This window comes from Leptospira fluminis (genome assembly GCF_004771275.1).
Lineage (GTDB): Bacteria > Spirochaetota > Leptospiria > Leptospirales > Leptospiraceae > Leptospira_B > Leptospira_B fluminis.
Genome location: NZ_RQEV01000002.1, coordinates 1 through 57,671, shown reverse-complemented (window position 1 = coordinate 57,671; position 57,671 = coordinate 1). Strand labels below are relative to the sequence as shown.

The following is a 57,671-nucleotide window of genomic DNA, read 5'->3' as shown; positions in this document are numbered from 1 at the left end:
ACTTCCTTCCGATCCCGTGGATATCGCGATTATGGAAAGAAGTTCTAGGATCAGAATGGTCGAGGCCGGTTTTGCTTGGGATGACGTAGGTTCCTGGCTTTCCTTGGAGAGGGTTCTTCCCGGGGATTCGCAAGGAAACCGACATATCGGTAGGGAAATTCTTTTTTATAAATCTTCCGGAAACGTTACTCAGACTAAAAAGGAATTCACAGCAATCCTAGGAGTCAACGATCTGATCGTGGTGGAAGAAGACGACGTGTTGTTCATCTCTTCCAAGCAAGGAGTCGGAGACATCAAATCGATGGTCGCCGAGATCCGTAAAAATAAAGGTTTACAAAAGTACACCGAGTAATTTTCTGACAGGGAAGGAACCCCATAGGAGAACCGAATGCCTTCCGGTAAAAAAAGAAAGCGAAGAAAAATCGCGACTCATAAAAGGAAGAAAAAGAGAAGACTTAACCGTCACAAGAAGAAAGGCAAATAGTCCGGATTCTCGTCCGGACTGATGACGACCGGGTTTCCTTCGTTAAACGAACCCCGGTCTCGCTGCCCACCTCATTTTCCCAGCGGATTTCCTCCCGAACCTAAAACGGATCCGAACCGACCTAAAGCAATTTTCCGAATGTACCGATAGGAACGTTGTATGACCGCGTTCCAGGATTATTCCGTTTTACGTCGCTGGTGGAAACCGGAATTCCCCCCCGCCAAAGGATATACGAAATCCTACCAAGCGAAAACGCCTGACGGAGATATCCTCCAGGCGGACTTTCATTATCATGATCGAAAGATCCGGCTCACCCTCGAAGTGGCCGGAGAAAACGGTAAAATTTACGTCTCTACCATCAGGGACGGATCCATACTAAAAGAGACGGATTTGAGCACAGGGCGTTCCTACCCTTTGTATTCCAGGTTTGCTCCGTTTCGGGATCTGATTTCTTCGCTGCCGGACCGTGACGCTCTCCAGGTGGTCGGGGGCGCCTACGGCGTTTCCACGGAACCTCTCGGATTGCCGGACAGAAAGGAAGCAAAACCTTGGGAAGTTTCCACCAGATATGATCATGTCTTCGGAATCCGTAAGGGGCCGGTTTTTTGGGAAAGAATCTTCGGCGAAAGGACTCCGTCCGAACCTTTTTGGCGACGGGTTCGGCGGCGTATTTGGGGGGATTTGCAGGATTTGATCGTCGGATTAAGCGCAGCATTCGGGATTTGGTATGCGTATCTGGATTTTTACCTGCTTGGTTTTTCCCTTGCGGTTTTCGGTTTGCTTTTTGGCGGATTGGACTGGATACTGAGGAAACGCGATCCGTTGTTCTTCAAGGTGAGTTTATTCTTGGGAGCCGGGTCGTATTTCTATTATTACGGATACACCCGTTTCTAAAGGAGGGGGAATGTCCGCCGAAATCGAACACCAATACATTCTATTCAACCTGGGGGAAGAGGAATACGCGATTCCGATCACCTTGGTCGACGAGATCATTAAGATTCACAATCTCGTTAGGGTTCCTCGTTCCAAGAACTACTTTGCCGGGATCATGGATATTCGCGGCAAAGTGGTCAAGATGGTCGACTTGACGATCAAATTGAACATCCCTAGAATTCATGAAGCGGAGTATGATCGTGCGATCGTAGTCAAAATCGGAGGAGAGTCCGTCGGGATCATCGTGGACAAGGTGGCAAACGTAGCTCTCTTTCCTCCGGACACGATTAATCCTCCTCCTCCTTCCGTAAAAGGGATCTCTTCCCGTTACATTACCGGAGTCGGTAAAAAAGACGATCGATTCATCATTCTAATCGATATAGAAAAGATTCTAGGTTCGGAAGAACTTTCGGAGCTGGGCACGGCGGCAAAATGAATCGATCACGCCTGAAAACGGGCGCTCTCCTCGTATTCTTTTTCGGAATAGGGGCGGGCGACCGGTTCCTGGCGGACGAGCAGGACCAGAGATTGGATCCTGCAGGAATCTACAAACTTCCGTACCAGGCCATTCCACCCGCGGAAGTCGCAAAATTAAAACAAACGTTATCTACACAAGTAGAAGGAGCCGACACGATTTCCCTCATCCGAAATCTTTTGGATCCGTACTACGCGCAGTTTGTGGATCCAAAGCGTACGGAAGAAGAACGTAGACTCGGAAAGATCTTTACCGAAAAAACGGACAGAAACTCCCTCCGCTTGTTGATTTTGAAGATGGTCGGGCATATCACCGACGGTTCCGTCTTACGGGATTCTCCGATCCTATTCGAATTGCATTCCCTTCTCGGAAAAGAATACTCCAAGAAAAAACAGAACTTCAAGGCATTGGAAGAAGGGATCACCGCTTTGAGATACCGGGATTTTTCCCATACGGAAGAAGCGTTTTCCAGGGAGACTAGAATCCAGGAGCTCTACGATTCCGACGAAATCGAAAGGGCAAAAGGGCACGGTCGACTTAAGAAGGAATTGGAAACGGCGGGTAAGGAGTGGAGCCGCGCCAAGGATCGTGTCCATGCGCTGGAAGCCGCGAGTGTGCGCGGAACGGAATTGATTTTCGAAGAAAACGGACAGAAGCGGAAGGCTTCTTCCGCCGATCTCGCTTCCGCCAAGCAGAGTGTGAGACAAACGGAGGAAAATCTGAAACGAGCGGATCTCGCATACAAAGAATCTTTCGAAAAAAGCTATTATCCTTTTTTTAAAAAGAAATCTAGGGAAGACGCTCAAGCGGTTTTCGATCTCGCCAAGCGGGTCAGGGAAGCGGAGAACGAAAACAAGGAAAGGTTGAAGGTGGTGAACAAAACCTCGGTCAGTGGCCAGGGGATATTCGTACTCTTCGACTACAAAAGGAATACGGACTTTTTCGGTTATGCCGGGCTTCTAGAACTTGCGTTTCGTTTGGATCCCGAATATTCGGACATAGTGCTGGAGTTGGCAAAAGAATTACGTTCCGCAGGTAAGAAGGCCAAGTCTCTGGATTTCTATCTCAAGTTTCTCACACTGGCTTTAAAAGAGAATCGATCGGATGCGGAAATCTCGTCCGTCTACAGAGAAGTCGCTTCCTTATACACGGAATTGAAGCAGTACGTTCCCGCCTCGGATTATTACGAAAAATACTATAAAACGGAGCCGGACCCGAAGCGGAAATCCCTGTATTCCTTCGAGCTCGGTTCCTTTTTCGAGAATCGCATCGGAAATTTGGAGAAGGCGAACGAATACTATTCCCTTTGGTTGCAGGAAAGGGAGAAGCAGCAAGCCACGGAATCCGAACTGTCCTTTCCGGATTCACAGGAAAGGTTCCGGATGGAAGTCCTCGCACATCTAGGAATTTCGAAATTATTCCGCTTCGAAAAGAAACCCGAACTGGAAAAGTCGGAACTCCTCAAAGCGGTGGCTTCCTACGATAAACTCAGGGAAAATCTACAAAAGGAAGAGAACAAATACTCGGAAGGAAAGAAGGAGTTATTGTCCCTCAAGAAGGGACTACTGGAAAAAACCAACGATCAGGACATGGCCCAGTACAGGTTAAAAAACCTGGAGTTGGAGGAGGCCAAAGAGAGAATGGACGTGGTTCGGACCAAGCTGGACACTTCTCCCGGGCCGAAAGCGATGCAAAGAGCGTCCGTACTCTTCGAATACGAAAAGGATTTTCGATCCGCCAAAAAATACAACGAAGAGATTCTGAAAGTGGGGAACCAGACGGAAATCAATCTGGCTCTAAAAAACATAGAGAGGATCAACAGGATTCTGGAAGACGGAATTCTGAGGGACCCTTACCCTCGGGATCCGTTGACCGGCGATTCGCCCTGATCGTTCTATTCGCTTCTAGTCTTGGAATACTTTTTGATATCGTCGGAGTCGGTCCCGGCTTCCTCGTCCTCTTCTTGTCCGCCTTTGGGAGACACGACCCGGAATTCCACGCTGTCGATCACCTCTTCGTCGTACGATACCTTGAGGAGGTATTTTCCTTCCGGCAAATCTCGGAAACTTCCGCGTATGGTGGAAGTCGACAGATCGGGACGTTTTCTACTCACTTCGATTTCGTTGAATCCCAATTGGAATCTGCTCAGGCTGACATAGGTGGGAGCTTCGGGGTCGGGAAGTCTGGAGAATTTGTAGATAAAAACCAGAGTCTTGTCTCCGGGAAAGACAAGCTTTTCGCGGGTTAAAGTGAATTCGCTGACGTGAGTCATTTTCTTTTCCAGAAAATCCAATTGGTCCTCGTCCAGCAGAGCCCATCCGAATTCGCCTTTCATTCCGAGACAGGTTCCGGAAAGGAGAGATAAAAGAAGGACGGTCAGGAGAGGGAAAAGATTTCTTTTCATCTCTTTTCCGAATCGTTCGAGTTCAGGATTTTGGCCCGATCGGAAATGTCCTTTTCTCCTCCGGAAGAAGTTTGAGAAAAGTCCTTAAAAACAACGGTAAAACGGGGATGCTTTTCGTGGAAAAAAAAGTTACGCAAGGTACGAAAAAGCAGGTACCCTAAAAGTAAAAAGAGTAGGAATTTCATCCTGAAATCATTCTTTGCGCGAATCGGAATCCGGCAATCCGATTTCGAAAATCTTTGTCAGATAAAGCCGGACTCGCTATAGATATAGCGTTTGAGGTTTTTGTTTTCTTCTTCGGTTTTGGCGATTTTTGCCTTCACCGCGTCTCCGATGGAAACGATTCCCACCAAGCGATTGCCGTCGAAAATCGGCATGTGGCGGATCCTTTTTTTTAACATGATTGCCAGTACGTCGTCCACTTGATCGCCGGGAGTCATGGTAGTCAATTGGGTAGACATCACCTCGCCGACGGTCTTATCGAATACTTTTTCCCGATCGGTAGAGGAGAAATGAAGTAGATCGCGTTCAGTGAAAATACCGGCGAGTTTCCCATCGTTTAGGACGATGACCGACCCGATATCGTACTTGGTCATGAAGCGAACCGCTTCCCAAACGGTAGTTTGGGGTTCCACGGAAAGAATCTTTCGGTCCTTCTTTTCCAAGATTTCCTTAACTAGCATGGTAACCTCTGGTCTAAAGTGTATTTCCGTAGAGATTCGGATTCAAGGATTTTTTATCGATTCTAAACGAGCGGGAAAAGAAAGTGAAAGGCGAATCTAAGGGAATTTGAAGGAATTTTTCGAAAAATAGGTCAGAATCAGAGTCTACTTTTCGCAAAATCCTAAAATATGTCGAAGCGAAAAACGGAAGAAGGAAAAAAAGGATTTCCCAATTCCCTCTAACGTGGAAGGATATCGAAGAGAGGAAGAAGTCTCCGTCCCTTGGGGCTAAGCAATCATTGATAAACGACTTATGAGCTCAACTTCTTCCGAGCAACCGAATATACTCATCGTAGAGGACGAATGGCTGCTTTCCTTCAACCTCCAAAAAACCCTCCAAAATTTAGGTTATCGCATCGCAGGAGTGGCCGCGAACGGACAGGACGCGCAGGCACTTTTTAAGGAGACGGATCCGGACCTGGTATTGATGGATATTTCGATCGAAGGGGATATGGACGGAATCCAAACCGCGCAAACCATCCAGAGAATCAAGGATGTTCCGATCGTATTCATGACGGCGTACACGGACGATTCCACTTTTATGCGCGCTATGGATTCGGCGTCCACATACGCATACATTACGAAACCGTTTCAGAATCACCAACTTAAATCGTCCATCGAGATCGCTTTACGGCAGCAGAAGCGCTTCGGACAGGTAAAGGAAAGCGGAAACGAATATCGCAACGTAATACAAAGCATTTCGGAGGGAGCCGTTTCCTTGGACGAGGACGGCAAAGTGATCTTCCTGAATCATGCCGCCGAGGAATTGACCGGCTGGAAATTGGAGGACGCGATGGGACAGTACGGGGATCAAGTGCTTTCTTTTATCCAAACCCAATTCGGCGAATCCGAAGAGGATTACTCGGATTGGGGAAATAATCTCCGTTATATTCCGGCGGTACTGGTCCGTCTCGACGGTAAAAAAGTTCGGGTAGGATTCCGAGTCTCTCCCATTAGAGACGAAAAAGGCGGCATTATCGGGAGCATTATCACGTTTTCGGAACTTTCCCTTTTGACGGTCTCGGAGCAGCGAATTTCCGAAATGGAAAAAGTGATCCAGTCGGAGATGAGGTTGGATTCGATCCAAAAGTTGGCGGCGGGTATCGCACACGAGGTCAATAATCCGCTTATGGGGATCATCAATTACGGAAACATTATTCGTAACCATAAGAACGTCGAGGCCGACATCCGTAACTATGCGAGAGTGATCATAGAACAGGGAGAGAGAATTTCCGGAATCGTTCGGAACCTGATTCTTTTTTCCAAGTCGGATAACGAAGAGGCTACGTGGGTGCGGTTCGAAGAGATCGTCTCGACCGTGGAAGGAATGATTTCCGCCCTTCTCCAGTCCAAGAATCTGGAACTTAATAAGGATATTTCCAAAGAGTTGCCCGAACTCTACCTGAAACAGAGTCAGATTAAAGAAGTTCTTTATTATTTACTTTATTATTATGTGGCTGCGATGGCCGCGCAGGGAGGGATCCGGCTTTCCGCTAAATTCCGTCCTCGGGATAAGGAGGAGAAAACGGAGGATTCCATTCTTGAAATTCGGGTATCCGGTTCCTCCTCATTGGAGATCGATCCTGATAACGCCTTTCAGCCTTTCGAAATCATACAGTCGGACGATACCCGGGTGGGTATGGGCCTGTCCGTGTGCTATGGAATCATTCAATCCAATCGCGGAAGATTATTGATCCGGAAATCCTCTTCCGGAACGGACTTCATCGTTCGTTTGCCCGTTCCCTGCCGTTAGATTCCGTCCGAATTCTTAGGAAGGAAAAGCGATGGAAATTTTCGGCTTTTCCAAAAAACTGGGCACCAAGATCCAAATCCATTAAGGTAGCAACAGGAATGTTAGACAAAATCAAGAGCGCGCTCGGCGGAGAGGCGGATTTCCTATTGAATCACGTATCTAAGACGATTTCCAAGGAGTCTCTCACCATTCCGAGTGCCTCCTATGTTGACGATATTTTTTCCAAAACCGACAGGAATAATTCGGTTCTGCGTAATTTGCAGTCCGTTTACAATACAGGTCGCTTGGCAGGTACGGGTTATCTGTCCATTCTTCCGGTAGACCAAGGAATCGAACATAGCGCAGGCGCTTCTTTCGCCAAGAATCCCGCTTACTTCGATCCGGAAAACATAGTGAAACTCGCGATCGAAGGCGGCTGCAATGCGGTGGCTTCCACTTTAGGCGTACTGGGATTGGTTTCCAGAAAATACGCGCACAAAATTCCGTTCGTAGTAAAGATCAACCACAACGAACTCCTTTCTTTTCCGAATAAGTTCGATCAGATCTTATTCGCGAATGTGGAGCAGGCCTTCGACATGGGCGCTGCGGCCGTAGGCGCTACGATTTATTTCGGTTCCGACGAAAGTTCCCGTCAAATCCAGGAGATTTCGGAAGCCTTTCATCGTGCGCACGAACTCGGTTTGGTGACGATTTTGTGGGCGTATCTACGGAACGATTCCTTTAAGACGGACAAAACCGATTATCATATCGCGACGGACTTGACCGGACAGGCCAATCACCTGGCGGCCACGATCCAAGCGGATATCGTCAAACAAAAACTTCCGGAAACCAATGCAGGCGGATTCAAGGATCTGAAATTCGGGAAGAAAGACGACAAGATGTACACGGATCTGAGTTCCGAGCATCCGATCGATATGGCAAGATACCAGGTAGCAAACTGTTACATGGGTAAGATCGGACTGATCAACTCCGGCGGACCTTCCGGTTCGAACGACCTGGGAGACGCGGTAAAAGCCGCAGTGATCAATAAAAGAGCGGGGGGCATGGGTTTGATTTCAGGACGCAAGGCCTTTCAAAAACCGATGAAGGACGGAGTCGCGCTTTTGAACGCCATTCAAGACGTATATCTGTCCAAAGAAGTCACGATCGCTTAACTCCTCCGAAGGATTGCGAACGGTTATTTTTTAGTGTCCGTTCGCTGTCCGGCCTTCTTTAAAGAGGGTTCCGATTTAGAATAGGGTCACGTATCTGACTTCCGATCTATACTCGCGCATGGCAGCGCCCCCGGCGGCGATCGGGCCGTACGTATTTTTGAAATTGAATCCTGCGGAAGAGGACTCTCCGGAAGGGGTTTCTATGACGTTGTGTTTTGCCCAGTTGCGGCCGGTAAAATAACTGTGAGCCAATTGTAGCGCATAGATCCAAACAGTGATTCCTAAAGCGGCATTTCCGTCGGCGGAATATCTGTGTTCCTGGTTCTTGAGGGAATTCAGACTTTCCAGCTTAGAAATCTGATCCTGTTGTATGAACAGTTGGGCGGTTGCGGCAGGTAACGCGGCATTTACCTGGGAGTATATTAAAGGATCCTTAAATATCAGGTCGTTAGTCTTTTCCTTATATTTATCGGAACGGTCGTGGGCGGCCCGATCCAGACCTACGTAAGCCAATAGAGAGAGGACAAAAAAAGTTTGGTAGGTCCGGGCGTAGCCGTTCTGCCTCATGTGGCTTAATCCCCATCCAGGTAGTATTGCCGCTCTCCAGACGGGATCCCAGGGACTGCGTTTCGCGGTGATGTATTCCTCCCAACTGGCGTCCTGTTCTTCGAGGTATTTTTCGACCAAGGCCAGCCGTTTTTGGACGATCTTATAACTGTTTTCCTTGATCATCTGTTCGAGTAGGATCGTGTCGAGCTGCTCCTCTTTTTCCGTCTTCTTGCCTTCCTTGTTCAATTTTTTCTTTTCCGCTTCTACGATCCTGTTTATTTCCGTCTCGTCCTTCACATCCTTGAATATTATTTTCAAGATAAGGCTTTTGGGAATCGACTGCTTCTTATCGTCCTTCAGGACGATGACTTTGTCCGTCGACTGATCGATTACCGTTCCGTAGATTCTATCCCCGTTCTTATATAGAATCGTTTCCGCCCATAGATTTCCGATGTGGAGCGGGGACAGTAGAAGTAGTAATAAAAATAAATTATTTACCGAACTATGAATATTGAATTTCAGCATGAAAGACCGACCTGATAACGGAGAACCATTCTTTTGGATCTCTTATTCTTAAGACGTCAAGTGAAAAAAGAAAGGATGAAACGGAAAGGTTCTCTTTTTTGATTTGCGGGAGAAACCGGAAAGGGAACCATGATAGTTATGCGTTTTTGGCGAAAGGTTTCTACCGTTTTGATCGGAGTTGTTTCCGCCTTATTGCCGTTGCAAGATGCTTTCTCGTTTATGGATCCGTATTTTCCGGGAAGCCGTTCGAGTCGGATCCTAGTAGTGGACGATTCCTCCTCCGCAAACAAAGAATCCAAGCAAAAAGACTCGGAAAGTAAAAAGCCGCAAAAAGGATGTTGCCGTATCCGATACCAGGGGGGAGGGTTCGATTATTTTCCTTCAACCGAAGAGGAGTGTGTGAAAAAGCCCGGATACCATAGTTATCTAAAGGATTCCCCGATTTGCTTTCAATCGCTCTGGGACTAACCTTTGCACAGAGTCCAAAGGGAACGCTTTTATTGTAGGGAAATTTTCAGTCGGTTTAAAACGGCTCTCAGTCCTTCGCTCGTTTTAATTTCTACGGGGATACCTTTGGATTTGAGTTCCGCCAGTAATTTCAGGATTCTGTTCAAAATGAGGGACGGGATTGCGACTACGCTTTCCAGATTCAACTCGACCGACTTGGGATTCACATCCTGGATTTTTCCGAGGATCAATCCGATCTCTTCCGTTTCGACAGAACAAACATTTCGCGTAAAGACGATCCGAAACCGGTTTTGATCCGGATATATATTCGTCTCTGGAAATTGAATCACGGAAGAAGCCATGGTTTCTTACCAAAATTTCCGTAGTTCCTTGATTCGGGAAACTAAAAAACGAAAGCCTTTTTCGGAGAGTAGAACAAAAAAGGAATCTTTGTAAAACGAAAAGGTCCGATTGTGTCACCTTGTATGAATTCTATTCGTAACATGGCGGTTTTACGTTTGCTATCCCGGCTTTCGGGCGAAGGTGCGAGATTCCGTTTTCTTTTTCTATCTATGCTCCCTTTTGGGGGTTTAATCTCTTTTTTGCCCTATTATCCTCCTTCTTTTCGCATTCCGACGGTTTGTCTCGGAATCGCTTGGATTCTCATATCGTTTTTTCGGTCTAGATTCGCGCTCTTTCTACTCTTCGCTTCCTTACCTCTTTTCGGAAACCATCCCGGAGGTAGGTTCATGGAGATTTTCGATTTTTTATCGGTCGTTTGGATCCTGGGGGCTTTTTTCAGAAACAAGCGGGCAGATACTCGTGTTCTGATCTTTTTGAAAAGTCGGACGGGCTTGGCCTGTCTCGGATTGATTTTCACCGGAGTCTTGGGAACGTTCTGGCAGCTCGGGATTTGGAAAGATTGGGAACATTATCGTCTTTCTCCTTATTTTTTCTTTCGGTCCGGAGAGCTTGAACCTTTTTTTCCGTTTAAGATCGTTTTTTCCACATTCGTTTCCGTAATACTGTTTCTTTGCATAGGTGCGACGGAAAATAAACCCGCTTCACGGATCGGAAAGACCGCGATCGCAGGCGTAACTACGGGATTTGCGATTTCGGTCGTACTGGGAATCGGCGAATTTCTTTCCCCGAAAATATCCTCTATTTTAGATTTTTATCATATTTGGTTGGGTGGATATGTGGATCGGGATTCGCCTCATCGGCTTATCCCTTTTTTGTCCGATTTCAAGTCACATAGCATCCAGTCCCTGTTTTGGAATAGAAGTTGGTTCGGGATGTATCTGGTGGCCTGTTCGCCGTTCGTTTTTCTGGCCATCCGTTCTTTCGTTAAAAAACGGAGCTTGAATCTTCGGAAATTTCTTCTACTCCCGGTTCCGGTTTTCTTTACGATTTTCGTTCTCGTGGGCGCAAGGGGCCCTTTTTTCTCCCTGTTCGTCGGAGGTTTGTTTTTTATGCTCCTCCGGCTTTTCGCGTATCGAAAGGGATTCCGATTCGGTAAGGAATTCGCGGTTTTTACGGTCCTTACGGCGATCTCTCTATCCGTCATGTTTCCGTTGGTATTTGCAAAGACGGAGATTTTGCCCGGTTTCGGAGAAGAGCGAAAGGAACTTTTTTCCGCCGGACTGCTCCTGTTCGAAGAATCGCCGGTTTTCGGTTGGGGGATGGAGTCTTACGGATGGGCCAACGAACAGGTATTGAAGGAGGAGGGCGTAGGTACGAGGTTGCATTCGACCCACAATCAAATCCTACAAATCGCGGTGGGGACGGGGGTATCGGGTCTTTTTCTGTATCTGTTTCTATGGGGAGGCGCTATCTATCGAGGGATCTATTTTGCGACGAAGAAAAAAGGAGGATCGCATCGGATTTTGGTCTCGGCCGCGCTCGGAATTTTCGTATACTCCTGGTTTCAGGAATGGTTTTTTTTGAGATCGACACAGATCCTATTTTGGATTCTTCTATTATCCTTAAACGGTAAGAGAAGAGCGGAATCCGTCGGTCCGAGAGTTTATATTCCCGTAATATTCCTCCTGATCGTTTCGGCTCTTCCTTTTTTCGGAAAGCCTCTCTCCCGTTTCGGTACGTTTTTTCCTCCGGATCGGATCGGGGAATCCTATATTTTGGAAGGGGAGGGGAGCCTGAAAATCGAAAATCCCGGACGGATTTTACTAGGAAGCGATCTCGGTTTTCGACAAGAGGTGGCGGATAAAAAAAGGATCTTTCGTTATACGATCCCGGAAAAAAAAGCTGTCGTATTGGAATTAAAATCCGACGAAACTCACGAGATCGTGCTCCCCGTAGGGATCCTCGAATGGGATTGTCGTATCGATTCTATGCCCGAGACTTCGACTCCGTATTCCTGGAAAGAGAGCCTTTGGGGTCCGGCTCTCGACCCGGAACCTCGTAAGTTATGCTTACGATTCTCCCGAAAAAACGGTCTTTGATTTCCTCAAGGAAATTTGGTTTTATTCCACTGGACAATGCCCACCTGTTCCAGCTGACAAGATTCGTAGATGACGTAGGAACCTAGATCGATCGGTTGGGGAGCGGTATTGCATGTGGCATATAGTTGGACGGACTGGGCGAACTGGATATCCAAGCTCACTCCTATGTTTCGGATAGTAGAAGTACATTTGTCCAGAGAGGCTTGAGTGTACACGACCGTATCCGAAATTTGGAGGTTTTGGAGTTTTGCAAGTAGGCTCTTAAACGCCAAAGCATCGTATCCGCTGAGGCGGGTACTTCTGGCTCCTCCATAGTTCGTGCAGCTAGGAGGATTTATCAGGAGAGGATACACTTGCGCCACGAATAGGTCGTTTTCGTCGCTGACGGCTTCCTTGATCTTTAACTTCGCGTCGCTTCCTTTTACGCCTCCCGGGCCTGCATAACCTAGATTGTTGCATTGGAAAAGGAGGAACAAAAAGATTGGAAGGGCGCGATACAAAACGGTTCCGGAAAACTTCTTCATCTCCGATTTTCCTCGATGGTGTTCGGCGTCCTTTTCAGGGGAAGAGCCGAAATTTTTGTCAAAAAATTATGGGCGAGTCGGATCCGAAATCAACCTCTTTTCTCTCTTTGCCGAATCTTTTTTATCGGTAAGGAATTCCGAAGGTCTACATACTTCGACGATATTGCCCGCCTACTTCGTAGAGCGCCGAAGTCATTTGTCCGAGAGAACAGACTTTCCCCGCTTCCATAAGCTCGTTAAAACCGTTGGAATCCGACACGCAAGCCGCCTTTAATTTTTTCAGAGCGTCCGCCGCCTCCGAACGGTTCCGGTATTGGAACGCTTCCAAGTGATCGATTTGCGCCTTCTTCTCCGATTCTGTGGAACGTATCACTTCCTCGGGTAGCACTGTGGGAGATCCGTCCTTTCCGAGAAAGGTATTCACTCCGATCACCGGGATTTCGCCGGTATGCTTTAGATGTTCGTAATTAAGGGATTCTTCCTGGATCTTATTCCGTTGGTACATGCTTTCCATCGCGCCCAACACTCCGCCTCTTTCGGAAATTCGCCGAAATTCCGTTAGGATCGCTTTTTCGACGAGGTCAGACAACTCTTCGATAATAAAGGATCCTTGCAGAGGGTTTTCGTTTTTGGCGGATCCGAGTTCCCGATTGATGATCAGCTGTATTGCCATCGCTCTTCTGACGGATTCTTCCGTCGGAGTCGTGATCGCTTCGTCGTACGCGTTCGTATGGAGACTGTTGCAATTATCGTAAATCGCGTACAAAGCCTGGAGCGTGGTCCGGATATCGTTGAACGCGATTTCTTGGGCGTGTAGAGATCTTCCCGAAGTCTGTATGTGGTATTTCAACATCTGGGAACGTTCTCCCGCTCCGTATTTCCTTTTCATCGTCTTGGCCCAGATCCTCCTGGCGACTCGACCGATCACCGCGTATTCCGGATCGATTCCGTTGGAGAAGAAAAAGGAAAGGTTCGGCGCGAAATCGTCTATCTTCATCCCGCGGGAAAGATAGTATTCCACATAAGTAAATCCGTTCGCAAGCGTGAACGCCACTTGGGTGATGGGATTCGCTCCGGCTTCGGCGATATGATAGCCGGAGATGGAAACGGAATAGAAATTGCGCACTTTATTGCGGATGAAGTGATCCTGCACGTCTCCCATCAATCTGAGTGCGAATTCCGTGGAAAAAATACAGGTGTTTTGGGCCTGGTCTTCCTTTAAGATATCCGCCTGGACTGTGCCTCTCACCGTAGAAAGCGTATCCGCTTTGATTTTTTCGTACGTATCTCTGTCGAGTATCTGATCTCCGCTCACTCCTAAGAATAGGAGTCCCAAGCCTTCGTTTCCCTTAGGAATGGGCCCTTCGTATTTCGGGATCGGAACTCCCTTTGCCAGATAAATTTCCTTTATTCTGGATTCTGCATGTTCCACCAATCCTTGGGCACGGACGTATTTTTCGCAGGATTGATCGACTGCGGCGTTTAAAAAGAAGGATAGTATCATCGGAGCGGGTCCGTTGATCGTCATTGAGACGGAAGTACTCGGCTGGCATAAGTCGAATCCCGAATACAGTTTTTTTGCATCGTCTAACGTGGCGATGCTGACTCCCGAATTTCCGATCTTCCCGTATATGTCGGGTCTGACGCCGGGGTCCTCGCCGTAAAGAGTCACCGAATCGAAAGCGGTGCTCAATCTTTGCGCCGGCATTCCCAGGCTTACGTAATGAAATCTGGCGTTCGTGCGTTCCGGACCGCCTTCGCCCGCGAACATACGGGTCGGATCCTCTCCGGTCCGCTTGAAAGGAAAGACTCCGGCCGTAAAAGGAAATTCTCCCGGGAAGTTTTCCCGGAAGGACCAGCGCACTATATCTCCCCAGCCTTTGAATTTCGGGACGGAGATTTTTGGGACCTCTATATCACTTAATGATTTTGTGAAGTTCGGAACCCGTATTTCTTTGTCGCGAACGGTATAAGTGAAGTACTTTCCGGAATATTTCCGGATTTTCTCTTCCCAACCGTTCAGAATCGCTTTCGTTTCCGGATGGAGCTTCGATTCCCGCACGGAATATTCCGATTCGAGCGTAGAGGTATCCGCGCCACGCTCCTTCAGCACGTCGATCGCGCCTTTGATCCTGTACAATACTTCTGCGGCGCCAGCTTCCTTTTCCGTAAAGGATTCGTACTCTTCGCAGGTTTCCGCGATTTCCGCCAAATACCGTTGGCGATCGGGCGGAATGATATGGATTTTCCGACTGCTTTCCTTTGTGGCTTCGAAACCGGATTTCCATTCCGATCCGAATTTGGAATTCAGAACCCGAACCAAAGCGGCGTATAGATTATTGGTTCCCGGATCGTTGAATTGGGAGGCGATCGTCCCATAGACGGGCATTTTTTCCGGGTCGGTAGCCCAATCCTGGCGGGAACGTTGGAACTGCTTTTGAACGTCCCGGATCGCATCCTTGGCTCCGCGTTTATCGCATTTATTCACCGCGATCAGGTCCGCATAGTCGATCATATCGATCTTTTCCAATTGGGTGGCTGCTCCGAATTCGGGTGTCATCACGTAAAGACTGACATCCGCCACTTCGGTGATTTCGGAATCGCTTTGCCCGATTCCGGCCGTCTCCACTACGATCAGATCGAAATCGGAACTTTTCAGGATTTCTATGCTTCGTTTAACATTCTTGTTTAATGCAATATTTGCTTCCCGCGTCGCAAAAGACCTCATATATACTCGGGGGTGAAAGATGGAATTCATCCTGATTCGATCGCCTAACAGCGCCCCGCCTGTTTTTCTTTTCGAAGGATCGACGGAAAGGACCGCCACGGATTTGTCCGGGAAATCGTACAGAAAACGTCTTACGAGTTCGTCCGTTAGGGAGGATTTTCCCGCGCCTCCGGTCCCGGTGATTCCTAATACGGGAATATTCTTGGTGGCGGGAGGAAAATTCAATTTTTCGGAAGTTTGCGCGGGTGCTGTGTCCGCATTTTCCACTAAAGAGATGGATTGAGCGATCGCGATCGGGTTCCGGAGCTTTAAGGCGGAATGTAGATCTCCATTAAAAGTGAGAGGAGGGGAGAAATCGGATTTGATCAGCACGTCGTTGATCATTCCTTGCAATCCTAAATTGCGTCCATCATCCGGGGAATAAATCTTGGAAACTCCGTATTCCTCCAACTCCTTTATTTCGTTCGGGAGAATGGTTCCTCCTCCTCCCCCGAATATCCTGATATGACCCGCGCCCTTCTCGCGTAGCAAGTCGATCATATATTTGAAATATTCCACGTGACCGCCCTGGTAGCTTGTCACCGCTATCCCTTGTACGTCTTCCTGGATCGCGCAATCCACGATTTCCCGGACGGATCGATTGTGGCCCAAATGAACCACTTCCACTCCGGAAGACTGCAGAATCCTTCTCATAATATTTATGGAGGCGTCGTGACCGTCGAAGAGGGAGGCCGCCGTCACGAATTTGAGTTTGTGTTTGGGTCTATAGATTTCGGTTTCCATTCGAGGAATCCTCCTGGGAAAGATCTACTCCGGAAAGTTCTGCCACTCTGTGCTCCAATTCTTCCGTGAGGAGTTTCGCGGCACGTTTCACCGGCTCGTTGGGAAATTCGGCGGGTAAAATCGGTCGACCTATCTTATAAACGATCTTGGTCTTAAATACTTTTCCGGTCAGAAACGAATCCAATTTCGTCATTCTCCAGGCTCCGTGTATCCCCGAAGGTATGATCGGAACCCCTGCGCGAATGGCGATTTTTGCAGCCAAGGCTTTGAAGGATCCCAACTTTCCGTCTTCGGATCGGGTGCCTTCAGGGTATACTGAAATCAACTCTCCTTTTTGGACGAGATCGACCATGTAATTTTCCAGGTCTTCATAGTATTTTGCGGCCGATTTCGAATCGGTAATATTATGTGATCTTAATATAGGAACTCCTCCCCAGTTCAGAAGGGTCTTTCCCTGGTATCCGCCGATTGCGTCGAAGGTCGTTTTTAATCCTGTCTTTACTAGGCTTAACGGAAAATGGTCGAAAGAAGGATCCTTCAGCAATTCTAAAAAAGGTTCCTGAGGATGGAAGAGTTCGTATTTACCTAAATATACGATTTTTCTGGAAACCGCGGTTCCTTGCACGATAACGTCCAGGTTATCGGTATGATTCGAGACGATCACTCCTCCGCCGGACTCCGGTATGTTTTCCACTCCCTGAACCTCCACATCATAAATGAGATTCATCAAGCCTTTCAGAAATATTCTGGCGTATTCCCTGGGAATCAGAAACAGACTTTCCAATTCTCCCGGTTGAGGCGCGCTTTCGTTCATGCGGATCCTTATTCTCTAAACTCGAATTACGAAAACGGGAAAAGCGGTTTCGTATCCCGAACGTCAAGTTAACAAACGTTCATTTCATATTTCGCTTTCGATTCATGCTACTCTTACACCTTCCTACCTTCAACCGAGATTTTTTCTTTCGAATACAATTCTTATGGGAAACCTATCGATCGTTCGGAATTACGGGATCTTTTTTCGGAGCACGAAAAGCTTTTGATTCGGCTTTCCACTTTTATAAATTGGCCCTATGAATTGGACGACGATTTCCGTGAACGAAACGATGTTCGGTAACTCCGTATTGGAGGCCATGCACGGAACTTTTTTGGATTCCTTGCTAGGACCGCTTTCGGTTTTGTTTCATTATTTGGGTTCAACCGCATTCTTTATGGCGCTCGTTTCCTTTATCTATCTCGGCGTGGATCGTAAGGTCGGAATTCGAATGGCGTTAGGATTGATGCTTGCGGGGATCCTGAACGGAAGTTGCAAAGCGATCTTTCAATCGTCTAGACCGTTAGGTTTGCCTTTCGCTCAGGAGTTGGGAATTTCGGAAAGTTCTTACGGATTTCCGTCGGGACATGTGCAGACGGCGGTAGTGCTCTATGGAATTTTATTTCTGCATTTGAAATCGAATTTTGTAAAATGGATAGGTGTGTTTTGTATTTTCTTCATGCCTATCGCCAGAATGTACGCCGGTTTGCATTATTTGGGGGATGTCGTAGGCGGTCTGTTCATCGGAGTCCTGGTTCTTTTTGGTACGGAACTCTTTCTGAAAGTCCATCCGGAAGTGTTGGAGTCGGATTTTTCGGGCGTGGAACTTCGTTCGTCCGGTAGGCTTAAATCCTATCGTCTGTTGTGGATTGTACTTACGATTCCGAGCGTACTGCTGCCGGGAGAAGGGGGTGCGAGAGAAGCCCTTCACTCTTGGGAACAAGTGGTATCTTCGTCGGGGGCGTTGGCCGGATTCGGAATCGGGATCCTTTCGAATCGTGCCCGAGGATTGGATTGGGGGCCCGCAAAGGACCGAATTTCTTGGACGGTACGGATGGGGATGGTTGCGATCGGCATCCTGATCCTTTACGTTCTTTTGGGGCGGATATTCGCATCGCTTTTCCCGGAAAATCCGGTTGCCAGATACTTAAGGTATGGGATCGTTTGCTACTATATCGGCCACCTTTCCCCATTACTCTTGAAAAGGATGAGAGGCGGAATCTATCTGCTATAAAGAATGTCCCGCCTATCGGATACCATGAAAATTTTGCCGGAGATCGTCAATCGTCTCCGGAGTTCCGGGTTCCTACGTTCCTTCTTTTCCGTAGGCGGTTCCAAGGTTCTTGCCTCCCTTTTGAATTTCGTTTTCATGGTATATTCCGTACGGATTCTGAGCAAGAACGAGAACGGGATCTTTCAATACTATTCCGGATTCCTGCCCGTACTTCTGACCGTCGCGGAATTCGGCCTTCCTGCCGCTTTGGTGAAATACCTCGCTCCCTTGACGGAAGACAAAAAAAAGATAGGAATCCTTCTGGCTTCTTCCTTATGGATCAAATGGGGAGCCTTCGCCGCTCTTTCGGTCGTTACCGCACTTGCGACCCTCCTATTGCGCGAAAATGCTCTAGCGGCTTTCCTGCTAGTGTTCGGGAGTTTCGTCCTTTCGTTTAACAGCTATTTCGAAAGTATTTTCGTTTCTTTCGGTCAATACCAATCTTTGTCCGTTTGGTATCCTTTGCCGAACCTTTTCAGACTCGTGATCCTGTATTTTGCGGACCAATTCACGGATAGAGCATTAAATAATCTGGATATACTCGCGATATTCACCTCCGCACCGGCCTTTACGATTCTTCTTTTCTTTTTTCTATTTCCTAGGGAAAAGTTGGAATGGCAGGGCGGGAAGGAGGAAATCAGGGTCCAGATCGGGGAACTTACCTCCTTTAACCGGTACGCGTTTTTGGCCTCCTTGTTCGCGATCATTTCGGATCGTATGGAGCTGTTCTTTTTGAATCGTTACCATTCCAACGAAGCTGTGGCCTCCTATGGTACCGCTTTGCAGCCCTTTAGCGGATTCGTGATCCTGTTTTCCGTATTGAATTCGATGATCTATCCCAAACTTTCCAGATTGACCGAAAGTGAGGATTTCGCGAAATTTTTGGGCCGTACGATTCTGATGTCGTCGGGAGTGGCTCTGCTTTTGGTTCCCTGGATCCTGCTTTCGGACTGGGTGTTCGCGGCTTTGTTTTCCGGCAAATATCCGGAGTCGGTTCCCGTCTTTCAATTATTGTATCCGAATTATCTCCTCCAACTGGTTTTTTCTCCTCTCGGAATGGCCTTATTTGCTCTAGGCCAACCTAGAATTCTCGCATTATTGGCCCTGGTTCGAATGTTGTCGGGGTTGGTTTTGGACAATCTTTTGATTCCCGAATACGGACCCATGGGGGCCGCAGGAGCCTTTTTTTTGGGCCAGATTCCTTCCTGGCTGATCCTGAGCGGTTATTTTCTCGCCTATTATCGGCCTACGATTAAGTGAGCCGGTTCCAGTATATTCGGTTTTTTTTATGTATTGTCCTTTTGTTTCCGGGTATCGGGATCTTCGGCGATTCCTATCCGAAATATCGTTTGGACGATTCTTCTTTATTAAACGACGGTAATATTCCCGTTCTTTCCTCGGGGCGCTTTGCCCGTACTCAGGAGGATCCGGCTAAGATCCGTACGAAGTCAGGTTTTTATGCCGATCCGTACGTTTTCGGACGCTCCTTTTCCCAAAAGGGAGGAGTACAATCGGACCAAGCTAGTAAAACTTCCGCCAAGGGAGTCTTTAGTCCCGAGTTTGGATGGATCGGAAACTCCTCCCGTTGGGAAACTATGATTCTGGCTTCTCCCTATCTAACGTACATGGAAAAGGAGGATTCCAAGACCCAAACCTATAAATTGACGGACGGGGAGGCATTGGCCTCTTTGGGATTGAATCTTTCTTTTCTTTCTTTCCGGATCGAAGGGGGAAGAGGTTTCCAGCGTTTGGACAGCGCAGGCTTTCTGTTTGCAAGTCTTGCAAATTATGCGGAATTCGGTTGGTCCATAAAATCACTGAATTTGAAAGGAAGTCTACTCGGATTGGAATTCCAATCAAGACTTTCCTATCTTCCGAAAGAGAACTCCGAATCTCCTCTTGGAGTCCGAGGAGGAGATCTGGTTTGGGAGCCGGACAAGTTGTGGAAACGTCTGCGATTCTTTCATTACCAATATTCCGAACCCAGGCAGGAAGCCGTTCCCGCTTCCTTCTTTCAGACCGCCCAGCCGTTCCAGGCTTACGGTTTTTATAGATATTCAGGAACGGAATTCGAGTTTTTGAAATGGCAGGAATGGAAGTGGGAAGGTTCTTTTATCCGCCTGGAAGGAAGGAGGGAAAACGGAAAGGATGCATACGATTCATATCATACGAGGCAGACTACGAATTCTTTCCTGGCCACCGTATCGACCACCTATGAAACCGGTCCTGTCTCGATTTTCGTAAGAGGCCTGTTTTCCAGAGCGGACCGGACTTTCAGGACGGACGATCGATCGGACGGATTTGCCGGAATCAAAGGGGACCCTAGAGGATTTCTGGCGCCCGTCTCTATTTTGTTGCTACGGGATTTTCAGGCAAAGCAGGACGCTCCGTTCGCGGGAATCGATTCTTATCGCAAGCCCGTTTACGAAAACGACGGTCTACAATACTACCAAGCCGGGCTGAGGAAGGAACTCCCGGGCGGATGGAGCGCGACCTTGGCTACGGGATTCGGAATTTCTTATATAGGTCGCGGCCTGGAGCTGATCGCGGCGGGAGGATGGAAAGGGGAGGCGGGCTTTGCGCTTTTCGGGGCCGCTTACGCGTGGGTCAAGCCGGGTCAGGACGAATCCGTCTTGCTGGACGAAATCAAAAGGCCGATAGCCGTCCGAGAATACTTCCGGTGGTACGCAAGCGCTGGATTGAGATTTTAACTTTTCGTGACGATTTGCGTCTGCAGTTTTTTGACGAATGTGACCTTATTGCCACGCTCGTTATAATCCAAGGAATCCACGTTCATTCTCACCAGAAAAATTCCCCTTCCGGAAAGTTGGCTCGCATTCGGATCGTTTACGGGATCGGGAACCCTGTCCGGATCAAAGCCTTCTCCGTTATCCTCCAGAACGACCACGACCTGTTTGTCGTCGTAATCGATCTGTACTTCGATCCAATCTTCCCGCGATTCGCAGATACGGTCCACATAGGCGAAATAATCGCTTTCCCGAAACATGAGTTCCTGTTTTTGGTGATAGGAAATTCCGGCGCAACCGTGCTCGATCGCGTTTCCCACCAATTCGTACAGAGCCACTTTCAAGGAAAGAAGGTCGTCGTTATGAAGACCGGGGAGATGGGAAATGGACCGCAGGATAAGGTGCACGTATTGATTCAAATTTCCTAATCTAGGAATGAGAGCGAAATTCTGCTTCGACTCCCGGATTTGGAAAAATCTCTTGTCGACCAAGTCCTTTCCCGCATGAAAAAGGTTCCTGAACCGAAGGAGGGAATAACGGATCGCCTCCATCCGAAACGGCTTGAGAAAAAAATCCACGGCTCCTAGGCGCAACGCGTTGATCGAAATCTGTATGTCCTGATTTCCGGTAATTACGATAAACGGAGTTTCGACACCTTTTTCCCGAAGTTTGGTGATCAACTCGATACCGTTCATTCTAGGCAAACGGATATCCGTGATAATAAGGTCGAAGGATTCTGCGGTCGTGATTTCCAGGGCTTGCTCGGCGGTTCCTGCAAGAGTAAGTTCGTACTCTCCGCCGAAAATTTCCTGGAAAAGATCCCGAATCACTTCCTCGTCGTCAACGAATAGGATTTTCATGGAAAGTTCCGAATCCAAAGAAAATCCGAGTATGAGGACTAAGTCAAGGATTTTGTCAGTTCACGTTATCCAATGTATCCAAGGAATATAAGGATTTTATACGATTGTCCAAATCCTTTGCCTCGTCCTTCGTGAACACCACGATCTTATTCCCGGCGAATCGGAAAACGTAGAAATCGTCCTTGGAAGTCGTCAAAATTTCTTTTAATCCGTCTATTGAATCTACGATTTTATCATTTACCGATTCCAAAATCAAATCCTGAAATTCCTGGTATGCACGGTTTTTTTCGTCGGGAAAGGTACGCGACAAAAGTACGATTCTTTTCTTCTCCGGATGCAATTTGCGGGAGAAACTTTCCGCGAGATACACCAATTTTCTTTCCGCCGAGGATTTGTATTTTTCGCCGAATTCCTTCAGATAAGACTGGGTGAGCTCCGTAAACAGAAGACCGCCGGATATGAGATATCTAGGGGCGGATTTTCCCGTGCGTTCCGGAATCAGAAACGAATCCTCGTCGTAAGGCCGTAAGTGATACGACAGTTCTCTCCGTCGTCCGTCTCTGTACAGGGAAAGATGGACGTTTTCTCCGGAATTCACGGGAACTCCGTGTCTCCTCAGGATTAAATCGTACAAGGATTGCTTGTCCTTGCTCGACACCGGAATTCCGTTCACCGAAAGGATGGCGTCTCCGGGAAAGAGATTGTGCATAGGACCCACTCCCGGAAGGACTTCCGATACGACCACTCCGACGGAGCCTTTCGGAAAATAATAGTTTTCCTCCGCCGGGGTAAGGCTTGTGTCCGCGATAAAACCGGGATGAGGAAAGGGAGAAGGCGAGGTTCCTCGATTGAAATAAAACCGTCGCAACAGATCCGCTCCTGCATTCCAGGATCCATCCGTAAAACCGCAAACAAAACCGTGAGAGATTAGAAACTTTCTCACGGGTTCGGTTCCCTCTTTTCTGGAAATCCGGGAAAGGGGGAGTAGGGCTCTAGAATTTTCTAGACTGGCCCATTCGATCGTGGGAAAAAAAGAGGAGCATATTTTGGAATTGCGATGCGGTTCCAAGTGGGAGAAAGGGATCCTTTTTTTGGAGCGACTCATGTCGTTCGGCAAGGTCAGGATGCCTAAGCCGGTTTCCGGATCGACGTTTTCGAAATAAGCTTTGCGGCCGGCGGATTCGTCAGGATGCATTTCCGCAAAGAGAGGAATATCCCCCGGTTTCAACAAAGCCAATGCGGTCCTTTCGTCCAGTCGTATCGCGGGCACCCGTTTTTGAAAGGGAACTCCTTTTTGAAAAGGGTTGTGGTGCGAGTATTTCCGAAAATGAACGAGTAGAAAGAATTCTCCGCCCTGCTTGGACTCTACGGGAGAAAAAGCGGACAAAAGCGCGCAAAAGAATAGGCCGGCCCCCAAGACTCGGAAGTTCATTTTCCCTCCTTGTTCGCGTCCGGCCGGACGTCGAAACGCTTTTTGACTCTCGCATCAATCGTTCGTATCGTTTTCGTATCCAAAATCAAAGGCAAGCCGACTCCCCTGAATTTCAGCACGATCGTTCCGTCGGCGTATTTGTTCCAGAGATCTTTGAAGTCGGAAAGATCCGAGGGCGTTTTGCCGTTGATAGATTCCAGAATCTTGAAGCGGTACGGAAGGTATTTGGAATTCAAAGGATCGGGAAAGATCGTAGTCAAAATCAAATCCCGTTCCGTGAACCGAAAAAGATCGTCCTGTATGTAATAACTGTAATGATATCTGAGCGCCGTTTCGATTCTTTGGCTTTCCTTTCCGAACAGGGCCCGATTTACGGATTGGAACATCAAACCCGCTCCTACGAAGTTCTTGGACTCCCTGTCCCTGTACATGTCCAGGGACTTGGTCTGTTTTAATTGGGTGGGAACCTTGTAGTGTTTTCCGTTCCTATAGAAGAACAGAGTTAGGGTCTGTCCTATGAAGTTAGGCTCGATCAGATCCACGACGGTCCTGCCGGTAAATTCCTGGAGCCCGCCTTCGTTATTCAAAAACGCGTCGTCTATCTTGTACAGGAAATCGTCCTGTTGCAGGACCTCGGAAAAAGAGGAATCCGGGTATACCTTATTGATCAGTACTCCCTGTAATCCTGCTGGAACTTTCAAATACCGTTTTAAGGATTCGGAATTTCCGTTTTGGAACGTAAACCCCGCGTAAGGAAAACCGTTGTAGCTGCCGTCCTCCACGTCCTTAAGGAAATGAAGTACGATTTCCGGAGGAATCAGATAGGCGGTATTCCCTTGCAGTTGGCTGACTTCGAACGTGATTCCCGCAACCTTGCCGTTCTGGATCGCCGGCCCGCCGGAATATCCGGGTAGAATGTTCGCCGTAACTCGCACGACTTTCCGATAATCCAAACCGGTAAACGAATAGCGTAATCTTTCGACTCTATTGACGATTCCGTTTTCGAGAGTGAGATTCTCGTCCCCTTCCGGGTAGCCGAGCATCAAAAGATTGCTTCCCAAGGAAGGGGATTCGTCCGCGATTTCCAAAGGCTCTATCCCCATGAAAAATTCGTCGTCCTCCACTTTCAGGAGCGCGAGATCGCAGTCGTAACCTAAAAACTCCACTTTCGCGTCGTAATACTTGCCGCTATTATAATGTTTTACTTTCAGGAACTTGGAGTCCGCTACGACATGCGCGTTCGTCAGGATCCGATTTCCTTGGATGATAAAACCGGAACCTACGTCTTTGGAAAGGTCCTGGTCTCCGAATTCGAGAGGATCCGAAGGATCGGGATAGCTGTCGCTTCTCACGATGACCACGCTTCCGAAAAGGTTCTTGAGATCCTGGTTCCCGCCCGTATTATTTTGGCTGCGGACCGAACCTCCGGGCAGAACGAAAAGCGCGGAGAAACAAAAAAGACAAAGTAGGAAACGCGTCTTACTCATGAAACAGCTCCGCCTCCGACCATACGATCTTATCCTTTTCCACCGACTGGATCTTTAACTTCGCCAGAAATCTTTCCCCCTCTTGCAGGCTTTGGGAAGGTTTGCTATCCAGCACCACGTTTCCGGTAAAATCCGCACGGATTCTGACCCAAGAATAGGGAGATTGGGGGAGGCAACTCGCTTGGAAAGAAAAGTACACAGCCTTATCCCAATAAAAGTCTCCGTCTTTTCCCAAATACACCAGAGGACAGGAGGAATCGAAAAAGACTTCCTTTCCGTTCGGTGTCGGTCTCGCGGCTGGTCTCCTCGCTATACTTAAAAAATACTGTAGTCCGAGATTGTCGGGAGGTCGGTCGGGAAGTCTGGGCTTTTTTTTGCGCGGTTCGGTTTTGGTAGGAGTTCCGAAATCGGAAAGATCCTGATCGGAAAAAGCCAGCTCCCAATAAACGGTCTTGCCGATCTTGACGGGGCCTTTGACTCGAATCGCTTCGACCGTTTCGGGGGAGGCAATCTTGGTTCGTCCGGAATAAAAAAATCCGCTTAGGATTTCACCGGGACATTTCAAGGAGAAATACTGTAGCCCTTCGAATTCCAGGGTCTTTAGGAGGGAACAGGGACGGATGGATACGCTGGAATGGTTTTGGAACCAGGTCTTTAGTGGACGCGCGTCTTTTTCTTTGGAATACTTTTTCCAGCCGTCCCGGAATTCGGAATCGTCCGGAAAAGAGGTGGAAGAGACGGCGCCGGAAGGAGCATCCAATGTCGTGGTCTCCGCTCGGAGAGAAGGAAAAAAAACTCCGGAAAAATGCAAAACGGTTCCGGCAAAAAGTAGGGCAAACACGCAAGGAGTCCCCGCAAAAAAGTGGAATGCTGAATTTTTTCGGACCGGAGGATTCACTAGATAGAATATCGGCTTCGGAAAAACCGTATTTTACCGAAGCGGAGACGGAAGAAAAAAATCGCATCATTTTTCTCCCTTATGTCGCGAATTTTTCCATCTATGAAAAAAAAGTTAAACTTTCGGACGGGACTTAGGAATATGGTTAAAAGTTAGTTTGGAATTTTGGGCTTTTTGCTTTTCGTTCGCAAGATTCCATCTGCTACGGATTTTAGAAATCCGAATCTGAAACTAGATAGAAATGGTAGTTTAACTTGTCCAATTGGAGTTTTTTAAAATCCGACCTGACCGATCAGGACTTTATAATTGATTGCCGCTCCCAAGTGCAATTTCAGGAATCCACTTTAAAGGGCTCCTGTTATTTCCCTTTCGTGAAAAAAGCATTCGCGTCAGATCCAGAATCGTTTAAGAAAATGTTGGGTCCTTTGGACGAGGTGATCGCCTTGGCCAAGAAGGAAGGAAAATCTAGAATCATCGTCTTCGACGAAGGGATGGGTATGTTTGCCGCCCGTTTGACTCTTCTCCTCCGGTCCGCAGGTTTTGTTCATACGTACATTCTGGATCAGAAGTGGCCGGTCACAGGTGCGATGGAAAAAGGCGCCAGAGAATTCGATTTTGCTCCGGCGACCAAGATCCGTAAATTGGAAGGGATCGTAGACAAGGCCTTTTTGGAAAAGAACCTTACGAGACTCCAGATTTTCGATACGCGCACCCCCGAAGAATATGACGGAAAACTTCCCAGACTCACGGCACCGGAGCCGGGTAGTCTGTGCGGTCGTTTACCGGGAGCGTTTCTCTGGGATTGGCGGATGCTCTACGACGCAAGCGGAGAGCTGGTCGACAAAACGTTCTTCAATAAAAAACTCAGAGCTTTTCCGTTCATGCCGGAACGTACTACGGTGATCTACGATTACAACGGGGCCAGATCATCCCTTTTGGCTTTGATGTTAAAAGAAGTAGGGTATAACGACGTGAACGTATACATAGGTTCCTGGTTCGAATGGAGAAAGTCCAGTCTTCCGAAGCAGGCGGCGGCTATCTACGGACAAGCGGCGACAGGAAGCGCGCCTAGAGTGGGTGGTGCGGAAAGGAAAGGCTGACCGCACAGGAAAGGATGAAGACTCCGGCGGCCTGGAAAGGAGGAAACGAGCGGATCGTTTTTTTCGACGGGGTATGCAATCTTTGCAATGGAACGGTTTCTTGGCTGATCGCTAGGGACAAAAAGAAAATACTCCGATTTGCCCCGCTCCAATCGGAACGGGGGAGGGCTCTCCCGCTTCCGGAAGGAAAGGATTCCAGCATCGTTTTTTATCGAAACGGATTTTTGTATTATAAGTCTACGGCGGTTCTGAAAATCCTGTCCGCGCTCGGTTTCCCCTGGAATTTGGCCGCTATATGCTTCGCTTTCCCGATTTTTCTCCGGGATTTTATCTACGATTGGATCGCTAAAAACCGCTATCTTTGGTTCGGTCGAACGGATTCCTGCTCCATTCCTTCCCCCCAAGTCGCGGATCGGTTTCTCGAGTAACCATTTCTTTTCCCAGCCTAAGAATCATTTCAAAACGGCAGTCTTCTTTTCCGTCGATTTTTCCCGAAGTTTTTCTGTATTCTGTCTCTTATGGAAGAAAACGGGGCTTTTCCTCGTAAGAATCCGTTTTACATGAGAATCCGTTCGAAAAACCTGGAAGGAAAAGGGGAAGTTCTGAATAGAATTTCTTATGAAAATTCATAAAATACGTTAAATTATGATAAAAAAGAAAGAAAAACTTTTAAATCATCGATTATCATCTGATTTCATCCAACAATTCCTGCCGACCCAGACCTTCCGAAATGGAAAAATTCTTGTCCAAGGATTCCTCACAGGCAGGATGGGATGAACTTTCGGAAAATTTCTGCCGATCTTAGGAATGAGCCACGTTTCTTAAGAATTTTTTTGGCAGTGCTTCAAGGAAAGAACCAAATGAAAAGCAAAACCGGCCTTACGATTGCGGGGCTCTCCGCAGGAATCATCTTACTTTTTGCACTCAAGTCTTTCGCGAATTCCAATTTAGAAGAAGTCAAGATCGACAATCAGTACATCCAAACCTACCAAGGTAGGGAAGGGATCTGGATCGTCACCGGAAAGATGAAAGAATCTTTAGAGGATCTGTACCACAAATTCGGAACTTCCGAATTGGAAGTCCGTGTGCTAAACGGAATCCATGACACCGGAAAAATCCCTTCCGGCGAGCCCGTATTTTTTCCATACAACGGTAACTTCGTCCGGAGCTTGCTGCTAGAAGATAAAGGACGGGAAATTTTTTCTTCGGATTCCAGAGAATTGATCTGGCCCTTGAGTTTTAAGCATTCCCGCGTGACTTCTCGATTGGGAAGACGTTGGAATGCTTTGCACGCGGGAGTGGATATCGCCTGTCCGAACGGATCCGTAGTGATCGCCGCTGCGGACGGAATCGTACTGGATTCCAAAAGGGACGGGGGATACGGTCTCAGAGTCCTGGTACAGCATCCGCAAATCAACGGAATCCAAACCCTCTACGCGCATAACTCCATGCTTTTCGTAAAGCAAGGGGATAAGATAAAAAAAGGGCAGGTGCTCGCTCTTTCGGGTAACACGGGACATACGACAGGTCCTCATGTGCATTTCGAAGTGAGATACCAAAACGTAGTACTGAATCCGGAACATTACCTTCCTCCTTTCCTCGCCGACCGGGATTCTCAGGTCGCCATCGCCAAAGAAACGGTCCAACAGTAAAAGCCATTTGTTGGATCGTCTCTGGACTCCTGAACTAGACTCCTTTTTAAAAGATCTCTTGGATCGTCGCGGACCGATCCGTGCGGTCTTCGACTTCGACAATACGTTAGTCCGGAACGATTTCGGAGAGGCGGTCATGAATCGTCTCCTTGCGGAAGGAGTTCCTTGGATCGAGGATATCCGTCCTTTTTTTTCCGATTCCGAAACCGGAACGAGACTGAACGATTTGCGGAAAAAAGACGGTCATGCGTTTCAGAAGGAAACCTGGAAGTTTTACGAAACGGTCCACGATGCGGAAGGGTTAGAGGCTTCGTATCGTTGGTCTACATGGATTTTTTCGGGACGTTCCGATTCCGAACTGCGTAGGACGGCTCGGGAGGTTTGGGAGGAAAATCGAAAGTCGCTTTCCTCCGAAGCGGTTCGGCCTTATACCGCGTTGATCGAACTCATTCGGGAATTGAGAAAGAACGGAGCGGATCTCTGGATCGTAACCGCTTCCCCGCAAGGAGTCATTCAGGAAGTCTCCTCCATTTGGGGAATTCCGGAGGATCGGGTCTTGGGAGTGGAGTTGGAAGAGGAGTCCGGAATTCTCAAGCGCGGCGTCAAAGAACCTTTCACTTACGGAAGCGGAAAAGTACGTCGGATTTTGGACGCCACCGGGGGAGAAGGTTACGAAATCGCGTTCGGAGACACGGAAAACGATTTTCCTCTATTAGAAAATTCTAAATTAAAAGGAATTTTTCTGGATCGCGGAAAGGGAAAAAATCCCCCTCTAGGATCCTTGGTTCAACCGGTGCAGGGTTGGCCCGTAATTTCCTCATCTTTTTCTTAAATATTCTGGCATTGCGGGAAGTTTGTCTTCGGTCCAAACCCAAGCGCCGATCAAAGAAACGATAGGAGCGGGTTCTCCTTTTAAAATCTTTAAAAGAGCCTCTTTGAGATCTTTCGGTTCCGTCATACGGTACGCGAGATTCGGAAAGTCCGATTCGTAACTTTGCTTTTCTTTGGCCGCGATGTATTCTAGAAAGAAGTCGGGAAATTTCTTGCCGGAGGCTTTCTGTTCTTCCAGCAGTTTTTGTAACTCTGCGTGCGGGGAGGATTTGGCCAACCTTTGCAGGATTAGGGAGATCCCGCGAACGCTCTGGCTGAAAAAGGTTCCCGCACGTATGACCTTTCTGGAATCCGGTTTTTCCAGAGCCCAATCCTCCATCTTCTTTTTGATGAATGCCAGTGAACCGTAGAACATGAGAAGATGCGGAAGATAATAGAATGCGGAATATCCTATCGTTAAACGAGGGCAAAGTTTTTTTTCCAATTCGAGCATGGGATCATAACAAAATTTTAATCCTTCTTCGATGTCCTCTTCCGGCGTTTGAGAGACGGGATATCCTAGATTCCCTCTTGCAGGAGTATAGACTAGGACGTCCACGGGATCTTCCGTTTTTAGAGCCTCTATGATTTTCAGAATTGCGTCGTCGGCATCCTCTAACCCGATATGTTTCAAGGTTTTATCGGCGCCTTGGACGGAATCTTCCCCCGAAGTGGTGGCAATGATCCTCCAATTTCGATCGGAATCGTTTCGGTCCTCGTGAAAGGCCTGTATCGCGCTTTGGCCTGCGGCACCGCTGCCGCCTACGATTAGGGCAATCGATTCGGGCATTTTTCCCCCTATCGGTCGATTCGTATCCAAACCGAAAAAATTCCGTTCCAGGTTATTCAAAAAGGGAAAGAAATTCCAGGAAAAAAGGGAAGGTAGATTCGAAAATCTTCCGGGATAGGGGACTGGATCCGTAGCGGGCTCTCTTTGCCAGGCGGCAGGAATTTTAAAAGATAAGAATGGAGTAGGCAACGACGGGGAGAAGGGATCTTGTTTTTAAAGACGTCTCCGGAAGGATCGTAGGTACGGTCTCCCAAAATCGGAAAGCCGGCGGAAGCGATCTGAAATCGGATCTGGTGTCTCCTGCCGGTGATCAATTTTGCGGATAGGAGGGAAATATTCGCGTTTCGATTCCGGGAAAGAACTTCGAATTCCGTAATCGCTTTTTTTCCTCCGGACCGGACGGCGGATACTCTACCCTTGCCTTCCTTTAAGAAACATTCCTCTCGAAAGGAGTCGTTTGCGGGGAGTCCCTTTACGATGCACAAATATCTTTTTTCGGATTCGGAAAGGATGCTGTCCGCCTCTTTGTTCCTGTCCGCGTCGGTACAAAAAAGTACGAGTCCACTCGTGTCCAAATCCAATCGGTTCACCAAACGTAAGTAAGGCAATTTTTCCTGTGCCTGGAGTTCATCCGCAAAATTCCTGCGATTCGGATCCAACGTCGCGTGAACAGGGAGCCCGGCGGGTTTTTCCGCGACCAAGAGAAAATCGTCTCTGTACAAAACCGGGATTTTTTCCGTTCGCTTTCCTTCGCCACCGGGAGACTTGGGCCCGGAATGTTTCGCATTCATTCGAATCCTAGGATCGAACATTCTATCTTCCTGTAAACTTAAGACAGGTTTTTCGAAATTGGATTGACATTGATTCCGTTATATTGGATGAAAAAGGTATGAACCAGGTCGATGCGGAAGAAATCGAGGCGAAGGATATCGTTTCCAGCGAACATATTACTGAAGTTGTCAAAGAAAACCTTAAATTAATCCGCCATACTAAAGGACTCTCTTTGGACAAACTTGCGTCCCGCTGCGGAGTGAGCCGTGCCATGTTATCGCAAATCGAGCAGGGAAAAAGCGTCCCTACCATCGCCGTTTTATGGAAAATCGCGAACGGTTTGAACGTACCCTTCAGCGAGTTACTCAAAGAAAAAGGAACGGACGGAGTTCTGGTTTTAAAAGCGGAGAATACGAAGATCCTGTATTCCAGTTCCAAAGTGTTTTCCAGCCGCGCCTTATTTCCTTTTTTGGGCGGGAGAAGGACGGAATTTTACGAACTCGTTTTGAAGCCGGGCGGAATCGAGGTGGCGGAACCTCACCAAGCGGGAACGACGGAAAATCTCGTGGTCGTTTCCGGAAAGCTCAGGCTTAGGGTGGCAGATAAGGTAGTCGAACTGGACGCGAAAGATTCCGTCTTTTTTCGGGCGGACGTGCCTCACGAATACATCAATCCCACGGACAACGAGACTCTGATGTATCTGGTCATGGATTATCGGGACGAAGTTTCCTAACGTTTCGGAGCGATCCTTGCGATCTATAGTTTTCCTTCTTCTTTTTCTCGGCTGGGTTTTGCCCGCCCTGGCGCAAACCGGCTCCGCAGAAACGAAGCCGCAGGCTTCGGGATACTTCGGCGTGGATCGTTACGAAGAACAGATTTCCTGTCATAAAGAGGACTGTATCCAATACGATTTGGAAGAAATCGCGAAAAAAGGGACGAAGTCCGAATTGAAAAGACTTCTGTCGGAAAACGTCGGCAAAGTACTCATCGATACTTCCAAAAAGCGGTTGAAATTGGGAGACGACGAGCTGGAGGAGATTCGCGACTTTTTATTGGAAATCTCCAAGCGGAACGGAAGGGTCGCTATCGAAAAATTGCATATAGCCGTAAGAGCTTTGGATTTACCGGAGCCTCCCGTCCTAAAGGAAGTCGGCTTCGTAGGCTGGAACGTATTCAGAAGGATGTATCGCGGAATTTATTACAGGCCGACTACGAACTATAACGCGAAGGTTTTGTATCATCCGGAAACGAGGAATATCGTTCTGGTCTATATCGTTCACAAGAGATACGGAGATATTTGCGAGACGGTTTTTTCCTCCTGCAACCAAATCGAGTATTTGGACGAGGACACGTTCGATCTGCAATTGTCCACGGCGATCCAGGAATCCAAAGACAAAGGGATTCCTGTTCGGGTCCAGTTCGGTCAAGTGGAAGCTACCTTACCCGAGACGAAGCTGGAATGGGAGAACCTGAAGAATATGGGTCGTTCCGCGAGGATCTACAAGTGGATGATGGCGGCCAGCGATCGGGAAGTGAAACCCTTGTCCAAATCCAGATTCCTACCTTTACAGGCTGCGTTAAGCATCGTGGATTATTCCTTATCCGTTTACGATTGGATCGGAAAGGTCGCCATGTATCATCCGGCTAGGTCAACGAACGTGGAAGTTTTATATACGGAAAAAATCTCTCCCGACGGTAAGAGTAGCCGGAGCCTTCACTCGGCTGTATTCACCCCGATTCCTCAATCTTCCGATTGAAACGACGGACCTTTCTTTCCCTATCCTGAAGCTAAAAACATTCCGCCGAGAACAAGGCTCTCGACGGAATGTTACGGGTTCGAACTTCTTCCTGGATTAAACGAAGAAGAGGAACGTCAAAAGGATAAAGGTGGGGATGAGCAGACTCAAAGAATAGAGTACGTATCCTCCGAAGCTCGGCATTTTGACGTTATTCTCTTCCGCGACGGATTTAACCATGAAATTCGGGGCGTTACCTATATAGGTCAAGGCTCCCATAAATACCGCTCCTACCGATATGGCTTTTAACAAGGATTCTCCGAACGGATCCGCCAGGATCTGGTGGATGTCCGTAAATCCGAGCAGGCCTTTTGCCAGAGATACGAAGGTTAGGTAGGTCGGAGCATTGTCCAACACACCGGAAAAGAGTCCCGTCACCCAGAAGAAATGCCAAGGTTGTGTAACTCCCAATTCCTTTCCGTGGTGTTCCAATAACAGAAGCGCGGGGATCATCGTCAGGAAGATTCCGATGAATAGATACGCGACTTCCTGGATCGGCTGCAAGGTGAATTTGTTTCTTTCCCTCAATTTCGGATCCGAAGTGAATTTGGAGGCGAGGATCAGCAGCACGAGAACTCCTTCGCGGAGGAATCCTAGGTAATGGTTGTGTTTGATGGCAGGAATGTAGTGTTCGTTGATGTAAGCTACGGACAGCACTACCCCAAGCAGCCAAATGATATTGACTTGGCCTTCCAATCCGATCGGAATCTGTTCCCGGATATCCCTTTGGATGTCCTTTTTGGTCTCTTTCTTATGCATGACCGTGTCCCATACGAAATAAACGATCAGAAGGAGTACCGAAGTAAGAAGCATCTCCGGAAAAAGACCGAAAGTCCAGGTAAACGGCACGCCTTGCAGGTACCCTAGGAATAGAGGAGGGTCTCCGAGGGGAGTTAAGGAACCTCCGATATTCGAAACCAGAAAGATGAAGAAAATAACCGTATGGACTACGTGCTTTCTCTCCGAATTCGTTTTTAGGATCGGTCGGATCATGAGCATAGAAGCTCCGGTGGTTCCGATAAAAGAGGAAAGAAAGGTACCTACGATCAGAAAGATCGTGTTATTGATCGGAGTAGCTTCGATATCTCCTTTTAGAACGATCCCTCCGGAAATGTAAAAAAGCGAGGCCAGAAGAATGATGAACGGGATATAATCGAAGACCATCGTGTGATAGATCTTTTCTCCGCAATTGTAGGCCAAAAGTACCCCGAAGGAAACTCCTCCCAACGCCAAGGCGACTAACAACTTATTGTTGTTATTTTCCCACCAATGAGCCGTTGCGTGGGAAATCAACGGTAACAATGCGATACTTAGCAGGATCAGTATGAAAGGGATCACTGACCAAAACGGAAGGTCTCCGCCTAAGCTCTCATGGTGCACCGGCGCAGATTCGTGGTGTTCGGCGGGAGCTTCCGGCGAGGAAGGAGCGGATTCCGCTTGAGCAAGAGTTTCCGCCGTTCCGAGACCGGCCGGGGAATTTTGGGCCCCTACCGAAAAGGGGAGGAGGAGCGTAAAGATAAGGATGGAATTAAGGATTCTGTTTCTCATCGTTCCTATCGTTTCCGAAGATTTTTGGACAGGTTATAGTTCCGAAGCATCCGTATCAAAATAAAAACCCTGTTTGTCCGGATTTTTCTCCGGGTTTTTGGATTGCGAAATTCCAACGGAATCCAAAGGTTTCCTTAGAATACGTCGTAATTCGATTTTTTTCCGGCGGATTCCGAGGGGAAAGACCGTCCTATAAGATAGGAACCCTTGTTTTTCAAGATCGCTTAGAATGGATCATTTTAGTAAAAAAAATAATTACTGTCTTACTCCGGACGAGATCGCGAAACGTCTAAAATCCGTTTCCATCCAGCCGACCATGCAGAGGATTTCCATTTGCCAATACGTTCTTTGCGAAGCGGACCATCCTACCGCCGAAGAAGTAAAGGAATGGGTGGACCGGAAATCCTTTAAGATGAGTCTCGCTACCGTTTACAACACGTTGAACGTCCTGGTTTCGGCGGGGCTGTTACGGGAGTTCAAATTTTCCTGTCTGGGAAAATCCGTATTCGATAGCAATATAGACGACCATTACCATTTCTTCGACGAGGCTACCGGGAAATTTCACGATGTGGATTCCTCCATGCTTCACCTCGAATCCGAACTTCCGACCGAGTTCAAGGTAAATAAGGTGGATATCCTGTTCTCCGGGACCATGGATCCAAGGCCCAATTCGTCCGCTATAGGTTGATCGCTTCTCCCAAGGCTTGGGCGGCGGCTTCCATTAAGGCTTCCGAAAGGGTAGGGTGGGCATGTATCCTTCCCGCAATCTCCTTCAGAGTCAGTTCGGAACCCATTCCCAGATTCACTTCTCCCAATAGTTCCGTTACGTTCGGACCGATCAAGTGGGCTCCGAGTAATTCTCCGGTCTTTTTGTTCGCGATCAGCTTGACTAGGCCCTCGGTTTCTCCTAGGGCTTGGGCGCGGCCGCTGACCCGGAAAGGAAATTTTCCCACGGAGATTTCGATGCCGGTTTTTTTCGCATCCGCCTCCGTCTTTCCAACGGAAGCGACCTCGGGATGGCAATAGGTACAAGCGGGAATCTTATCATAGTCGATAGGTTCGAAGATCAGGTTGTGAGGATTTCCCTTGGCGATCGAAATCGCTTCCGCGGCTTTGATCCCTTCCATAGAGGCGACGTGGGCCAATAACGGAGCTCCGATGCAATCCCCGATCGCATAAATGTTCGGTACTTTGCTTTTTAATTTGGTGTCCACTTTGACGAATCCCTTCTGCAAAAAGACGCCGATCTCCTCCAGGGACATTCCTTCCGTGTTCGGGACGACTCCGATGGCGACTAACGCTTTTTCGAATTCCCTGCGTTCTCCTTCCGTAGGAAGGCCTTCTCCCTTTAGAAGAAAGGAAACCCCTTTCGCGTCCGCTTTGGGATCCGAGACCCCCACATTTACCAAAATCTGGATTCCCCGTTTCGAGAAGGAACGATTCAATAGTCCGGAGATTTCCGTATCTTCCAGCGGCAGAATTCTATCCTGCATTTCGATCAAGGTCACTCGGGTTCCCATGCTGGCGTAAAAATCGGCAAACTCGGCTCCTATGGCGCCGGCTCCGACGATCGCGAGCGATTTCGGGGCGGAATCTTGGATCATCGCGTGTTTGCTGGAAAGCACCTTTTCTCCGTCGAACGGAAGTCCCGGAAGTTCTCTCGGTCTTGCCCCGGTAGCGATGATGAAGAATTCGGAATGGATTTCCTCCTTGGAGGAATCGGGAAGCCAAATCGTGTTCTTATCCTTGAACACCGCGCTTCCCTTCTTAACGGAAATCTTATTTTTCTTCATGAGAAAATCGACCCCGTTGGCCATCGTATCGGCGACTCCTCTGGAACGTTTGACGACTGCGGGAAAATCGGCGGCGATCCCTGAAATTTTGAGTCCGAAAGATTCCGCCTTGCGCACCGACTCCAGAAGATGAGCGGATTCCAGAAGAGCTTTGGTGGGAATGCATCCCCAATTGAGGCAGATTCCGCCGAGTCTGTCCTTTTCGATCAAGCAGACATTTAGACCCAATTGCGCCGCGCGAATTGCGGCTACGTATCCGCCCGGTCCTCCGCCGATTACGGTCACATCAAAACTTTCGGCCATCTATTTCCTCCGGGGACCTAAGATCTCAAACGGAATGCGGATTGGGAAGGATTTTTCGGATCCGTTCGGAATCGGGCGGCGTACCGAGCAATGCCCGGTATCTTTATGCGCTTTTCTTTTTCAGTACGAGAATCATCCGCCCGGCATTGCTGCGGAACTTTACCTCGTTGTAATTCGAATATACGTTTAGGATTTCCATACGGTGTTTGGATAGGATCCTTTGGAATTCGGTCAGGAAATAGGCCCGCATCAGGTGTTTGTCCTTTACTTCCTTGGAATTCAAATTATAGATATAATTGACTTCCACCACCGTGGACTGGTCCGCACGGACCAATCTGAATCCCCGGTTTCTTTGGATCACGGTGTTTCTAGTTTTGGTTTGGGAAACGGGAGTGATGGCTTTGCGTTTGATTTTGCGTAACGGTTCCGCATTCCATACTTCCAGAACCGCGATCCCTGCGGGTTTTAGGTTCGACTCCAGTTGTTTTAATGTGGATTCCACTTCTTCGTTCGTGAGCAGGTAATTGAAGGAGCCGAATAGGCTGATGATCCCGTCCCATTGTTCCTGGGATTTGTACGTTTGCATAGAGCCGACTTCGAACCTACAATGGGAGTATCGTTTTTTGGCGACTTCGATCATTCTTGCCGAAGAATCGATCCCTCTCAATTTATAACCGAGACCCTGGAAATGGGTCACATGTTCTCCCGTTCCGCAACCCAGATCCAGAACGTTTCGGATCCTGTGTTTGCGGAAGAGTCGGTCTAAAAATTGGGTTTCTAAATCGAACTTTCGGGCGTTCTTTTCTATATCGAAATAATATTCCGCGAGTTCCGAATACAGTTTCATGGAAAAATCGTTTGAGCCGGGGAGAAATCCGCCCGTTACATATAGTAACGGAACGGAGTCCGATAAAATGCAATTTTTCAGGGATTTTTTTCTTATTTTTCCCGGCTTCGCAGAACAGCCTTCGGTTTGGATGGACGGGCAAATCCTTGCTCTGGGAAGCGTATCTTTTGCGCTTCTTGCATTGTTCGGGTTCGCAGTGGTGACCCATTTGGAACGTAAGTCGGAATCTTCCGAAGTCCCTAAGGAAGTTTTTTCCGAGGAAATGTCGGAACCTTCTTCCAATTCCGCCGAACCTCCAAACTCTCCGGAGAAAAAAACCGCGGATCCGAGTTCCGTTTCTTTTCTCCCGAAGCACTCCTCCGAAATCGAAACGGTTTCGGACCTTGCCCCAAGAAGTTATTTTCATTTGCCGGTAAAGGGAAAAATCTACGAATCCATCCGGGATTTTTTGGATTCCCTTTCCGCATACGGAAATTGGGAGGTTCAATTGTTCTCCCAGTACGGAAAGTTGAGTCATTGCGCATCCAAACAGAGAAGCCTCATCGTCGTTTCCGAAGGATTTCCGGAACCGGTGGGGGAAGAGTCGAACGGATTAACCTGGGTTTTGGAATGGGAAGGTTCCGAGATGGGAAAGGTCGTGTGTAACGGTCTGGAAGATTGCGGGGAATCGGGTGAGAAAGAGATATCCAGGAGAATACACTCTTTTGCGGAAGTTCTGGCACTTTCCTCGAAGACGGAGGATTCCGAAACCGGATGGGGATCCTATTTGGCATTTTGCAACGCCTTGGAAAAGGAAAAGAAGGAAGGAGAAGAACCTAAAATCTTACTATTCTTGGAGTTCGCTTCGATCGACGAACGTTCCGTCCTATTGAAAAGTTTCGGGCGATGGTGGTCGGAGAAATTCCACGATTCCGTCCTTCTCTATCGAATCCGCGGAAATCGGGCGGCTTCGTTTTTGTCCACTTCCGACTGGATCTCTTTGCAGAAGTCTCTTCCTTCCCTGATGGAATTTTTAGGTTCTCCCGAGCGTACGCTGAATGTGGGCGCAGCGGTCCGTGTAAGGAAAGACGATAAGGATTGGGAACCGAAGGCAAGGGAAGCGTTGTATCTATCTTTGGAAGAAGGACCGAACCGATTCGTATGTCTGTAAATATAGATCCTCTCCTCGACGAAAAGTTCATATTGACCGTTTCGCAGATTTTTCCCGAATTCATCGACAAGAGTTTGGGAGTGCATGCGGTAAGGGAAGCGTTCGGTCCTTCGAAGAACGAAGGGCTATGTTACGAAAACTGTACCTGTGTGGAATTCAAGGGAGAGGCGGAAGGAAAGTTATTTCTCGCTATGGACGGATATACGAAGCTGAAATTGCTTCCGAAGATAGCCAAATCCTTCCATATAGACCCTACGATACGAAGTCATGCCGCCTCCATCATGCTCGAATTCGCGAACCAAATCTGCGCGGAGTTGATATCCGAAATGAAATCGGGAAGATTCGAAATGGAAGTATCTCCTCCGGAGAATCTGAACCATAAACTCGTTCCGATAGATTCCGAACAATATAGACAATACATATTGATATATTTTTTAAAGGACGAAATCGCAAAACAATATCTGGGCAGAATCTATCTGGTTTTGCTTATGAGGAAATATTGAATCTTTCCGGATTCGCGAAACCTTATCCAAAATCGAAATGATCGACGGCACCGTATTTACCGGGTTTCCATTTTTATTACGTTATGCGGGATTTCGAGATTCCCCCGTGCCTACGATTCGCGAAGTCGAATTGGAGTCGGAAACGGGAGTCCCGATACGAACGAAAATTTTCGGTTCGTCAGATGACGCTCCGGTGATCTATCTGCAGCACGGAATGAGCGCCAAGGGAATCGAGGACAATAGAATTTTGGTGCTGGCGACCCACCTGAGAAATACAGGGTTCAACGTGTATCTTCCCGAATTGACGGAAGTGAAAAATCTTCAGATCACCGACGAAACCGTCGCAAAGATTCGGTCCGTTTTTCGGATCGTCGGAAAACGGGAAGAAAAGCCTGTCTCTTTTCTCTCCGCGAGCTTTTCCGCGGGGATGGGAATGGTCGCGCTAGCACAGGAGGAGGATCAGTCGAGGCTGGCCGCAACCTTGCTCGTAGGTACTTACTTCGATTTCGGAACGACGCTCCCGTACGTGGTTTCGAATTTCGAGAGGGATCCATATGCGGTTTTTGTGGTATTGTACAATTACGTCGACAAGATCCGTCCGGAACTTACGGGTTTAAAACGGTTTTATCTGGAATCCTCTTTGGATGCTGGCTTGCAACGGACCGGAGACGCGGTCGTCTCCTCGAAATTGGTTTCGGACCTTTCGGAAAAGGAAAAAGAATTCGTGAGAAACGTGGGTGACCCCTCGTTTCGCGCCGAACTCTCCGAAGAGATTTTGAACCAACTTCCCCGGAATTTCATTCGGGAAAATTCGCCCAGGGGAGTCGTCGATTCCTGGCGGACTCCGATCGCTTTGTTGCACGGCGCGGACGATCCCGTAATACCACCTACCGAATCCGAAACCTTATATTCCGCTTTGCGAGAACGGAAAATCGACTCCAACCATCTGAGCTCGAAATTGTTGACCCACGGCGATCATTTGCCGTTCTACACCCAAATCCCCGAGATTCTTCCTTTGGCGCGGATCTGGGGATATTTTCTCGAAAAGGCGTCGGATTTTGCGTAATCGATGCGGTTTTGTACGAAATTATCCGTCAAGTAAGTTACTAGTTTCGTCCTAAAATACCTCGAGTCGGACCGTTTGTTAGTCGACGAATATAAGGAGGCATGTGAGACTTCGACAGTGGTCGGTGGTTCCCCTTGTCGACGCGAAAAAAAGAACTAAGAATCGAAAAGTCAGAAACTTGTTAACTTAGTGTTGTTTCGAAAAAACGAAGCAACAGAGGCCGGGGCTCGATTGTTAGTAAGGTAGAATGGCAGTGAGTACTGAACAAAAGTCAGGGTTGCCTGAACAAGATACCAGCTGGGAAAGCGTATTCACCCTAAAGGTGGCCAATGATGCTTTATCCGCGGAGCTTACGATCCGTCCGGGGATGATCAGAGGGCGGGCCTTATCTACCGGAGTCATCCTGGAGTTTTTGCACGGCAGAGACATTTCCCAGGAAAGGGTTTTGAACGACAAAATCTACCAAGTACTCAAGCAACTCGCGGAAGCCACTTCCAAAATGAATTTTTCTCCCGTCACGTTCCCGATTGCAGCGGGAGTCCCCGCAATGAAAGGAGAGGACGGCTGGCTCAAGTTCTACCATCCTCAAGCCCAACGCGTAAAGATCGGAGAGGACGGAAAAGCGGATTTCAGAAATATCGAACGTTATATTTATGTAAAGGAAGGGGAAAAGCTGGCGAGCCTTTTCGAAGGGATTCCCGGAAAGCAGGGAGTAGACGTCTTCGGAAAACCCATCGCGCCGCCCTCAATCAAACGTCCGAAACTTACGATAGGTAAGAACGTCCAGGAAAGAACCGGATTGGTGGACGGCAAAGAGTTGCGGGAATATTTTTCAACCACCAACGGCGCTATTTTTTCTACGGAAACTTCCGTAACCGTTTCCCAGGAATTGCAGATCGATTCCAACGTAGGCCTCGGAACCGGGAACGTCAACTACGACGGTAATGTCGTGGTCAAGGGAGATATCGAGCCGGGCGCTTCCGTAACCACAAACGGAAGTCTGATCGTAAAAGGAAACGTGGAATCTTCCGAGCTCTCCGTCGGAAGAGATCTGGAAGTGAGCGGCGGAATCAAAGGTGACGGCAAGAACGTAATCAAAGTCGGGGGCCATCTTTCCGCGAAGTTCATCGAAAACGCGGAGATAGAAGTGGACGGGGATCTGGTGGTGGAAGGGTTCGTTCTGAACTCGAAAATCTTTTGCCTCGGTACCGTCGCCTTGAACGGGGCGAACTCGAACCTAGTATCCTCGACCGTGACCGCTTTTACCGGATTGGTCTGTGGACATTTGGGCTCCCAGGCGGAATTGGATACGGTAGTAGAATTAGGATTTCATTATAGAAACGATCGTGCCTTCGAAGAATTGACGAAAAGACTTCACTCCGCGGAAAAGGAGATGGAGAAGGTTCTCCCCAAGATCCAGCAGATCAAGCAACTGGTCCAGAGATCCAGGGGCCAAATTCCCGAGGAGAAAAAAGAAGGTTATCGTAAAGTCTTTGCGGAGTATAACGAGAAAAGCCGATTTATCGAAGCGTTAAAAAACAAAGTAGAGGCCTTAAAAGCCGCTAGATTTCATCCCGGGGAAGTGCAACTCGTAGTCCGAAAAGGGGCATACAAGGGAGGCGTTATCAAATACAGAAGGCAGATCGAAAAGGTGGAGAAATTCCAATCAGCATTCATGATGCGCTTCCACCCGGGGCAGGACAAGGCCGCGATGGTCGCGGTAAAACCCCAAAAATAGGAAGAAAGAAAATTCCGATCAGAGGCGTAAGCCGAATACCGATCGGATATCCTGCGGTTTTACGATCCCTCTTTCCGTAATAAACGCTGTGATCAAATCCGCCGGAGTCACGTCGAAGGACGGGTTCAATGCTTTTACGTCCACCGGCGCGATCATTCCCTCTTCCAGCACGGGCGTTCCGTCCGCTTTTTTTAAGAAACTGAATCTGGTGACTTCGTCTTGGGTTCTCATCTCTATCGGAATTTCTTTGCCGGAAGGAATCCGAAAATCAAAACTCTTTTCCGTAGCTGCGATGTAAAACGGGACTCCGTGATACTTTGCCACTATGGCTAGAGGATAGGTGCCGATTTTGTTGGCGGAATCCCCGTTTGCAGCAACTCGGTCCACTCCTACGATCACTGCGTCTATCTTTTGCGTAGCCATTGCCCAGCCGGCCATGCTGTCCGTGATCAGATAGGATTCGATTCCTTCCTCTTTCAATTCCCAGGCGGTCAATCGGGCTCCTTGGAGATAGGGTCTTGTTTCGTCCGCATATACGGTTAAGTCGAAACCCGCCTTATGGAGGGAACGGATCACTCCCAATGCGGTTCCGTGTCCCGCGGTAGCCAAGGCGCCGGTATTGCAATGAGTCAGGATCCGCAATTTGCGATCCGTTTTCGAAAAAAGGGAGAGTCCGTGTTCCGCGAGGGTCATGTTATTTCGAATGTCTTCCTCGTAAGTGGCGACGGCAAATTCTTCCGCTTTGCGTTTCATTTCGGGAAAGGGTAAGGAATCGTAAGAGTGCAACGGAAAGAGGGATTTCAGTTCTTCCAAGGCAGTGCGTAAATTCACCGCGGTAGGTCTAGATTCCAGGATGCGCGAAAGCAAGGATTCGAATTCGGCGTAGGAAGGTTTGGATCCGACCTTTTTGAGCTCCAGAACGGCTCCGAATAATCCGGTGATGGCGATCGCGGGAGCTCCTCTGACGATCATTTCACGAATCGCAAAAATGACGTCCTTCGCGTTCGACGCGAGGAACCATTCTTTTTTTCCGGGAATCAGTCGTTGGTCCAACAGACGAAGAGCTTCTCCCTCCCAAAAAATCGGACGTAAATTCTGCTTTTCCAACTTTTTTTGCCCCCAAATACTAAAGAGGACCCTCCTTTCCTACGATCATTACAGTGTGATTGAAATCATCCCCTTCTCCCAAAGGGATGAGGACGAACCGGGGCGATCAGCCCCGGCTTTGCCTACTTGACTCCACTACCAGTTCCCTGAATCCTTGTTGAATGGCAAAGAGAAATTCCGGGTTTAGTCTGAAGCTGTTCGGATTTTCCATATTCCATCCGCTGAATCTCATCCTCATCGTAAATCTTCTCGTTTGGGTCTTACTGATGTTGGAGCCCGGGAGCGGAATTTTAACCTACTTTTTCGGTCTGAATCCTAGTTTGCTCGTGGAAAAAGGAATGGTCTGGCAGGTGTTCACCTACGGTTTTCTGCATGTGGTCGGAGAGGGATTCTTTATGCCCTTCCTTCACATAGGAATGAATATGTTCGGTCTGTACACTCTCGGTTTCTGGGTGTGTCGTTATGTAGGCGAATGGAAATTTTTTAGCATTTACCTGTTGTCCCAACTCGGAGGCGGGATCTTTATTCTTCTTTTCGCTTATATCGGTCATGTCTCCGGCTTGGTTCCGGAATACAGCGCTTGGGATAGCTATCATACGGTCACCATCGGTGCCAGCGCGGGCGTGTTCGGAATTTTGGCGGTGTTCGGTCTGATTTTTCCGGATGCGAGATTCGTCTTTCCCCCCGTGCGTGCGAAATATGCCCCTTGGGTTTTGGTAGGGGTCGGTTTTGCTTACGACCTTTTTACCTTTCTGCAATACCGACAAAACGAAGGTCACCAATCCTTTTTTGGAATGATGAGTAATTCTGGTCATTTGGGGGGCACTGTTTTCGGATTCCTCGGATGGAAGTTGCTTTCTCATTGGGGAAAACCTTTTAAAGGACCTATGTTTCTAAAACGGGGAAGGCGGGTGCTCCCAACAAAGACGGAATCCTTGGAGGATTCCTTCGAAATTCAAATCCGGAAAAACAAGGACCTTCTCGCAACTCTCGGGTCGTTGGCCACGAAGGAAGAAAAAAAGAAGTTTCTATTTCCTATCCAAGCTAAGGATACGAATCTTTGTCCCCCGCCGACCTACAATCCGGAGGATCCGATTTGTTTACGATGCGATTGGCTGCAAAATTGCGAACTCCGGAAGTTAGGAGAAAAAGATCCTCTCGTCTAAAATATCGTGCGAAGAGTACGGATCGATCTTATCCTCCGATCTAAAAAGCGGCGTAAACTACTGGACACAAATTTTCCGAGTTTATATGCTAGTTTCGAATCGAGTCCTCGATGCATAGAACGTAAAAGGGTCCGAAACCATTGGCGGAAAAGAAGAAAACGACTCTGAACGAGGTTCTGAAACGGGAGAAATTTCAGAAACTCGCAAAAAAAGAACAAGAAAAGTCAAAAAGCGTCATCGTAGTCAGGCCCGATCCCCCCGCACCCGTTAAGAAAGAGGACGGTCCCGGTTCCAAAATCTACAAAACGATGGATGAGTCCATGTCGGATCTTCGTTTTTACTTTTTGGAAGGAGAGTATCGGGAAAGAGTCGCCGAGCTATTCAATGCAAACGAGGCGCAATTCGACCGGTTAGGAATCACTCCCAGGCGATTTCTGGATTTTGCTAGAGAATCCTTCGATCGCTTCAAGCAACTCCAAAAAAAAATGCCGCTGGAGCCGATGAGCAAAAAGGCATGGGATTATATGGAACGTAGTCTCTCCGAGCTGATCGGAAAGTTGAACGATCGGTTCAATAAATAAAATAAGATTCGCAGTTCCAACCTAAATCAAAAGAGATTCGAGGAGTGCCGGTAAGTTTGTGATTTGCCGGAAATCCTCTTCCGTAGTCCGGTGGAAAACGGTCTTTTCTTTAGGGGAGCTCCTGCAGAAAAAGGGGCGAGTAAAATCACTTGCCGAATTTAAAATTTTGTGCTAACGGCTTGCTTGCGGATCGAGGGTGGGGCGGAACGGGTACCACCGCACCGGCCCCCACCCAAAGCAGGGTGGGGAATAAAAAAAGCCGCAATTTTACCTGCGGCTTTTCCGAAATGATACTCCCTTTCGAATTAGAAGAATCTTTTTGCGGCCTCTTCCGGGATTGCGATTCCGGTGATCTTCGCTTTTTGGAGAACTTCCCAGAAATAACGGTAAGTCGCTCTGTCGTGAAGATCTCCGTCATGCTGGATCGGTCCCCATTCCGCATCTTGTGCTTTGACAAGGATCGCTGCGGAAGTTTGAACTTCGCTATAATCCGGAGACATTGCATCCAAGATCGCTTGGATTTGTGTCGGATAGATGGACCACATACGAAGGAATCCGAACTCGTCATGAGCTCTTTTTGCGTCTTTGTAAGTTTGGTATTGGTTTTTCAAATCCAAAGTTACGTTATGAGCGGGAATCACTCCATGAGCCAGAGCTGCAGCAACACAGCTTGCTTTTGCTCTTCTTAATAATTCGTGATCGAATTGTCCCGGGCTTTTCATACAGGACGCCGGGATTGCTCCGTGGTGACCGGAGATAAAGTCCATCAAACCGAAATCCACAACTTGCATCCAAGGAAGAGCTGCGATTTTTTCCACGTCCGCCAAAGCTCCGTGAGTTTCGATCAGTACGTGGATCGGAATTTCACGTTTGATTCCCGCTTTTTTCGCAGCGCCTTGGATATAGGTGATCATTTCTTCCACTTGGGAAGCTTTCGTCGGTTTAGGGATGGTGATGTATGCGATTTTGTTTCCGGCACCCGGAACGATAATATCGACGTCCTGTTTCCAGAAAGAGTTGGTATAATCGTGAATTCTCACCCCGCTCATATTGTGTTTGTTGAGCTCGGAATTCTGGATGCGGACGATCATCTCGGCGTGTTCTTTTTCTTTTCCGGTTTGGGCTCCGTCTTCGCAGTCCATAGTGATGTCGAAGAGACCGCCGAGTTTATTCTGTAGCTCCAGAGCTTTGGTAATCAGTTTTTCGGAGCCGGCAAAGTGCTCGCATGCAGGAATGATGGGGAAGGGCTTCTCTCCTTCGAATAGCGCATCCTTGGGATGGGTTTGTTTGGACATAGAAATACCTTTGTTTCCGTTTTTAAAGCCGATCGCGGCCGTTCTGGGAACAGCGTTCTCGGAGCGGGCCCTCCCGGCAACGGATTTTTAGAGATCCTGTCCTAGGCTTCCAAGAGCTGCAATATTACCGCTTTTTGTGCGTCTAACCGGTTTTCGGCCTGCTGGAAGATGATCGAACGGGGACTCCTGACCACTTCTCTAGTTATCTCATATCCGGAATGGATCGGCATATCGTGCATCACTTTGGCATTGGTCTCTTTTAAAAGTGCCTCGTTGATCTGGTAGGGCATCATGAGTTCCATTCTCGCCTTTTTCTTATCCGCGAAATTCGGATCGTTAAAGAACTCCATATCTACCCAGGTATCCGTGTAGATATAATCCGCTTTTCTCACCGCTTGGATCAGATCGGTCTCCCAGAACAAGGTTCCTTTCTTTTTGGCCTGTTCCACGGTGGGTGTGTCTATGTTTTCGGGATCCGCAATCGGAGTCACGAGAGTCAATCGCATTCCCAATGCGGAAGTGATTCCGATGAGCGAGTTCACGACATTGTTGTGAACTCCTATATAGGTCATTTGCAGATCCGAAAGCGGCCTGGAATTGTCCAAAGCGATGGTCAATATGTCCGCCAAAGATTGGCAGGGATGAAACATATTGCAGCATCCGTTGATGACCGGTACCTGGGAACCTTCCTTCAATTGCAGAAGATCTTCGTGTTTTCTCATCCTTGCCATGATAACGGAAACGTTCCGGGACAAATATTCGGCCTCTAAATCGATGTCCGAAAGAAGGAAGTTGGAAGTCATCCAGTCCAGATAGATCGCGTGGCCTCCCATTTCGGTCATGGCGACTTCGAAGGAAACACGGGTCCGTGTGGAGGTTTTTTGGAAGAGCATGGCAAGGGTGCGCCCAGTCATGTGGCCCAAATAATTGGCTCTATGGTGTTTTACGTGAATTGCGAACTGCAGCAGATCCAAGACCTCGTGATCGGTCCAGTCTTTCCAGGATATCAGATGTTTGGTCTTAGGCGGTTGCATATTATCGACGATCAAAGGCCAGAAAACTACGGCTCTAGATGCAAGACAACCTGAAAAGCGGGGAAAAGGAAACGGAAAAATAGGAGGAGGGATTCCCCTCCCGAGTGTTTTCCGGGGAAAAAAGCGTTCGATTCGGAAGAAGGAAAATCCGAATCGGAAGTTTCGAAAAAGGAATATGGGGCAATCTGATTACGAGGCGTTTACCGGATAGATACGAATCCGTGAATAAATCCGCGGGTTTTCGTGCTGACAAGGCCCGAGCCCGGAAAATCGTATTCCTTGCGAGGAGAAACGGAGAGTGTCTGAATCGGCGATAACCCAAAGAAGTGTAGAAGAAGAGACAAAACGCAGGAGAACCTTTGCGATCATCGCTCACCCCGATGCCGGGAAAACCACTCTTACGGAAAAGCTGTTACTTTACGGAGGTGCGATCCAACTCGCCGGGGCCGTAAAAGCGAGGAAGAATAGAAAGGCTGCCACCTCCGACTGGATGGAGATGGAAAAAGAAAAAGGAATCTCCATCACCTCCGCAGCACTGCAATTCGAATATAGGAACCACGTTTTGAATCTTCTTGATACTCCGGGTCACGAGGATTTTTCCGAGGATACGTATCGCACCTTGATCGCGGCGGACACGGCGGTCATGGTTTTGGATGCGGGGAAAGGTGTGGAGCCCCAAACGATCAAGCTTTTCAAAGTATGTAGAGACCGCGGAATTCCCATCGTCACGTTCGTGAATAAGATGGACCGGCCCACGAAACAACTTTTCGAGCTATTGGACGAAATCGAAAAAGTATTGGAAATCACCGCGATACCGATGGTTTGGCCGATCGGTACGGGCGTGGATTTTAGCGGTGTCTATAACCGCATCGATAAAAAGATCTATACGTATGACAAAACTCCGGGAGGAGCTCAAAAATCCGCGTTCCAGAGCTCCGGAGTAGAAGATCCGAGTCTGGATTCCATGTTCGAGGATTGGGTTCTGAAAGCGTTTCGGGAGGAGGTCGAACTAGTTGAGGACGGAATCGGAACCTTTTCTCTAACGGAATTTTTGGAATCCAAGATCACTCCCGTATTTTTCGGATCGGCTGTGAACAATTTCGGAATCCAATTGTTTTTGGATCATTTCTTGGAAATCGCTCCTCCTCCGCTGTACTTTCCGTTAAGGGACGGCTCCAGATTGGATCCGGTGACGACTCCCTTTAGCGGATTCGTATTTAAAGTCCAGGCAAACATGAATAAGGCGCATAGGGACAGGATCGCATTCTTGAGGGTTTGTTCCGGCAAGTTCGAGAGGGGACTGAACGTAAACCACGGAAGATTGGGAAAACAGGTGAAGCTTTCCTCTTCCTTCGCTTTTTTCGGCCAGGACAGGAACACCGTGGACGAAGCGTACCCTGGAGATATCATCGGGCTCGTCAATCCGGGAACGTACTCTATCGGAGACGTCCTAGCTTCGGGAAAAGTCCCGGACTTAAAACCTCTGCCTGTTTTTGCGCCGGAAATTTTCGCCACTTTGTCTTGTGTCGAAACGGGGGCCTTAAAAAGTTTTCGAAAGGGAATCGAACAACTGGCGGAAGAAGGAATTCTGCATTTGTTCACTTCCCAAACGGTGGGCGGCGGACTTCCGGTGATCGGTGCAATGGGGCAGTTGCAGTTCGAAGTTTTCCGCAGAAGACTTCAGGACGAGTACGGAGCTCCCACCAATATCAATATTCTTCCTTATCAGGTTTCCTGCTGGCTCCCCGCAGAGGATTTGGGGAAAGTCCCTAGTGGATCCAATCTCGTTACGGATAGCATAGGCCGAGCAGCCTTACTTTTCGATTCCGAATGGGAAAAGGGATATTTTCAGAAGAAGAATCCGGAGATCCGACTTTTGGATTATCCGACCCAAGAAATTCCCGAACCTTAAATCGAATTGTCTTAACCCCGATTTTCCGTCCGCACCGGAGGAAAAAGAATTAAGAAAATGGAATGTATAGGGAGCCGATTTTCCGGAGTGCGGTTCTCCTTTTTTCCGTGGTCTACATTTCGCTTAGTAAATCGATACCTTTACTTTTTCTATCCTGGCCAATCTTTGGATTGAAAAATCGGGGATTAGGGTAAGCATTGATCCGTTTTTCGCCCGCTCGAACGACGCGGGTCGCGGAGATATCTTTTCCGAATCGCATCGAACTGGAGCACCCATGAACAAAAAAATCCTTCCCTATATCCCTTTCCTGGTTTCCTTCCTTCTCTTTCTGGATTGCCGAAGCGCATTGCCAAGATATGAAGTGCAGGTCACCGTCGGGAAAGTCGGAATTTCCCAACCTGGAAAGGACAAATACATCGTTTTTCCATTCGATATGGCGGAAGGGCTGCAATTGAAACAAGCGGTGGAGAACCGTCGTAAGATCATCGAAGACCGGAATCGGGAAAAGGCGGAGATGGCATTGGTCAAAACGGGGCTGACCGTTTTGGAGAGAAGTCGGGTCGACAAATTGGTAAACGAAATGACGTTCAGTAAGACCGGTTTGGCGGAAAGCGACGGTTTGAATATAGGAAAGCTCCTGAACGCAAACTACGCTCTCTTCGGAAAGATCACCCATTATAACGTTGCCAAAAAGGCAGTACGAGCACATTTTATAGCGGAAGTGATCGTAAAAGCGGTGGACATAGAGACAGGCGTCATCGCTTGGGAAGCGATCTTAAAAGGACATTCCATCTTTAATAACGGGGAACAAACTCTACTCGATGTGGAAAATACCCTGTACGATCGCCTGAGTAAAAAACTCAAGAATTAGGTACTCTTCGGAAGTCCGAGGGTTTGCGCTTGGGGGAGAGGCGAGGATTCTGTCACCTTTCGGTTTTGACGGAAAAATTCAGTTCCTGATAAAAAAAATCGGAAGTATCCGTAGAGTCCGCGTTTCCGTTCCCGTCGTATGTACTGTATTTGCACCAGATGATTCAGGCGGGACACTATGTTCCGCTTTTTTTTATTCCGATCGTTTTAGAACATTTTCCAGTGAGTAGGGGATTTGTCCGGGATCCCCGAAGGAATGAAGATTTTTTTCTAAATAAAAAAGCCTCCGATGTTCGGAGGCTTTTCAAGGGAATATCGCCGTCGGCGCTTGCGGTTTATTTTAGATTTTCCGCCACGAGTTCCGCGATATCCTTCACTTTTACTTCTTCTATCTTTCCTTCCTGTTTGACCCCGTCCGTGATCATAGTGATACAGAAAGGACAAGCGGTAGCGATGGTCGTGGCTCCGGTGTCGAGCAATTGATTGGTCCGCTTGAAATTGACTCGATCGTTGTTTTGCTCTTCCATCCACATCTGAGCTCCTCCCGCTCCGCAGCAGAGACCCTTGGTATGATGGTCGGACGGTTCCGCCAACTTTCCTCCGGAGACTTTTTTAACCACATCTCTCGGATTCTCGTAGTTGTCATTATAACGTCCAATGTAGCAGGAATCGTGGTAGGTATACTTGCCCGCGTTCGCATCTTCCGCCACGCCGACATCGATCTTTCCGGTTTTGGAAAGTTCGTTGATGAACTCCGAGTGGTGGACCACTTCAAAGTTTCCTCCGAACTGCGGGTATTCGTTTTTGATCGTATTGTAGCAGTGAGGGCAAGCGGTTACGATCTTCTTAACGTTGTATCCGTTCATCGTATCCACATTCGCTTGTGCCAACGTTTGGTAGAGATATTCGTTTCCACCTCTCCGGGCAGAATCTCCGGAACATCCTTCCTCCGTTCCCAGAATTCCGAACTTCACGTCCGCTTTTTGGAGGATTTTTACGAAGGATTGGGCGATCCGTTTGTTACGATCGTCGTAAGCCCCTGCGCAACCTACCCAATAGAGCACGTCCACGTTGGAATCTTCCGCGAGAGTTTTTACTCCTAGTCCTTCCGCCCAATCCGCACGGGAATGCGCGGCGACTCCCCAAGGATTGGAATTGTTTTCCATGTTTACGAATGCGTTTTGCAGTTCCGTCGGGAACTTGGATTCTGCCAAAACCAAGTGACGTCTCATCTCCATGATCGCGTTCACTTGGTTGTTTCCCACAGGACAAGCTTCCACGCAGGCATAACAGGTGGTGCAACCCCAGAGTGCTTCTTCGGACAGTCCTTCGTATTGGTTGATTACCGAAGTGTCTAGAGCGGCAACCGCTTCGGCAGTGCCTTCCGGTTGGGTTCCCCGAATTTTGGCGACTTCCGGCATCTTTTCCATGAGTGCATGTTTTAATTCCACGATGATCGCTTTCGGGTTCAGGACTTTTCCGGTACGATTCGCAGGGCATTGCACTTGGCAGCGACCGCATTCGATACAGGAGAGGCCGTCCAAAAGGTTCGGCCAAGGGAAGTCTTCCGTCCGGTTCACTCCCCAAACTGCGGTTTCGTCCTCCAGATTCAATTTGGAGAGAGCGCCCTTCGGAGTATCCGATTGTAGGAAATAATTAAAAGGTGCGAAGATCAGGTGAGCATGCTTGGAGGTTGGAACATAAAGCATAAACGCGAAGACCGCGAGAATGTGAGTCCACCACATGATTTGGACAACCAAATCCGCGGTGGAGTATTCCACTCCGATTGCCTGCCAAACGGCTCCGATTCCCGCCGCGATCGGCGCCGCATCATGAATCGGATCCGCGTATTCCGCTCCGACCGCTTTGGCTCCTTCGCCGAACAAAGTCGAAACCATCAGGATGGAAATCATTGCGATTACGATGGCCGAAGCGGGAGAATGAACGTCCAGACCTTTCGCCTTTTGGATCCAACGTCTCCAAGCGAAGAATCCCAAACCGACTAAAACGAGAACGGATACGAATTGCAGGACATACTCGTATACGAAGTTGACGGTATCTCCGAATATGGCGCCGACTAAAGAGAATTTATAAGCGTCTTCCAATCCGTAACCGAAGACTCCGGCAACCATCTGGCTCGATGTATGCAGTAGATAGGTGACAAATCCGTAAAAGATGAACGCATGCATGATCCCGCGAAGAGGTTCTTTAAAGTTCTTTTTCTGCAAGATAACGTTCGTCAGAAAGCTTTTGATTCGGAATGCCCAGTTCGGATGTTCCCGGAAGTCTTCGGTTCCGGCAGCTTTTCTACCGTTGAAAACGAGTTTGAGACGGTAGAGAACCGCACGAACGAACACGAAGTTCGCCACTGCAAACATAGCCGTGAATATCACGTGGAAGGCGATCTTAGATATAGCCATAATCTTTCAGTAGTACCTTTGTCTTTGGATGGTCTTCAAAAGCACCGTAACGATCGCGAATTACCCTGTCCAGGAAAAATTGGCGTAACGCCCGTTCTATACGACGAGAGAGGGGAATCGTGTCTTCGTTATCTTGGAAATGCTATTTTAAAATACGCGGAGACATCGGCACGGATCTTCTTTCCATTAATCGAGAATTAGTCGCAAAACCCATCTTTCTGAAATCGAAGACGGAAAAAGAAGTCGCATTTTTCGGGTACAGGAAAAGTCTGAAAGGAAGAAGTAAGAAAAAAGCCAATACCAGAAATGAGCCAAATCTTCCAAAAGCAACCCTCCGATTTTATTTTAGAAAAAGCTTTGGACGGAGAAAGGATTTCTCCCGCCGAAGCTCTGGAATTGTACGAGAACGGAGATCCTTTAAAAATCATGGCAACGGCAAGGGAGCTTCGTGGAAGAATTCTTCCACTCGCTTCCGCGAGCTATACCATGTTTCGCGTGGTCAACTATACCAATTATTGCAATGTTGAATGCAATTTTTGTTCCTTTATGGACGAGATCGGAAACGGCAAGGGCTACGTGCTTTCGAAAGAAGAAATCCTGGAAAAGATGGATTATGCGGTCGCGGAGGGAGCGGACCAGATGTTTTTACAGGGAGGCGTGTATCCGGATCTTCCCTTCGACTATTATTTGGATGTGATTTCCTCCGTTAAGAAAAAATATCCGAGCATGCATATCCGCGCCTTTTCTCCCGTGGAAATTATCAATCTGGAAAAGATCACCGGAAAACCTTTGGCATCGGTCTTGGAAATTCTAAAAGGCGTCGGCTTGGATTCCGTTCCGGGTGCCGGTGCGGAGATTCTGACGGATCGGATGCGTAATATTATTTCCCCTAAAAAAGCGAGCACACAGGAATGGGTGCGAGCTATGGAAATCTGTCACGAAGTGGGGTTACCCGGAAGTGCGAATATCGTTTTCGGTTCGGAAGAGACTAAGGCGGAAGTGATAGAGCACCTCTCCGTGGTTCGGAATTTACAGGATAGAACCGGAGGCTTTCTTTCCTTTATCCCTTGGACTTTTCAGCCTCAAACCAAGCGTTTCAAGGTCCGGTCGGTTCCCACCACCGAATACCTGAAAGTACTGGGAATATGCCGTATCTTTCTGGATAATATTAAACATATTGAAACTTCGGTTATGGTTTTGGGAAAAGGAGTGGGACAACTCGCGCTTTTTTGCGGAGCGGACGATATTTCCTCCGTGGTTATCGAGGAGAACGTGCTTCGGTCTTTCGGGCTGAAGACGGAAAAGGAAGCCTTAAAATTCCTCGAAGACGGCGGTTTTCAGCCGAAACGGAGAGACCTTCTCTATAACTACGATAGGTACGAAGGACGGGAATTTTCTTCCACGCTTTCCTGATAAGAAAAGTGTAATATGATTTCCTAAAAAGAACACTATTATTTTCGAAAGATTGCGTTAAGGAGTTTCGGTATGAGTTTTGGCCTCGATTTCGTGCTTTCCCGTCTTTTCATTTTGTTTTTTGCAGGTTCCTTTCTTTTTTCCTCCTGTTCCAGGGCGCACAAAGAAAGGCTTCATATGGAGACGGGCGTTACGGTAAACACTTTAGGACCTCATAAATACGAGTTTCACGCCGTCGGAAAGGCCTCCACCGTTTCCGTCGATGAGCAGGATTTTTTTAAAATGAAAAAATCCTCCTGTGAAGCGGCCAAATTGCAGGTGACTCAGAGGCTGGACGAGTTGGAACCCAACCAAAAACACAGATTATTTTTTTTGGAACAAAAGGCTCAGACGTATTTCGGGGACGGGGAGTATTGCGAACTCACCTATATATACGAACTTCCCCCGGCCAAGAAGTAGAGGTTTTATTCCTTTTTTTTTCCAGCTTGCGGGCGGTTACGATCGTGACCCTGTTTCGTCCCGCGCCTTTGGATTCATACAAAGCGGAATCGATGGACTGGTATAGATCGTCGAACGTAAAATCCTGATCGAAGGGTAGAATTGTAGCGCCTATCGATACGGTGACGTAAATCGGATTTCCGTATTCGTCTTCTTCCGATAGGGCTTGGTGTTCCACTCCTTTTCGGAGGGATTCGCTTAGCATTTCGAGTCCTAACGGATCCACGGAATCGAGAAGGATGCAGAATTCGTCCCCTCCGATTCGGGCGCATACGTCCGTCGCGCGTACTCTGGATTTCATCACTGCGGATAATGTTTGCAGCGCTTCGTCCCCCGTCATGTGTCCGAACTTATCGTTGGTCTCTTTGAGGTGATCCAAATCCAGTATGATCAAACCCATATTGAATTTGTATCTGCGCGCCCGCTTTTTGAATATATCGAACTGTTCGATCAGATAACGTCGATTGTAGAGATTTGTGAGGTCGTCTATATTGGAGATCCTTCTGATCTGATCGTTCTTTTTTCGGAGCCGTATCACCGCTCTGGAAAGCTTGGTTTTGTCCCGGTAATCCATCATTCTCCAATAGTTCATGATTACGTTTCCGAATGTTCCCAGAAATACGTACGTGAGGAGAATCGGGAATTCTTGGAACGCTTCCGAAAGGGAATCGGAGAGATAGCAGACTCCGAAAAACGCCCCTCCGAAGGCGAGATTGACCAAAACCACGGTGGAAGTGGTCAACCAAAGCAGGATATTCATACTCAAAAGGATAGCGGTCGCCTGGTGGAGATAAATGTCGTAATGGATCTCATCCATATAAAGGAAAGGTAAAAAGGATACGAGGAGTACGGAGGAGGACCATACCTTATACGATTCCATATTTTGCGGATTCCAGTCCGTCTTCCGGGAGTTCTTCCAGAGAAATAGGAGGGAGAGCAGAATCAACGTGATCCGGCTTGAGTGCAGTAAAAATAGCGGTTCTCCCGTTAACGTTCGGGAATCAGGAATGAGAAACGTGAAGAGGCTGATTAAAATACAGAAGGAATAGTGGATCGCAAGAGATTGGCGAATGTCCGCTAAGTTCTTCTCGATAAAGTCGTTCGGGTAGTTGCTGAATAGAATCCGCCTGAATAGGTGCCGAACTCTAAGATCACCGAAAGGAATCCACTGAAACATTTCTTTTTTCCGCTTAGAACAGTTAAATCGAATTTCATCTGTCTATGATCCACGGTTAAGATTCCTCCGTTCTGCATGCAAGAAAGAAATTTGTACGAAGCAAAAAAAACGTCGAATCGATTTGGGAACTTTGTTAAGAAATGCGAATAACGTGTGATTGTGTCAAAAAAGTGGATTTTGAATTTTACAGGACGACAATTTTCCTCGGATTCTTCGTCAGAACTTCCGGAATCGGCAAGCCGACGCCGCCAAGGGAATGTACTTTCTTGCCGTTAATGTACAGCTTGATCCCTTTGATGTTTAAATTTTCCAGCAAGCTGTAGCAAAGTTGGTCCACTCTATCTTTCAACAGTTCCGGCCCTGCTCCGGATTCGAATTCGCTTCCTAACGAGAGTTTTAGGATTCCGTTTTCGACGCTGTATTCACTCGAGTACGTAAACTTCTGCGGTAGCGCGTTTAGCACCCCTTTCGTTTTTTCCTCCGGTACTGGGCCTTTGGACAATTCCCGCAGAATGAAATGCAGTTTATCGCCGGAGGAATAGTTTCTTTTCACCCGCACTAACCTGGAATGGCTCTTGTTTCCTTTTCCGAAGAATTTCAGGAAATACAGGTCCACGTCTCCCGGTTCCTGACGAAGGGGACGTTCCGCGGTTTCCGCGCCGGAAGTCCGTGTCGGATCGACTACGGGAATATAAATGTCGTCTGATTCATTCGATTCACTTTCCGACCAATCCCGACCGACAGAGGCGGTTCCGTTTTGCATCAATTCGGATAAGATTTCGTCCTCTGCTTTGTCCATAACCTCTTCGTGGGACTCTTTTTCTCCCGATCGAGCGGGAGGAAGGGGGTTGTTTTTTCCGAGAGTATTGAATCTCGAGAAGAATCCGGAATTTCCCTCTTTGGATGCGGAACTGCGGAAGCCCGAACCGGTGGATTTATCCAGCAATACCAGTACGAATAAAATTCCCGTCAGGACATACAGTAGGGATTTGAGTTTTTCCGAATCCGGCACATTTTGATTTTCGGAACATCTCGGAATGCTCCTCTCATCTTTTTGAGCGGTTCCGGCTGGTTCTTTGGCCCGGATTCGGAAGTCTTTGGGGACCTCCTGCAAGGTTTGCTCGAAAAAAACGGGTTTTCAAGACCGGAAGAATCTGATATTTGGCGTTGGTTCGGGTGCTGTGGGTGCTTCGGGTACCACCGCACCGGCCCCCACCCAGAGCAGGGTGGGGCCTAACCCAATATCACATCCAAATCCGCCAATTTCGATAGGGAAATTTCCCAATCGGGAATTTCTCCTTCGGGAGCGTGGCCGTACGCGCAAAAGGCAAAGGGGCATCCGTTTTCTCGCGCCGCGTCGTAATCGGAACTTCGATCGCCGATCATCAGGAGATCCGTAGGGGATAATTCGTATTTTTTGAGGTAGCCCGCTACCAAGTCCCCCTTGGTTTTGAGGGAAGCGTTGTCCAGAATCAGAATGGGGTCGAATAGGGGGAGAATTCCGGAAACCTCCAGAATCGTCTCCACGTACGGCCTTCTTCCATTGGAGGCCGCCAAAATCCGAAAGCCTTTTCGCTTTAAGGAAAGAACGGTTTCCTTGACTTTCGGATAGAATTCCCCGGCTCCGGATTTGATTTTTTCCACTAAAAGACGAAGGACGGAATCCGAGATTTGGTCCCTTTGGAATTCCTGTAGCTGGGGCACTAAATTCAGGAAAATCGTTTTTACCGGTTTTCCGATTTCCAGCATGATTCTTTCCCGGTCCGGAACGGGTAAGGGGATCCCCGAGGAAACGGAAAAGAGTCGGATCGCTTCGGCATAGGTTTCGAGGATGATTCCTTCGGAGGAAAAAAGGGTTCCATCCACATCGAAGGCTAGAGCACGGATTGATTTAGGGTTCCAATTCATGGGCAAGGCCATCGTGCGAGTGGGAGAATTGGAGGCATTCCTTTTTTCCTTCGCTTGATTTTCCGTCCTTTTGGTCCGTAATGGAAAAAGGCGTTATGGATCGGACCGGAAAAAACATCGTTCAGGAACAGAAAAACGGGAAGCCTTCCGAGGAACGTTCCCGCCTTTTTTCCTCTTTCGAATGGACGGACTATAAAGCGCAGCTCCGGAATCGGATCCGATCCGTGGATTTGGATCGATATTTCACGTTAACCGAATCCGAACGTATCGGAATTCGGGAAACGATCCGATTGAACGTAGGAGTCAGTCCGTATTACCTGTCCTTGTCCGATCCGAACGATCCGAATTGTCCCATCCGAAGAATGATCGTGCCGAGGGAAGAAGAGGCTTTTTTTTCTCCGGAGGAAGCCGCTGACCCGCTGCACGAAGAGGGCTTGTCTCCGGTAAAAGGACTGACACACATGTACCCGGACCGGGTGTTGTTGTTTTCAAATCACGAATGCTCGGTATATTGCAGACATTGCATGCGAGGTAGAAAAGTTTCCGACACGTCTGAAAGGATGGAAACGGAGGATCTGGAAGAATGTTTCGGATACATCCGTTCCCATTCCGAAATTTCCGACGTGGTGATCTCCGGCGGAGATCCGTTGAATCTTTCGGACGCAAAGATAGATTGGATTTTGGAGAACTTGGAACGGATTCCGCATGTGAAAATCTGTAGATTGGGAACCAGAAATCCGGTCACCTTGCCTATGAGAATCACCCCCGAACTTTGCGGAATCATCGAATCCCACAATTCGGATCGTCTATCCATATTTTGTAATACTCAATTCAATCATGAAAAAGAATGCACTCCTGAAGCCAAAGATGCCGTTCTGAATCTCATCAAGGCGGGGGTAAGCGTGGGGAACC

The 57,671-nt window shown here is 48.1% G+C and carries 52 protein-coding genes and 1 pseudogene (1 of these 53 running past the window's edge); 29 read left to right on the top strand and 24 right to left on the bottom strand.

Going from position 1 to position 57,671, the window contains the following annotated elements:
- The 4 genes from EHO61_RS01430 to EHO61_RS01415 form a co-directional block, all read left to right on the top strand.
- Positions 1-352, top strand: the final stretch of a protein-coding gene (locus EHO61_RS01430) for a mannose-1-phosphate guanylyltransferase (protein ID WP_135811868.1). Its footprint begins 710 nt before the window's first position; the window shows 352 of its 1,062 coding nt (coding positions 711-1,062); its start codon lies off the left edge, out of view; the stop codon is at positions 350-352.
- Positions 353-643: 291 nt separating this feature from the next.
- Positions 644-1,378 carry a hypothetical protein gene (locus tag EHO61_RS01425; protein ID WP_135811867.1) on the top strand — a complete coding sequence of 245 codons (735 nt, stop codon included), beginning with the start codon at positions 644-646 and terminating at the stop codon, positions 1,376-1,378.
- Positions 1,379-1,388: 10 nt separating this feature from the next.
- Positions 1,389-1,853: a chemotaxis protein CheW gene (locus EHO61_RS01420; RefSeq protein ID WP_135811866.1), complete on the top strand. Its 465-nt coding sequence runs from the start codon at positions 1,389-1,391 to the stop codon at positions 1,851-1,853.
- A complete protein-coding gene (locus tag EHO61_RS01415; protein WP_135811865.1) occupies positions 1,850-3,781 on the top strand; it encodes a hypothetical protein in 1,932 nt (643 codons plus the stop codon). Before EHO61_RS01420 ends, EHO61_RS01415 begins: the two co-directional genes overlap by 4 nt.
- A gap of 5 nt (positions 3,782-3,786) precedes the next feature.
- Here the strand turns inward: EHO61_RS01415 and EHO61_RS01410 are convergent, their stop codons facing one another.
- Together EHO61_RS01410 and EHO61_RS01400 are read right to left on the bottom strand one after the other, a co-directional pair.
- Entirely contained in the window at positions 3,787-4,296 is a 510-nt protein-coding gene (locus EHO61_RS01410) for an LIC_12238 family plasminogen-binding lipoprotein (RefSeq protein ID WP_135811864.1), read from the bottom strand.
- A 242-nt stretch (positions 4,297-4,538) separates the two neighbouring features.
- Positions 4,539-4,979 carry a CBS domain-containing protein gene (locus tag EHO61_RS01400; RefSeq protein ID WP_135811862.1) on the bottom strand — a complete coding sequence of 147 codons (441 nt, stop codon included), beginning with the start codon at positions 4,977-4,979 and terminating at the stop codon, positions 4,539-4,541.
- Positions 4,980-5,271: 292 nt separating this feature from the next.
- Between EHO61_RS01400 and EHO61_RS01395 the strand changes: the two genes are divergently transcribed.
- Together EHO61_RS01395 and EHO61_RS01390 are read left to right on the top strand one after the other, a co-directional pair.
- On the top strand, positions 5,272-6,771 hold the full coding sequence (locus EHO61_RS01395) for an ATP-binding response regulator (protein WP_135811861.1): 1,500 nt from the start codon (positions 5,272-5,274) through the stop codon (positions 6,769-6,771).
- Between the two features lie 98 nt (positions 6,772-6,869).
- Positions 6,870-7,925 (top strand): class I fructose-bisphosphate aldolase, encoded by a 1,056-nt coding sequence (locus EHO61_RS01390; protein ID WP_135811860.1) that lies wholly within the window; start codon positions 6,870-6,872, stop codon positions 7,923-7,925.
- A gap of 75 nt (positions 7,926-8,000) precedes the next feature.
- Here EHO61_RS01390 and EHO61_RS01385 read toward each other — a convergent pair whose 3' ends face one another.
- The gene (locus tag EHO61_RS01385) at positions 8,001-8,996 is read right to left on the bottom strand and encodes an LA_0442/LA_0875 N-terminal domain-containing protein (protein ID WP_425460325.1); all 996 of its coding nucleotides are present in this window, start codon (positions 8,994-8,996) and stop codon (positions 8,001-8,003) included.
- Between the two features lie 294 nt (positions 8,997-9,290).
- Between EHO61_RS01385 and EHO61_RS17420 the strand changes: the two are divergent.
- Positions 9,291-9,467 (top strand): annotated as a pseudogene (locus EHO61_RS17420) (LIC_11321 family protein); the annotation flags it as partial.
- A gap of 29 nt (positions 9,468-9,496) precedes the next feature.
- Here the strand turns inward: EHO61_RS17420 and EHO61_RS01375 are convergent.
- Complete coding sequence (locus EHO61_RS01375; protein WP_135811858.1) at positions 9,497-9,808, bottom strand: hypothetical protein; 312 nt, start codon at positions 9,806-9,808, stop codon at positions 9,497-9,499.
- 248 nt (positions 9,809-10,056) lie between these two features.
- A complete protein-coding gene (locus EHO61_RS17160) occupies positions 10,057-10,197 on the bottom strand; it encodes a hypothetical protein (protein ID WP_167884779.1) in 141 nt (46 codons plus the stop codon).
- On the opposite strand from EHO61_RS17160, the gene EHO61_RS01370 reads away from it, so the two are divergent.
- On the top strand, positions 10,196-11,908 hold the full coding sequence (locus EHO61_RS01370; RefSeq protein WP_167884778.1) for an O-antigen ligase family protein: 1,713 nt from the start codon (positions 10,196-10,198) through the stop codon (positions 11,906-11,908). The genes EHO61_RS17160 and EHO61_RS01370 overlap by 2 nt on opposite strands.
- Positions 11,909-11,913: 5 nt before the next feature.
- On the opposite strand, the gene EHO61_RS01365 is transcribed toward EHO61_RS01370, so the two are convergent.
- The 3 genes from EHO61_RS01365 to EHO61_RS01355 form a co-directional block, all read right to left on the bottom strand.
- Positions 11,914-12,432 (bottom strand): TIGR04452 family lipoprotein, encoded by a 519-nt coding sequence (locus EHO61_RS01365; RefSeq protein WP_135811856.1) that lies wholly within the window; start codon positions 12,430-12,432, stop codon positions 11,914-11,916.
- Between the two features lie 145 nt (positions 12,433-12,577).
- Complete coding sequence (locus EHO61_RS01360; protein ID WP_135811855.1) at positions 12,578-15,943, bottom strand: methylmalonyl-CoA mutase family protein; 3,366 nt, start codon at positions 15,941-15,943, stop codon at positions 12,578-12,580.
- A complete protein-coding gene (locus EHO61_RS01355; protein WP_135811854.1) occupies positions 15,924-16,757 on the bottom strand; it encodes a lysophospholipid acyltransferase family protein in 834 nt (277 codons plus the stop codon). Before EHO61_RS01355 ends, EHO61_RS01360 begins: the two co-directional genes overlap by 20 nt.
- Positions 16,758-17,013: 256 nt before the next feature.
- Here EHO61_RS01355 and EHO61_RS01350 point away from each other — a divergent pair, with 256 nt between their 5' ends.
- The 3 genes from EHO61_RS01350 to EHO61_RS01340 all read left to right on the top strand — a co-directional run bounded on the left by EHO61_RS01350 (position 17,014) and on the right by EHO61_RS01340 (position 20,738).
- A complete protein-coding gene (locus EHO61_RS01350; protein ID WP_135811853.1) occupies positions 17,014-17,988 on the top strand; it encodes a phosphatase PAP2 family protein in 975 nt (324 codons plus the stop codon).
- A gap of 3 nt (positions 17,989-17,991) precedes the next feature.
- Entirely contained in the window at positions 17,992-19,287 is a 1,296-nt protein-coding gene (locus EHO61_RS01345; protein WP_135811852.1) for a lipopolysaccharide biosynthesis protein, read from the top strand.
- Positions 19,288-19,376: 89 nt separating this feature from the next.
- Positions 19,377-20,738: a hypothetical protein gene (locus EHO61_RS01340; protein WP_246031948.1), complete on the top strand. Its 1,362-nt coding sequence runs from the start codon at positions 19,377-19,379 to the stop codon at positions 20,736-20,738.
- Here the strand turns inward: EHO61_RS01340 and EHO61_RS01335 are convergent.
- The 4 genes from EHO61_RS01335 to EHO61_RS01320 are packed head-to-tail and all read right to left on the bottom strand — an operon-like array spanning position 20,735 to position 25,394.
- Complete coding sequence (locus EHO61_RS01335; RefSeq protein WP_135811850.1) at positions 20,735-21,634, bottom strand: ATP-binding response regulator; 900 nt, start codon at positions 21,632-21,634, stop codon at positions 20,735-20,737. The genes EHO61_RS01340 and EHO61_RS01335 overlap by 4 nt on opposite strands.
- A 55-nt stretch (positions 21,635-21,689) precedes the next feature.
- Positions 21,690-23,066, bottom strand: a complete 1,377-nt coding sequence (locus EHO61_RS01330) for a PDZ domain-containing protein (RefSeq protein WP_167884777.1) — start codon at positions 23,064-23,066, stop codon at positions 21,690-21,692.
- Positions 23,063-24,553 carry a S1C family serine protease gene (locus EHO61_RS01325; protein WP_246031947.1) on the bottom strand — a complete coding sequence of 497 codons (1,491 nt, stop codon included), beginning with the start codon at positions 24,551-24,553 and terminating at the stop codon, positions 23,063-23,065. The genes EHO61_RS01330 and EHO61_RS01325 overlap by 4 nt, the downstream gene beginning before the upstream one ends.
- Entirely contained in the window at positions 24,546-25,394 is an 849-nt protein-coding gene (locus EHO61_RS01320) for an LIC11113 family protein (protein ID WP_246031946.1), read from the bottom strand. Before EHO61_RS01320 ends, EHO61_RS01325 begins: the two co-directional genes overlap by 8 nt.
- 311 nt (positions 25,395-25,705) lie before the next feature.
- Here EHO61_RS01320 and EHO61_RS01315 point away from each other — a divergent pair, with 311 nt between their 5' ends.
- From EHO61_RS01315 to EHO61_RS01300, 4 genes are all read left to right on the top strand, one after another.
- Complete coding sequence (locus tag EHO61_RS01315; protein WP_135811849.1) at positions 25,706-26,551, top strand: sulfurtransferase; 846 nt, start codon at positions 25,706-25,708, stop codon at positions 26,549-26,551.
- Between the two features lie 14 nt (positions 26,552-26,565).
- Positions 26,566-26,979, top strand: a complete 414-nt coding sequence (locus EHO61_RS01310; protein WP_135811848.1) for a thiol-disulfide oxidoreductase DCC family protein — start codon at positions 26,566-26,568, stop codon at positions 26,977-26,979.
- A 432-nt stretch (positions 26,980-27,411) separates the two neighbouring features.
- On the top strand, positions 27,412-28,203 hold the full coding sequence (locus EHO61_RS01305) for a M23 family metallopeptidase (protein ID WP_425460323.1): 792 nt from the start codon (positions 27,412-27,414) through the stop codon (positions 28,201-28,203).
- Positions 28,204-28,213: 10 nt separating this feature from the next.
- Complete coding sequence (locus EHO61_RS01300; protein ID WP_246031945.1) at positions 28,214-29,035, top strand: HAD family hydrolase; 822 nt, start codon at positions 28,214-28,216, stop codon at positions 29,033-29,035.
- Here the strand turns inward: EHO61_RS01300 and EHO61_RS01295 are convergent.
- Positions 29,021-29,863, bottom strand: a complete 843-nt coding sequence (locus EHO61_RS01295) for an SDR family oxidoreductase (protein ID WP_135811845.1) — start codon at positions 29,861-29,863, stop codon at positions 29,021-29,023. The genes EHO61_RS01300 and EHO61_RS01295 overlap by 15 nt on opposite strands.
- Before the next feature lie 56 nt (positions 29,864-29,919).
- Entirely contained in the window at positions 29,920-30,654 is a 735-nt protein-coding gene (locus tag EHO61_RS01290; RefSeq protein WP_135811963.1) for an RluA family pseudouridine synthase, read from the bottom strand.
- 98 nt (positions 30,655-30,752) lie between these two features.
- Between EHO61_RS01290 and EHO61_RS01285 the strand changes: the two genes are divergently transcribed.
- Together EHO61_RS01285 and EHO61_RS01280 are read left to right on the top strand one after the other, a co-directional pair.
- Entirely contained in the window at positions 30,753-31,367 is a 615-nt protein-coding gene (locus EHO61_RS01285) for a helix-turn-helix domain-containing protein (RefSeq protein ID WP_135766579.1), read from the top strand.
- Between the two features lie 25 nt (positions 31,368-31,392).
- The gene (locus tag EHO61_RS01280; protein ID WP_425460324.1) at positions 31,393-32,391 is read left to right on the top strand and encodes a hypothetical protein; all 999 of its coding nucleotides are present in this window, start codon (positions 31,393-31,395) and stop codon (positions 32,389-32,391) included.
- A 96-nt stretch (positions 32,392-32,487) separates the two neighbouring features.
- Here the strand turns inward: EHO61_RS01280 and EHO61_RS01275 are convergent, their stop codons facing one another.
- The gene (locus tag EHO61_RS01275; RefSeq protein WP_135811844.1) at positions 32,488-33,978 is read right to left on the bottom strand and encodes a sodium:proton antiporter; all 1,491 of its coding nucleotides are present in this window, start codon (positions 33,976-33,978) and stop codon (positions 32,488-32,490) included.
- Between the two features lie 229 nt (positions 33,979-34,207).
- Here EHO61_RS01275 and perRB point away from each other — a divergent pair, with 229 nt between their 5' ends.
- The gene (gene perRB, locus EHO61_RS01270; RefSeq protein WP_135811843.1) at positions 34,208-34,666 is read left to right on the top strand and encodes a peroxide-responsive transcriptional repressor PerRB; all 459 of its coding nucleotides are present in this window, start codon (positions 34,208-34,210) and stop codon (positions 34,664-34,666) included.
- Here the strand turns inward: perRB and lpdA are convergent.
- Positions 34,656-36,074, bottom strand: a complete 1,419-nt coding sequence (lpdA, locus tag EHO61_RS01265; protein WP_135811842.1) for a dihydrolipoyl dehydrogenase — start codon at positions 36,072-36,074, stop codon at positions 34,656-34,658. The genes perRB and lpdA overlap by 11 nt on opposite strands.
- 103 nt (positions 36,075-36,177) lie before the next feature.
- Positions 36,178-36,921, bottom strand: a complete 744-nt coding sequence (locus EHO61_RS01260) for a class I SAM-dependent DNA methyltransferase (RefSeq protein WP_135811841.1) — start codon at positions 36,919-36,921, stop codon at positions 36,178-36,180.
- A 130-nt stretch (positions 36,922-37,051) separates the two neighbouring features.
- Between EHO61_RS01260 and EHO61_RS01255 the strand changes: the two genes are divergently transcribed.
- The 4 genes from EHO61_RS01255 (at position 37,052) to EHO61_RS01240 (ending at position 41,378) form a co-directional block, all read left to right on the top strand.
- Entirely contained in the window at positions 37,052-38,071 is a 1,020-nt protein-coding gene (locus EHO61_RS01255; RefSeq protein WP_167884776.1) for a hypothetical protein, read from the top strand.
- Positions 38,062-38,574 (top strand): chemotaxis protein CheX, encoded by a 513-nt coding sequence (locus EHO61_RS01250; RefSeq protein ID WP_135811839.1) that lies wholly within the window; start codon positions 38,062-38,064, stop codon positions 38,572-38,574. Before EHO61_RS01255 ends, EHO61_RS01250 begins: the two co-directional genes overlap by 10 nt.
- Before the next feature lie 37 nt (positions 38,575-38,611).
- Positions 38,612-39,640: an alpha/beta hydrolase family protein gene (locus EHO61_RS01245; RefSeq protein WP_135811838.1), complete on the top strand. Its 1,029-nt coding sequence runs from the start codon at positions 38,612-38,614 to the stop codon at positions 39,638-39,640.
- Between the two features lie 247 nt (positions 39,641-39,887).
- Positions 39,888-41,378 (top strand): DUF342 domain-containing protein, encoded by a 1,491-nt coding sequence (locus EHO61_RS01240; protein ID WP_135811837.1) that lies wholly within the window; start codon positions 39,888-39,890, stop codon positions 41,376-41,378.
- An 18-nt stretch (positions 41,379-41,396) separates the two neighbouring features.
- On the opposite strand, the gene mtnA is transcribed toward EHO61_RS01240, so the two are convergent.
- Positions 41,397-42,485: an S-methyl-5-thioribose-1-phosphate isomerase gene (gene mtnA, locus EHO61_RS01235; RefSeq protein WP_135811836.1), complete on the bottom strand. Its 1,089-nt coding sequence runs from the start codon at positions 42,483-42,485 to the stop codon at positions 41,397-41,399.
- Positions 42,486-42,646: 161 nt separating this feature from the next.
- Between mtnA and EHO61_RS01230 the strand changes: the two genes are divergently transcribed.
- The gene (locus EHO61_RS01230) at positions 42,647-43,651 is read left to right on the top strand and encodes a rhomboid family intramembrane serine protease (protein ID WP_135811835.1); all 1,005 of its coding nucleotides are present in this window, start codon (positions 42,647-42,649) and stop codon (positions 43,649-43,651) included.
- A 140-nt stretch (positions 43,652-43,791) separates the two neighbouring features.
- Entirely contained in the window at positions 43,792-44,232 is a 441-nt protein-coding gene (locus EHO61_RS01225) for an LIC11177 family protein (RefSeq protein WP_135811834.1), read from the top strand.
- Positions 44,233-44,537: 305 nt separating this feature from the next.
- Here EHO61_RS01225 and EHO61_RS01220 read toward each other — a convergent pair whose 3' ends face one another.
- Together EHO61_RS01220 and EHO61_RS01215 are read right to left on the bottom strand one after the other, a co-directional pair.
- The gene (locus EHO61_RS01220) at positions 44,538-45,527 is read right to left on the bottom strand and encodes an HpcH/HpaI aldolase/citrate lyase family protein (protein WP_135811833.1); all 990 of its coding nucleotides are present in this window, start codon (positions 45,525-45,527) and stop codon (positions 44,538-44,540) included.
- Positions 45,528-45,628: 101 nt separating this feature from the next.
- On the bottom strand, positions 45,629-46,561 hold the full coding sequence (locus EHO61_RS01215; RefSeq protein ID WP_135811832.1) for an ornithine carbamoyltransferase: 933 nt from the start codon (positions 46,559-46,561) through the stop codon (positions 45,629-45,631).
- 298 nt (positions 46,562-46,859) lie between these two features.
- Here EHO61_RS01215 and EHO61_RS01210 point away from each other — a divergent pair, with 298 nt between their 5' ends.
- Complete coding sequence (locus tag EHO61_RS01210) at positions 46,860-48,473, top strand: peptide chain release factor 3 (RefSeq protein WP_135811831.1); 1,614 nt, start codon at positions 46,860-46,862, stop codon at positions 48,471-48,473.
- A 274-nt stretch (positions 48,474-48,747) separates the two neighbouring features.
- Entirely contained in the window at positions 48,748-49,344 is a 597-nt protein-coding gene (locus EHO61_RS01205) for a CsgG/HfaB family protein (protein WP_135811830.1), read from the top strand.
- A gap of 334 nt (positions 49,345-49,678) precedes the next feature.
- On the opposite strand, the gene EHO61_RS01200 is transcribed toward EHO61_RS01205, so the two are convergent.
- Positions 49,679-51,763: a (Fe-S)-binding protein gene (locus tag EHO61_RS01200; RefSeq protein WP_135811829.1), complete on the bottom strand. Its 2,085-nt coding sequence runs from the start codon at positions 51,761-51,763 to the stop codon at positions 49,679-49,681.
- A gap of 306 nt (positions 51,764-52,069) precedes the next feature.
- Here EHO61_RS01200 and mqnC point away from each other — a divergent pair, with 306 nt between their 5' ends.
- Both mqnC and EHO61_RS01190 read left to right on the top strand, forming a co-directional pair.
- Positions 52,070-53,176 carry a cyclic dehypoxanthinyl futalosine synthase gene (gene mqnC / locus EHO61_RS01195; RefSeq protein ID WP_135811828.1) on the top strand — a complete coding sequence of 369 codons (1,107 nt, stop codon included), beginning with the start codon at positions 52,070-52,072 and terminating at the stop codon, positions 53,174-53,176.
- 72 nt (positions 53,177-53,248) lie between these two features.
- Positions 53,249-53,635 (top strand): LIC11299 family lipoprotein, encoded by a 387-nt coding sequence (locus tag EHO61_RS01190; protein WP_135811827.1) that lies wholly within the window; start codon positions 53,249-53,251, stop codon positions 53,633-53,635.
- Here the strand turns inward: EHO61_RS01190 and EHO61_RS01185 are convergent.
- The 3 genes from EHO61_RS01185 to EHO61_RS01175 all read right to left on the bottom strand — a co-directional run bounded on the left by EHO61_RS01185 (position 53,598) and on the right by EHO61_RS01175 (position 56,759).
- Positions 53,598-54,851, bottom strand: coding sequence for a GGDEF domain-containing protein (locus EHO61_RS01185; RefSeq protein ID WP_135811826.1), 1,254 nt, complete (start codon positions 54,849-54,851; stop codon positions 53,598-53,600). The two genes, EHO61_RS01190 and EHO61_RS01185, sit on opposite strands and share 38 nt — an antisense overlap.
- A 184-nt stretch (positions 54,852-55,035) precedes the next feature.
- Entirely contained in the window at positions 55,036-55,863 is an 828-nt protein-coding gene (locus EHO61_RS01180) for a GerMN domain-containing protein (protein WP_135811825.1), read from the bottom strand.
- Between the two features lie 221 nt (positions 55,864-56,084).
- On the bottom strand, positions 56,085-56,759 hold the full coding sequence (locus EHO61_RS01175) for an HAD family hydrolase (protein ID WP_135811824.1): 675 nt from the start codon (positions 56,757-56,759) through the stop codon (positions 56,085-56,087).
- 95 nt (positions 56,760-56,854) lie between these two features.
- Here EHO61_RS01175 and EHO61_RS01170 point away from each other — a divergent pair.
- The coding region (locus EHO61_RS01170; protein ID WP_135811823.1) for a KamA family radical SAM protein at positions 56,855-57,671 on the top strand (817 nt) is incomplete at its 3' end.

What these genes read in the sequence shown, in the direction of transcription:
- EHO61_RS01425 (WP_135811867.1), top strand. Translation starts at nt 644, where the DNA reads ATGACCGCGTTCCAGGATTATTCCGTTTTACGTCGCTGGTGGAAACCG.
- EHO61_RS01420 (WP_135811866.1), top strand. Translation starts at nt 1,389, where the DNA reads ATGTCCGCCGAAATCGAACACCAATACATTCTATTCAACCTGGGGGAA.
- EHO61_RS01415 (WP_135811865.1), top strand. Translation starts at nt 1,850, where the DNA reads ATGAATCGATCACGCCTGAAAACGGGCGCTCTCCTCGTATTCTTTTTC.
- EHO61_RS01410 (WP_135811864.1), bottom strand. Translation starts at nt 4,296, where the DNA reads ATGAAAAGAAATCTTTTCCCTCTCCTGACCGTCCTTCTTTTATCTCTC.
- EHO61_RS01400 (WP_135811862.1), bottom strand. Translation starts at nt 4,979, where the DNA reads ATGCTAGTTAAGGAAATCTTGGAAAAGAAGGACCGAAAGATTCTTTCC.
- EHO61_RS01395 (WP_135811861.1), top strand. Translation starts at nt 5,272, where the DNA reads ATGAGCTCAACTTCTTCCGAGCAACCGAATATACTCATCGTAGAGGAC.
- EHO61_RS01390 (WP_135811860.1), top strand. Translation starts at nt 6,870, where the DNA reads ATGTTAGACAAAATCAAGAGCGCGCTCGGCGGAGAGGCGGATTTCCTA.
- EHO61_RS01375 (WP_135811858.1), bottom strand. Translation starts at nt 9,808, where the DNA reads ATGGCTTCTTCCGTGATTCAATTTCCAGAGACGAATATATATCCGGAT.
- EHO61_RS01370 (WP_167884778.1), top strand. Translation starts at nt 10,196, where the DNA reads ATGGAGATTTTCGATTTTTTATCGGTCGTTTGGATCCTGGGGGCTTTT.
- EHO61_RS17160 (WP_167884779.1), bottom strand. Translation starts at nt 10,197, where the DNA reads ATGAACCTACCTCCGGGATGGTTTCCGAAAAGAGGTAAGGAAGCGAAG.
- EHO61_RS01365 (WP_135811856.1), bottom strand. Translation starts at nt 12,432, where the DNA reads ATGAAGAAGTTTTCCGGAACCGTTTTGTATCGCGCCCTTCCAATCTTT.
- EHO61_RS01360 (WP_135811855.1), bottom strand. Translation starts at nt 15,943, where the DNA reads ATGGAAACCGAAATCTATAGACCCAAACACAAACTCAAATTCGTGACG.
- EHO61_RS01355 (WP_135811854.1), bottom strand. Translation starts at nt 16,757, where the DNA reads ATGAACGAAAGCGCGCCTCAACCGGGAGAATTGGAAAGTCTGTTTCTG.
- EHO61_RS01350 (WP_135811853.1), top strand. Translation starts at nt 17,014, where the DNA reads ATGAATTGGACGACGATTTCCGTGAACGAAACGATGTTCGGTAACTCC.
- EHO61_RS01345 (WP_135811852.1), top strand. Translation starts at nt 17,992, where the DNA reads ATGTCCCGCCTATCGGATACCATGAAAATTTTGCCGGAGATCGTCAAT.
- EHO61_RS01335 (WP_135811850.1), bottom strand. Translation starts at nt 21,634, where the DNA reads ATGAAAATCCTATTCGTTGACGACGAGGAAGTGATTCGGGATCTTTTC.
- EHO61_RS01330 (WP_167884777.1), bottom strand. Translation starts at nt 23,066, where the DNA reads ATGAACTTCCGAGTCTTGGGGGCCGGCCTATTCTTTTGCGCGCTTTTG.
- EHO61_RS01325 (WP_246031947.1), bottom strand. Translation starts at nt 24,553, where the DNA reads ATGAGTAAGACGCGTTTCCTACTTTGTCTTTTTTGTTTCTCCGCGCTT.
- EHO61_RS01310 (WP_135811848.1), top strand. Translation starts at nt 26,566, where the DNA reads ATGAAGACTCCGGCGGCCTGGAAAGGAGGAAACGAGCGGATCGTTTTT.
- EHO61_RS01305 (WP_425460323.1), top strand. Translation starts at nt 27,412, where the DNA reads ATGAAAAGCAAAACCGGCCTTACGATTGCGGGGCTCTCCGCAGGAATC.
- EHO61_RS01295 (WP_135811845.1), bottom strand. Translation starts at nt 29,863, where the DNA reads ATGCCCGAATCGATTGCCCTAATCGTAGGCGGCAGCGGTGCCGCAGGC.
- EHO61_RS01290 (WP_135811963.1), bottom strand. Translation starts at nt 30,654, where the DNA reads ATGAATGCGAAACATTCCGGGCCCAAGTCTCCCGGTGGCGAAGGAAAG.
- EHO61_RS01285 (WP_135766579.1), top strand. Translation starts at nt 30,753, where the DNA reads ATGAACCAGGTCGATGCGGAAGAAATCGAGGCGAAGGATATCGTTTCC.
- EHO61_RS01275 (WP_135811844.1), bottom strand. Translation starts at nt 33,978, where the DNA reads ATGAGAAACAGAATCCTTAATTCCATCCTTATCTTTACGCTCCTCCTC.
- perRB (WP_135811843.1), top strand. Translation starts at nt 34,208, where the DNA reads ATGGATCATTTTAGTAAAAAAAATAATTACTGTCTTACTCCGGACGAG.
- lpdA (WP_135811842.1), bottom strand. Translation starts at nt 36,074, where the DNA reads ATGGCCGAAAGTTTTGATGTGACCGTAATCGGCGGAGGACCGGGCGGA.
- EHO61_RS01260 (WP_135811841.1), bottom strand. Translation starts at nt 36,921, where the DNA reads ATGAAACTGTATTCGGAACTCGCGGAATATTATTTCGATATAGAAAAG.
- EHO61_RS01255 (WP_167884776.1), top strand. Translation starts at nt 37,052, where the DNA reads ATGGACGGGCAAATCCTTGCTCTGGGAAGCGTATCTTTTGCGCTTCTT.
- EHO61_RS01250 (WP_135811839.1), top strand. Translation starts at nt 38,062, where the DNA reads ATGTCTGTAAATATAGATCCTCTCCTCGACGAAAAGTTCATATTGACC.
- EHO61_RS01245 (WP_135811838.1), top strand. Translation starts at nt 38,612, where the DNA reads ATGATCGACGGCACCGTATTTACCGGGTTTCCATTTTTATTACGTTAT.
- EHO61_RS01240 (WP_135811837.1), top strand. Translation starts at nt 39,888, where the DNA reads ATGGCAGTGAGTACTGAACAAAAGTCAGGGTTGCCTGAACAAGATACC.
- EHO61_RS01230 (WP_135811835.1), top strand. Translation starts at nt 42,647, where the DNA reads ATGGCAAAGAGAAATTCCGGGTTTAGTCTGAAGCTGTTCGGATTTTCC.
- EHO61_RS01220 (WP_135811833.1), bottom strand. Translation starts at nt 45,527, where the DNA reads ATGTCCAAACAAACCCATCCCAAGGATGCGCTATTCGAAGGAGAGAAG.
- EHO61_RS01215 (WP_135811832.1), bottom strand. Translation starts at nt 46,561, where the DNA reads ATGCAACCGCCTAAGACCAAACATCTGATATCCTGGAAAGACTGGACC.
- EHO61_RS01205 (WP_135811830.1), top strand. Translation starts at nt 48,748, where the DNA reads ATGAACAAAAAAATCCTTCCCTATATCCCTTTCCTGGTTTCCTTCCTT.
- EHO61_RS01200 (WP_135811829.1), bottom strand. Translation starts at nt 51,763, where the DNA reads ATGGCTATATCTAAGATCGCCTTCCACGTGATATTCACGGCTATGTTT.
- mqnC (WP_135811828.1), top strand. Translation starts at nt 52,070, where the DNA reads ATGAGCCAAATCTTCCAAAAGCAACCCTCCGATTTTATTTTAGAAAAA.
- EHO61_RS01190 (WP_135811827.1), top strand. Translation starts at nt 53,249, where the DNA reads ATGAGTTTTGGCCTCGATTTCGTGCTTTCCCGTCTTTTCATTTTGTTT.
- EHO61_RS01185 (WP_135811826.1), bottom strand. Translation starts at nt 54,851, where the DNA reads ATGTTTCAGTGGATTCCTTTCGGTGATCTTAGAGTTCGGCACCTATTC.
- EHO61_RS01175 (WP_135811824.1), bottom strand. Translation starts at nt 56,759, where the DNA reads ATGAATTGGAACCCTAAATCAATCCGTGCTCTAGCCTTCGATGTGGAT.